General features: G+C 67.3%; 46 protein-coding genes and 2 pseudogenes (2 of these 48 cut by a window edge). 26 read left to right on the top strand and 22 right to left on the bottom strand.

The annotated features are described in order from the left end of the window. Positions 1 to 112: the end of a hypothetical protein gene (locus tag ACFW01_RS12195; RefSeq protein ID WP_384503292.1), read on the top strand. The gene continues 827 nt to the left of window position 1, outside the view; the window shows 112 of its 939 coding nt (coding positions 828-939); its start codon lies beyond the left edge, outside the window; it ends in the stop codon at positions 110 to 112. Positions 113 to 215: 103 nt separating this feature from the next. Here the strand turns inward: ACFW01_RS12195 and ACFW01_RS12190 are convergent, their stop codons facing one another. From ACFW01_RS12190 to ACFW01_RS12180, 3 genes are all read right to left on the bottom strand, one after another. Beyond that, on the bottom strand, positions 216 to 1,430 hold the full coding sequence (locus ACFW01_RS12190; protein WP_384503290.1) for a 2-oxo acid dehydrogenase subunit E2: 1,215 nt from the start codon (positions 1,428 to 1,430) through the stop codon (positions 216 to 218). 82 nt (positions 1,431 to 1,512) lie between these two features. Further along, entirely contained in the window at positions 1,513 to 4,200 is a 2,688-nt protein-coding gene (gene aceE / locus ACFW01_RS12185) for a pyruvate dehydrogenase (acetyl-transferring), homodimeric type (protein ID WP_186779652.1), read from the bottom strand. A gap of 117 nt (positions 4,201 to 4,317) precedes the next feature. Continuing rightward, a complete protein-coding gene (locus tag ACFW01_RS12180; protein ID WP_186779651.1) occupies positions 4,318 to 5,058 on the bottom strand; it encodes an SDR family oxidoreductase in 741 nt (246 codons plus the stop codon). Positions 5,059 to 5,261: 203 nt separating this feature from the next. Here ACFW01_RS12180 and ACFW01_RS12175 point away from each other — a divergent pair, with 203 nt between their 5' ends. Further along, positions 5,262 to 5,711, top strand: coding sequence for a cupin domain-containing protein (locus ACFW01_RS12175; RefSeq protein WP_186779650.1), 450 nt, complete (start codon positions 5,262 to 5,264; stop codon positions 5,709 to 5,711). A gap of 42 nt (positions 5,712 to 5,753) precedes the next feature. Next, on the top strand, positions 5,754 to 6,374 hold the full coding sequence (locus ACFW01_RS12170) for a DUF5134 domain-containing protein (RefSeq protein ID WP_186779649.1): 621 nt from the start codon (positions 5,754 to 5,756) through the stop codon (positions 6,372 to 6,374). An 18-nt stretch (positions 6,375 to 6,392) separates the two neighbouring features. On the opposite strand, the gene ACFW01_RS12165 is transcribed toward ACFW01_RS12170, so the two are convergent. The 7 genes from ACFW01_RS12165 to ACFW01_RS12135 all read right to left on the bottom strand — a co-directional run bounded on the left by ACFW01_RS12165 (position 6,393) and on the right by ACFW01_RS12135 (position 13,701). After that, positions 6,393 to 7,784 carry an aldehyde dehydrogenase family protein gene (locus ACFW01_RS12165; protein WP_186779648.1) on the bottom strand — a complete coding sequence of 464 codons (1,392 nt, stop codon included), beginning with the start codon at positions 7,782 to 7,784 and terminating at the stop codon, positions 6,393 to 6,395. Beyond that, positions 7,784 to 8,884 (bottom strand): phenazine antibiotic biosynthesis protein, encoded by a 1,101-nt coding sequence (locus ACFW01_RS12160; protein ID WP_186779647.1) that lies wholly within the window; start codon positions 8,882 to 8,884, stop codon positions 7,784 to 7,786. Before ACFW01_RS12160 ends, ACFW01_RS12165 begins: the two co-directional genes overlap by 1 nt. A gap of 28 nt (positions 8,885 to 8,912) precedes the next feature. Then, complete coding sequence (locus ACFW01_RS12155; RefSeq protein ID WP_186779646.1) at positions 8,913 to 9,395, bottom strand: cupin domain-containing protein; 483 nt, start codon at positions 9,393 to 9,395, stop codon at positions 8,913 to 8,915. Between the two features lie 2 nt (positions 9,396 to 9,397). After that, positions 9,398 to 10,864 carry an NADP-dependent phosphogluconate dehydrogenase gene (gene gndA, locus ACFW01_RS12150; RefSeq protein ID WP_384503285.1) on the bottom strand — a complete coding sequence of 489 codons (1,467 nt, stop codon included), beginning with the start codon at positions 10,862 to 10,864 and terminating at the stop codon, positions 9,398 to 9,400. A gap of 368 nt (positions 10,865 to 11,232) precedes the next feature. Further along, positions 11,233 to 11,706 (bottom strand): carboxymuconolactone decarboxylase family protein, encoded by a 474-nt coding sequence (locus ACFW01_RS12145; protein WP_365980924.1) that lies wholly within the window; start codon positions 11,704 to 11,706, stop codon positions 11,233 to 11,235. Positions 11,707 to 11,893: 187 nt separating this feature from the next. Then, positions 11,894 to 12,739, bottom strand: a complete 846-nt coding sequence (locus ACFW01_RS12140; RefSeq protein WP_384503283.1) for a helix-turn-helix transcriptional regulator — start codon at positions 12,737 to 12,739, stop codon at positions 11,894 to 11,896. Positions 12,740 to 12,768: 29 nt separating this feature from the next. After that, entirely contained in the window at positions 12,769 to 13,701 is a 933-nt protein-coding gene (locus ACFW01_RS12135) for an SDR family oxidoreductase (protein WP_384503281.1), read from the bottom strand. A gap of 217 nt (positions 13,702 to 13,918) precedes the next feature. Here ACFW01_RS12135 and ACFW01_RS12130 point away from each other — a divergent pair, with 217 nt between their 5' ends. Next, positions 13,919 to 14,653 (top strand): alpha/beta fold hydrolase, encoded by a 735-nt coding sequence (locus ACFW01_RS12130; RefSeq protein ID WP_384503279.1) that lies wholly within the window; start codon positions 13,919 to 13,921, stop codon positions 14,651 to 14,653. A 35-nt stretch (positions 14,654 to 14,688) separates the two neighbouring features. Here ACFW01_RS12130 and ACFW01_RS12125 read toward each other — a convergent pair whose 3' ends face one another. Further along, entirely contained in the window at positions 14,689 to 15,156 is a 468-nt protein-coding gene (locus ACFW01_RS12125) for an Rrf2 family transcriptional regulator (protein WP_186779640.1), read from the bottom strand. Here ACFW01_RS12125 and ACFW01_RS12120 point away from each other — a divergent pair. From ACFW01_RS12120 to ACFW01_RS12110, 3 genes are all read left to right on the top strand, one after another. Beyond that, entirely contained in the window at positions 15,121 to 16,560 is a 1,440-nt protein-coding gene (locus tag ACFW01_RS12120; RefSeq protein WP_384503277.1) for an NAD(P)/FAD-dependent oxidoreductase, read from the top strand. The two genes, ACFW01_RS12125 and ACFW01_RS12120, sit on opposite strands and share 36 nt — an antisense overlap. A gap of 182 nt (positions 16,561 to 16,742) precedes the next feature. Beyond that, positions 16,743 to 17,408 (top strand): nitroreductase, encoded by a 666-nt coding sequence (locus tag ACFW01_RS12115; RefSeq protein ID WP_376650205.1) that lies wholly within the window; start codon positions 16,743 to 16,745, stop codon positions 17,406 to 17,408. 1,166 nt (positions 17,409 to 18,574) lie between these two features. Next, positions 18,575 to 19,447 (top strand): RNA polymerase subunit sigma, encoded by an 873-nt coding sequence (locus tag ACFW01_RS12110; RefSeq protein WP_376650204.1) that lies wholly within the window; start codon positions 18,575 to 18,577, stop codon positions 19,445 to 19,447. Between the two features lie 88 nt (positions 19,448 to 19,535). On the opposite strand, the gene ACFW01_RS12105 is transcribed toward ACFW01_RS12110, so the two are convergent. Then, positions 19,536 to 20,285 carry a sigma-70 family RNA polymerase sigma factor gene (locus ACFW01_RS12105; RefSeq protein WP_376650203.1) on the bottom strand — a complete coding sequence of 250 codons (750 nt, stop codon included), beginning with the start codon at positions 20,283 to 20,285 and terminating at the stop codon, positions 19,536 to 19,538. Between the two features lie 473 nt (positions 20,286 to 20,758). On the opposite strand from ACFW01_RS12105, the gene ACFW01_RS12100 reads away from it, so the two are divergent. Both ACFW01_RS12100 and ACFW01_RS12095 read left to right on the top strand, forming a co-directional pair. Then, a complete protein-coding gene (locus ACFW01_RS12100) occupies positions 20,759 to 21,076 on the top strand; it encodes a hypothetical protein (RefSeq protein ID WP_384503274.1) in 318 nt (105 codons plus the stop codon). Between the two features lies 1 nt (position 21,077). After that, a complete protein-coding gene (locus ACFW01_RS12095) occupies positions 21,078 to 22,289 on the top strand; it encodes a PP2C family protein-serine/threonine phosphatase (RefSeq protein ID WP_376650201.1) in 1,212 nt (403 codons plus the stop codon). Here ACFW01_RS12095 and ACFW01_RS12090 read toward each other — a convergent pair. Next, the gene (locus ACFW01_RS12090) at positions 22,278 to 23,207 is read right to left on the bottom strand and encodes an AraC family transcriptional regulator (protein WP_376650200.1); all 930 of its coding nucleotides are present in this window, start codon (positions 23,205 to 23,207) and stop codon (positions 22,278 to 22,280) included. The two genes, ACFW01_RS12095 and ACFW01_RS12090, sit on opposite strands and share 12 nt — an antisense overlap. A 208-nt stretch (positions 23,208 to 23,415) precedes the next feature. On the opposite strand from ACFW01_RS12090, the gene ACFW01_RS12085 reads away from it, so the two are divergent. The 5 genes from ACFW01_RS12085 to ACFW01_RS12065 all read left to right on the top strand — a co-directional run bounded on the left by ACFW01_RS12085 (position 23,416) and on the right by ACFW01_RS12065 (position 32,116). Continuing rightward, on the top strand, positions 23,416 to 24,291 hold the full coding sequence (locus ACFW01_RS12085) for an SDR family NAD(P)-dependent oxidoreductase (RefSeq protein WP_376650211.1): 876 nt from the start codon (positions 23,416 to 23,418) through the stop codon (positions 24,289 to 24,291). 520 nt (positions 24,292 to 24,811) lie between these two features. After that, positions 24,812 to 25,864 carry a hypothetical protein gene (locus ACFW01_RS12080; protein ID WP_376650199.1) on the top strand — a complete coding sequence of 351 codons (1,053 nt, stop codon included), beginning with the start codon at positions 24,812 to 24,814 and terminating at the stop codon, positions 25,862 to 25,864. Between the two features lie 416 nt (positions 25,865 to 26,280). Continuing rightward, positions 26,281 to 30,030 (top strand): RICIN domain-containing protein, encoded by a 3,750-nt coding sequence (locus ACFW01_RS12075; protein WP_384503271.1) that lies wholly within the window; start codon positions 26,281 to 26,283, stop codon positions 30,028 to 30,030. Positions 30,031 to 30,232: 202 nt separating this feature from the next. Beyond that, positions 30,233 to 31,582 carry an NAD(P)/FAD-dependent oxidoreductase gene (locus ACFW01_RS12070; RefSeq protein ID WP_384503269.1) on the top strand — a complete coding sequence of 450 codons (1,350 nt, stop codon included), beginning with the start codon at positions 30,233 to 30,235 and terminating at the stop codon, positions 31,580 to 31,582. Positions 31,583 to 31,657: 75 nt separating this feature from the next. Further along, complete coding sequence (locus ACFW01_RS12065) at positions 31,658 to 32,116, top strand: MarR family winged helix-turn-helix transcriptional regulator (RefSeq protein WP_376650197.1); 459 nt, start codon at positions 31,658 to 31,660, stop codon at positions 32,114 to 32,116. A 562-nt stretch (positions 32,117 to 32,678) separates the two neighbouring features. On the opposite strand, the gene ACFW01_RS12060 is transcribed toward ACFW01_RS12065, so the two are convergent. Next, a complete protein-coding gene (locus ACFW01_RS12060) occupies positions 32,679 to 33,266 on the bottom strand; it encodes a TetR/AcrR family transcriptional regulator (RefSeq protein WP_376650196.1) in 588 nt (195 codons plus the stop codon). A gap of 128 nt (positions 33,267 to 33,394) precedes the next feature. On the opposite strand from ACFW01_RS12060, the gene ACFW01_RS12055 reads away from it, so the two are divergent. Continuing rightward, entirely contained in the window at positions 33,395 to 34,573 is a 1,179-nt protein-coding gene (locus ACFW01_RS12055) for a nitroreductase family protein (protein WP_384503267.1), read from the top strand. Between the two features lie 145 nt (positions 34,574 to 34,718). On the opposite strand, the pseudogene ACFW01_RS12050 reads toward ACFW01_RS12055, so the two are convergent. Next, a pseudogene (locus ACFW01_RS12050) lies at positions 34,719 to 35,454 on the bottom strand (IS5 family transposase). 44 nt (positions 35,455 to 35,498) lie between these two features. Continuing rightward, the gene (locus tag ACFW01_RS12045; RefSeq protein WP_384503265.1) at positions 35,499 to 36,590 is read right to left on the bottom strand and encodes an IS630 family transposase; all 1,092 of its coding nucleotides are present in this window, start codon (positions 36,588 to 36,590) and stop codon (positions 35,499 to 35,501) included. Between the two features lie 81 nt (positions 36,591 to 36,671). Between ACFW01_RS12045 and ACFW01_RS12040 the strand changes: the two genes are divergently transcribed. The 6 genes and pseudogenes from ACFW01_RS12040 to ACFW01_RS12015 all read left to right on the top strand — a co-directional run. Beyond that, a protein-coding gene (locus ACFW01_RS12040) for an IS5 family transposase (protein ID WP_384503391.1) occupies positions 36,672 to 37,531 on the top strand; the annotation gives its coding sequence in 2 pieces (ribosomal slippage) (positions 36,672 to 37,038 and positions 37,038 to 37,531; 861 coding nt in all). Between the two features lie 471 nt (positions 37,532 to 38,002). Continuing rightward, a complete protein-coding gene (locus ACFW01_RS12035) occupies positions 38,003 to 38,794 on the top strand; it encodes a DUF427 domain-containing protein (RefSeq protein ID WP_383625420.1) in 792 nt (263 codons plus the stop codon). Positions 38,795 to 38,955: 161 nt separating this feature from the next. Continuing rightward, a complete protein-coding gene (locus ACFW01_RS12030) occupies positions 38,956 to 39,906 on the top strand; it encodes an alpha/beta hydrolase (protein WP_384503263.1) in 951 nt (316 codons plus the stop codon). A 199-nt stretch (positions 39,907 to 40,105) separates the two neighbouring features. Continuing rightward, on the top strand, positions 40,106 to 40,825 hold the full coding sequence (locus tag ACFW01_RS12025; protein WP_383625414.1) for an alpha/beta fold hydrolase: 720 nt from the start codon (positions 40,106 to 40,108) through the stop codon (positions 40,823 to 40,825). Positions 40,826 to 41,244: 419 nt separating this feature from the next. Then, complete coding sequence (locus tag ACFW01_RS12020; protein ID WP_384503261.1) at positions 41,245 to 41,586, top strand: hypothetical protein; 342 nt, start codon at positions 41,245 to 41,247, stop codon at positions 41,584 to 41,586. Between the two features lie 634 nt (positions 41,587 to 42,220). Next, positions 42,221 to 42,640: pseudogene (locus ACFW01_RS12015) on the top strand (IS5 family transposase); the annotation flags it as partial. Here ACFW01_RS12015 and ACFW01_RS12010 read toward each other — a convergent pair. From ACFW01_RS12010 to ACFW01_RS12000, 3 genes are all read right to left on the bottom strand, one after another. After that, complete coding sequence (locus ACFW01_RS12010; protein ID WP_384503259.1) at positions 42,630 to 42,986, bottom strand: hypothetical protein; 357 nt, start codon at positions 42,984 to 42,986, stop codon at positions 42,630 to 42,632. The pseudogene ACFW01_RS12015 and the gene ACFW01_RS12010 sit on opposite strands and share 11 nt — an antisense overlap. Before the next feature lie 1,463 nt (positions 42,987 to 44,449). Then, positions 44,450 to 45,868 carry a sugar porter family MFS transporter gene (locus tag ACFW01_RS12005; protein ID WP_384503257.1) on the bottom strand — a complete coding sequence of 473 codons (1,419 nt, stop codon included), beginning with the start codon at positions 45,866 to 45,868 and terminating at the stop codon, positions 44,450 to 44,452. A 476-nt stretch (positions 45,869 to 46,344) separates the two neighbouring features. Beyond that, positions 46,345 to 46,767 (bottom strand): OsmC family protein, encoded by a 423-nt coding sequence (locus ACFW01_RS12000; protein ID WP_186780184.1) that lies wholly within the window; start codon positions 46,765 to 46,767, stop codon positions 46,345 to 46,347. A gap of 325 nt (positions 46,768 to 47,092) precedes the next feature. On the opposite strand from ACFW01_RS12000, the gene ACFW01_RS11995 reads away from it, so the two are divergent. Then, the gene (locus ACFW01_RS11995) at positions 47,093 to 47,785 is read left to right on the top strand and encodes a sigma-70 family RNA polymerase sigma factor (protein ID WP_384503254.1); all 693 of its coding nucleotides are present in this window, start codon (positions 47,093 to 47,095) and stop codon (positions 47,783 to 47,785) included. Between the two features lie 93 nt (positions 47,786 to 47,878). Beyond that, entirely contained in the window at positions 47,879 to 48,631 is a 753-nt protein-coding gene (locus tag ACFW01_RS11990; protein WP_384503252.1) for an SDR family oxidoreductase, read from the top strand. A 163-nt stretch (positions 48,632 to 48,794) separates the two neighbouring features. Here ACFW01_RS11990 and ACFW01_RS11985 read toward each other — a convergent pair whose 3' ends face one another. Beyond that, positions 48,795 to 51,536, bottom strand: coding sequence for an AAA family ATPase (locus ACFW01_RS11985; RefSeq protein WP_383626958.1), 2,742 nt, complete (start codon positions 51,534 to 51,536; stop codon positions 48,795 to 48,797). 361 nt (positions 51,537 to 51,897) lie between these two features. On the opposite strand from ACFW01_RS11985, the gene ACFW01_RS11980 reads away from it, so the two are divergent. The 3 genes from ACFW01_RS11980 to ACFW01_RS11970 all read left to right on the top strand — a co-directional run bounded on the left by ACFW01_RS11980 (position 51,898) and on the right by ACFW01_RS11970 (position 56,296). After that, positions 51,898 to 54,657: an AAA family ATPase gene (locus ACFW01_RS11980; RefSeq protein ID WP_384503250.1), complete on the top strand. Its 2,760-nt coding sequence runs from the start codon at positions 51,898 to 51,900 to the stop codon at positions 54,655 to 54,657. Positions 54,658 to 55,131: 474 nt separating this feature from the next. Then, on the top strand, positions 55,132 to 55,521 hold the full coding sequence (locus tag ACFW01_RS11975) for a hypothetical protein (protein ID WP_384503248.1): 390 nt from the start codon (positions 55,132 to 55,134) through the stop codon (positions 55,519 to 55,521). A 427-nt stretch (positions 55,522 to 55,948) separates the two neighbouring features. After that, positions 55,949 to 56,296: a helix-turn-helix transcriptional regulator gene (locus ACFW01_RS11970; protein WP_186780180.1), complete on the top strand. Its 348-nt coding sequence runs from the start codon at positions 55,949 to 55,951 to the stop codon at positions 56,294 to 56,296. 194 nt (positions 56,297 to 56,490) lie between these two features. Here the strand turns inward: ACFW01_RS11970 and ACFW01_RS11965 are convergent, their stop codons facing one another. Together ACFW01_RS11965 and ACFW01_RS11960 are read right to left on the bottom strand one after the other, a co-directional pair. Beyond that, positions 56,491 to 56,934, bottom strand: coding sequence for an SsgA family sporulation/cell division regulator (locus ACFW01_RS11965; RefSeq protein WP_384503389.1), 444 nt, complete (start codon positions 56,932 to 56,934; stop codon positions 56,491 to 56,493). Between the two features lie 329 nt (positions 56,935 to 57,263). Next, positions 57,264 to 57,671, bottom strand: partial view of an ATP-binding protein gene (locus tag ACFW01_RS11960; protein WP_384503246.1) — the 3' portion only. 2,340 nt of this gene lie beyond the right edge of the window; only the last 408 of its 2,748 coding nucleotides appear in the window; its start codon lies beyond the right edge, outside the window; the stop codon is at positions 57,264 to 57,266.

The raw sequence follows: 57,671 nt of genomic DNA, 5'->3' as shown, positions 1-57,671 counted from the left end.
CGCTCTGCTGCCGGACGGCCGCAGCCATCTCGACCGCACCACGGATACCGTGATCGCGATCGTGCGCTCCCGGCGTGCTGCGACCGCGATGGCACAGGACCCGGCACCCTGAGCGGCGACGGCCGCATACATCCGAAACCGCCGAAGGCGGTGCGGGGCGACGTTTCGCTCGTCGCCCCGCACCGCCCGTGCCTTTCCGCAGCCGCAGCCGCAGCTCAGGTCCGGGAACCGGGCGAGAGGTCGCCCTCGAAGGCCGCGGCCTCCAGGATCGCCTTGACGGCGGTCAGATACCGGGCGGCGTCCGCACCATCCACCAGACGGTGGTCGTACGACAGGGACAGGTACACCATGTCGCGGACACCCAGGCCCACGGTGTCCTCGTCGATCATGACGGCCGCCGGCCGCTTGACGGTGGCACCGATACCCAGGATGGCAGCCTGGCCCGGCGGCACGATCACCGTGTCGAACAGAGCGCCACGTGAGCCGGTGTTGGAGATCGTGAAGGTCGCTCCCGACACGTCGTCCGGGGTGAGGTGGCCACTGCGGGCCCGGCCGGCCAGTTCGGCGGTCGCGTGCGCGATGCCCGCAGTGCTCAGGTCGCCCGCGTCCTTGATGACCGGAGTCATCAACCCCCTGTCGGTGTCCACCGCAATGCCGATGTTCTCGCGGTCGAAGTAGGTGATCGTGCCCTCGCCCTCGTTGATGCGGGCGTTGATCACGGGATGCGCCTTGAGGGCCTGGGCAGCCGCCTTGACGAAGAACGGCATGGGCGAGAGCTTGACGCCCTCGCGGGCAAAGAAGTCCTCCTTGGCCCGGTTGCGTAGACGCAACAGCACGGTGACGTCGACCTCGACGACGGAGGTCAGCTGAGCCTGCTCCAGCAGCGCCTGCTTGAGGTTGTCTCCGATGATCCTGCGGATACGGGTCATCGCGACGGTCTGTCCCCGCAACGCCAACGTGCCGGCAACCGGGGGCGCGGGTACGGCAGCCACCGCGGGAGCGGACGCCGCAGGCACCGGAGCCGGAGCGGGCACGGCCTCCTCGACCACGACAGGCGGCGCGGCGGCCTGAACCGGTGCGGGAGCCGGAGTCGGCTCCGGCGGAGGAACCGAAGCCGGCGTAGAGGCCGCCGCAGGAGCAGGAGCAGGAGCAGGAGCAGGAGCAGGAGCAGGTTCCGGTGCCTGGGCCGTGTCCGGCGCGCCGATGACGCCGAGAACGGCGCCGATCTCGACGGTCTCGTCCTCAGGGACGCTGATGGAAACGAGGATGCCAGCGGCGGGGGAGGGGATTTCGGTGTCGACCTTGTCGGTGGAGATCTCCAGGAGGGGTTCGTCGACTTCCACGCTGTCGCCGACCTGCTTGAGCCAGCGGGTGACCGTGCCCTCGGTGACACTCTCACCGAGGGCTGGCAGGGTTACGGAAAACGCCATGATGTTGGTTGCTCCTCACACGTCCACAGGGCGTCACGGCACCCCTTGTCGTCGTATCCGGTCCGCATCGGGCGGGTCCGGTTCATGCCTGCCATCCGTAGCGTTCGCGGGCCTCGGCAACGGTCTGCGGGGAGACCTCGCCGGCCCGGGCGAGCTGGTCCAGAGCGGCGATCACGATCGACTCCGCGTCCACCCGGAAGTACCGGCGCACGGCGTCCCGGGTGTCCGACAGGCCGAAGCCGTCCGTTCCAAGGGAGGCGTAGTCCTGCTCGACCCACTGACTGATCTGGTCGGGCACCTGACGCATCCAGTCGCTGACCGCCAGGACCGGGCCCCGCGCACCCGACAGTGCGCGCGTCACGTACGGGGTGCGCTCCGAGCCGTTCAGCCGCTCACGGTCCGCGCATAGGGCGTCGCGGCGCAACTCCGTCCAAGACGTCACCGACCAGACGTCGGCGTGCACGTTCCACTGCGACCGCAGGAGTTCCTGGGCCTCCAGCGCCCAGTGGATCGCCGTGCCGGAGGACAGCAGCTGGATCCGCGGCCCGGCGTCAGGGAACTCGGCCTGCCGGAAGCGGTAGATGCCCCGCACGATGCCCTCTTCGATGTTCGGCACGGGCGGCATGGCGGGCTGTCGCTTCGGCTCGTTGTACACCGTCAGGTAGTAAAAGACGTTTTCGGGCTGCTCGCCGTACATGCGACGCAGCCCGTCCTTGACGATGACCGCGATCTCGTATGCGAAGGCCGGGTCGTAGCTGATCGCCGCCGGGTTCGTGGAGGCCAGCAGATGGGAGTGACCGTCGGCGTGCTGCAGCCCCTCACCGGTCATCGTCGTACGGCCCGCGGTCGCCCCGATGACGAAGCCGCGCCCCATCTGGTCGGCGAGCGCCCAGAACTGGTCGCCGGTCCTCTGAAAGCCGAACATGGCGTAGAAGATGTAGAACGGGATCATCGGCTCGCCGTGCGTGGCGTACGAGGTCGCCGCCGCGGTGAACTCGGCCATTGAACCGGCTTCGGTGATGCCCTCGTCGATGAGCTGGCCGTTCTTGGACTCCCGGTAGTACAGCAGCTGGTCGGCGTCGACCGGCTCGTAGGTCTGCCCGTCCGGCGAGTAGATCCCGGCCGTCGGGAACAGGGACTCCATGCCGAACGTGCGGGCCTCGTCGGGAATGATCGGTACCCAGCGCGGCCCCGTCTCCTTGCCCTTCATCAGGTCCCGGACCAGGCGGACGAGGGCCATCGTCGTGGCCACCTCCTGATTGCCGAAACCCTTCTCCAACGCTTCGAAGGGCTTGGCGGGCGGCTGTTCCAGCCGGCCCGCGACCACGCGGCGCACCGGGGCGGGACCGCCCAGGGCGGCACGCCGCGCGCGAAGGTAGCGCACCTCCGGCGCGTTCTCACCCGGGTGCCAGTACGGCACCACGTCGCCACTCAACGCACTGTCCGGAATAGGCAGTTCAAGCAGATCACGCATCTGCCGGAACTGCGCCAGAGTGAGCTTCTTCATCTGGTGGTTGGCGTTGCGCGACTCGAAATCCGGCCCCAGCGTGTGTCCCTTGACGGTCTGGGCGAGGATGACGGTCGGCGCTCCCTGGTGCTCGACGGCGGCCCGGTAGGCGGCGTACACCTTGAGCGGCTCGTGCCCGCCGCGTGACTTCTCGAACAACTCGGTCAGCTGCGCGTCGCTCAACCCGGCCGCAATGCCGGACAGCGCGTCGCCGGTGAAGAAGTCCTTGCGGATGTAGGCGGCGTCCCGCGCGGCGTATGTCTGCATCTGCGCGTCCGGCACCTCGCCCAGGCGGTGAACCAGCGCACCGGTGGCGTCCTGCGCGATCACCGGGTCCCAGGCCTCGCCCCACAGGGACTTCACCACGTTCCAGCCCGCCCCACGGAACCGCGCCTCCAGTTCCTGCACAATCTTCGAGTTCGACCGGACGGGACCGTCCAGGCGCTGGAGGTTGCAGTTGACGACGAAGGTGAGGTTGTCCAGCCCTTCGCGGGCGGCGAGCGCCAGCGCGGCCATCGACTCGGGCTCGTCCATCTCACCGTCTCCGAGGAAGGCCCACACCCGCGAACCCGAGGTGTCCTTGATGCCCCGGGCGTGCAGATACCGGTTAAAGCGGGCCTGGTAGATGGCAGCAAGCGGCCCGAGTCCCATGGACACGGTCGGAAATTCCCAGAGCCATGGCAGCCGCCGCGGGTGGGGGTAGGACGGCAGACCGTGACCGTCCGCCTCGCGTCGGAAGGCATCCAGCTGAGCCTCGCTCAGACGTCCTTCGAGGAACACACGGGCGTAGATCCCCGGCGACGCGTGCCCCTGCACATACAGCTGATCGCCAGAGCCGTCGCTGTCCTTGCCCTTGAAGAAGTGGTTGAAGCCGATCTCGTAGAGCCACGCGGCCGAGGCATACGTGGATATATGACCGCCGAGCCCCAGACGCGAGCCGCGCGTGACCATCGCGGCCGCGTTCCAACGGTTCAGGGCGGTGATCCTGGACTCCATGTCGAGGTCGCCGTCGAAGGACGGCTGGGCCGTCACCGGGATCGTGTTGATGTAGTCCGAGGAGAGCAGTCCGGGCAGTCGGACCCCAGACCTGGCTGCGTACTCGTGGACCCTTCGCAGCAGGTAACCCGCCCGATCCGGACCCGCGTTGCGCACCACGGCGTCCAGCGATGCCTGCCATTCGGCGGTCTCTTCGGCGTCGCGGTCGGGTAGCTGGTCGAGTTCACTTGTCGGTGCGGACTCAGCGGGCTGGGCCGGATCGCTCATGACGGCCTTCCTGTCACGGTGTCGGGAGGAAAGGGGCCGGACGCAGGACTGGACGGGGCGTTGGTGTCCGCGGCCGAGGGTCGGGGGTGGGATGGGGGCCGGCATAGCCAGGAGGAGTCACCGCCGGGCGAGCCACTGGTCGAGGGTGCCGTGCCCCACGTGCGCGTCGGCACCCGGGAGCAGAGTCCGCTCCCCGAGCACCGCGCCGAAGAACGGCGCGTGCGGGTCGGTGACCACACCCCGCGGATCGCCATGCGCCGCCTGCACTTTCGCGGTGAGTTCGTCCAGGCGGTACTGGTCGGGCCCGGCGACCTCGCGGGTGCCGAACAGCGGTACGCCCACGGCGGCATGGGAGACCGCGGCGGCGACGTCGTCCGTGGACACAGGGCGTACCAGCGCGGGCGCCACGTGTACGCCGTCTGCGTGCTTGGTCGAGCGCGACAGTGCGTCCACGGACTCGAAGAACGGCGTGGCCCGTACGACGGAGTGGGGTATCGGGGAGTTCCGCACCTGCTGTTCCTGCAGCGCCTTCGCACGGAAGTAGCCGCCCTGGACCCGGTCGGCGCCCACCACGGACAGGGCCACGAAGTGCTCCGCGCCCGCCGCGGCGGCGGCCCGCAGCAGATTGGCTGTCGCGGTGTCGAAGAACTCGACACTCGCCCGTTCGCCGCGGGACGGCGCGTCGGTGACGTCCACGACCACCTCGACACCTCGCAGGGCGTCGGCGAGACCCTGCCCGGTGGTGACGTCGACGCCCTCGGAACGGGCCACGGGGACGGCCTCCACACCGTGGTCCCGGAGCCTGGCGACCGTCCTGGAGCCGATCAGCCCGCTGGCTCCTGCAACTACGACTCTCATCTGGGGTCTCTTCCGTCGGGGGGCCGATGACCCCGCTGATGCCTGCGTGGCGGTGATGGCGGGATCCACCGCTCACCACAGGTACGACCGGGCTCCCGGCGCTGTTGTGACATTGCGGACGGGGATCCGCCGGTGTCACAGATCCGCCCGGTGTCCGGTCATCACGGAAAGACCGTTGTGACATCCACGGAAGGTGCGACACAGTGTCCGAGAACCACGCAGCTCACACCCACGGAGCCGGCGAGCACGAGGAGGGGGCGAGCTGGATGACCGCGGCCAGGATGCTGCAGGACGCCTCCCCGATCAGCGTTCCCGAAGGCGCCTCGGCGATGACCATCGAGGTCGAGTGGGAGCCGGGCGACCCGGGTACCCCTCCGCACCGCCACTCCGGCCCGGCCTTCGGCTACGTCATCGAGGGCGCGGTCCGCTTCGAGCTGGAAGGCGAGCCCGAGCGCGTCGTCGAAGCCGGAGGCACGTTCTGGGAGCCCGGCGGCGACGTCATCCACTACCAGGACGGCAACGCGCTGACGGACGCGCGGACCCGGTTCGTGGTGACCATGATGTGTGCGCCCGGCAAGCCCATGCTGGAGCTGGTCAGCGAGGAGGAGCTGGCGCAGCGCACACACCTGCGCGCCCCCCGGCCCGCCGCCTGACGCGCGAGGCTGCCCGTACAGGCTGCGTGAGGCGCGAAGGTCATGAGTGCCATTGACACCGTGTACGGGATGCTGAGCGTCCTGTTCGCCGCCGCCGCGGTCCATGGCCTGCGGCGGACCGTGCTGTCCAAGGGCTCGGCGTGGCGCGAGCGCCTCGACCACCTTCTGCACACCGCCATGGCCCTGGCCATGGCGGTGATGCCGTGGAGCTGGGGACGTGTCCTCCCGGAGCCGCCGCAAACAGCCTTCTTCGCGGCGGCCGCCCTGTGGTTCCTGCTGTCCGCGCGGGACTCCCGACCGGGCACGATCGCCAGACGGCTGCCCCACGCGGCCGGCATGGCAGCGATGGCGTGGATGTCCCACTCCATGGCGGCTTCGTCGCACGAGACACTCGCCGGCGGGCTCTCGGCGGCACACCACGCCGCCGGTTCGGGCCACCACGCCGAGGAGACGACGGCCGGCGACGCCGTCGCCGCGACGCTGGCCCTGTTCCTGCTGGCGTACGCGCTGTGGTCACTGACCCGGGACATGCCGGCGCTGCGCACCCCGAGGCCCCCTGGGATGCACGGCACCGGTGCCTCGGGGACACGGCATCCCTACGCCCACTTCTGGGAGGGATCGATGGCCCTGGGGACAGCCGTCATGCTGCTGATGCCGCACTGAAACCGCCCGGCAGGGCCGTCACAGGGAGCCTATGACGGCCTTGCCGCGCATCAGGAAGTCGGACAGATAGCCGTCGTGAGGTACCCCCGGTGCCATCCAGTAGGTCGGATACCCGCCGAGATACACGTTGGCGATGGTGGGTTCGGCCAGCAGCTTGTCGACCAGCGTGCCGTCACTGGTCAGGGCCGACAGGACCAGCGTGTCACGCAGCGGAGCGATGCCGTCCGCCCGGCTCCACGGAGCCACCCACACACAGGGGAAGGGCAGTTCGGTCCGCAGCTGTACGGCATCCGCACGGGAGACCAGGTGGACGGCCGGCCGGAGCACAGCGCTGCCGTCCCCGAGGTCCTCGGCGATTCCCTCCCCACCCAGCAGCGCCTGCGTCCCCTCGGCCACGGCACGCAGGTGGGAGCTCAGGGCACGGGCCCGCTCCAGCGGCTGCACGGGAAGTACCGCACGCTCGTCCTGCGGAGGCAGGCCGGGCAGCGCGGACAGACGGGCCGCGAGGGCCTTGGCCAGCGGCACGGGGTCGCCCTCGACAAGCACCGCGGTGGCGTTGACGCACGCGGTGCCGCCCTCGTCGGCGACCGAAGCGACGATCACGTCCAGATACTCGCGCCAGTCCGTGTCCGCGGTGATCAGGATCTTGGTCCGGCCCGGCCCCTGCGGAAGGACTCGCGGGTCGTGCGCGTACCGGGCCACGACGTCGTCGCCGCCGTACACCACGGCGCGGTCGGCACCGCGCACCAGGGCATCGGCGCCGGCGTGGTCGGTGGGCAGCAGCACGAGCCGGTCGTCGGGCATACCGGCCCCGCGCAGGGCCGCGACCAGCCGGTGCGGGGTGAACGGCTCCCGCCGGGACGGGCGGACGGCGACACGGTAGCCCAGCGCCAGCGCCTCCAGCCACAGCCGGTGGACGCCAGGATGGTTACCGGATGCGTTCACGGCGAACACGTCCCCGCGCCGCGCCCAGACGGCGCCGCCCTGGCGGACGGCCGCATCGCGGCGATCGGTGACAGCACCCACCGGCCTGCCCTGCTCGGCGGACGAACGGGCCCGGCGCACGAATCGCGCCGTCCCCTCTGTCGAAGCCCGCACCACCGGCAGCGGGGTGCCCGAGGTGCGGCTCACGAGTGACTCGTACTCCCGCACGCCCAGACCGCCTGCCGTGTCCGAGGCGAACGCGTGGGCCGCCGCGGCCAGCATCGCGTCGAGGCCGGCGGCCGGAACCGGCTTGGCCCTGCGCAGGGCGGCCAGAGCCCGTGTGACGAACACCGGGGGCACCAGACTCAGCCGTGCCACCTCGGCGCCCGTCACATCCGTCACCGCCTGAGGAACGCGGGTCCGGTAGGCGCCCCGGGGACCCAGCGCGTCCAGGTGCGGCACACAGCCGTCCGGCAGGCCCGCCATCAGTACACGCCCTCAATCACCGCTTCGCCCCCAACCTTCGGCACCGGGGCGACGTCCGCGACGGCGTCGCCCGCGTGCCCCTCGACCGGCCGGACCCGCAGCGCGAGGTCCCGCTCGGCGTTGTTGGGTACGAGCATCGACTTGCTGACATGGCTGACCACGACCTGCCCCCGCTCGCCGACCTCCACCTTCTCCCCGGTGACCGGGTCCAGGACCGACAGGAAGACATATGGCGAGACCGGGTCGAAGACACAAGGGTCGGACGCCGACAGGCCGACCCGCTCGATCAGCGCGGTGAGCATCATCGTGTTGCCGTACATGCCGATCAGCCGCACGTCCGGGAAGACCTCGGTGCTCAGCAGATCGCGGGTGTCGGGATCCATGTGCGTACCGCCCCAGACGATCGCGTCGACCTTGCTGTTGATCACCTCCACCAGGTCGTCCTCGCGGGCAAACCGCTCCAGAAGCGGGGTGGTGGCCGCGAGGACGCCGATGTCCTGGGTGAGCAGGATGCGCCGGCACTGCTCGACGAGGTGGTCGGTGTAGGCCTCGGCCTCGTCGGCCCGGCCCGCAGCGACGAGTCCCCTCACCCACCGGGGGTCCATGTCGATGCTCAGTCCCGGGGCCCCGAGACCGGCTGCCGCGCGCTGCAGCACGTCGCCCACCAGGTGCGGGCCGGTGGGCGCGACGGTCAGCCAGTGGGCACCGACGGGCAGACCGTGCGCCCTCAGCCGGCGGTCCACCTGCTCGGAGCTGTGCCGCATCCAGTCCTCGAGCTGAACTACTCGTTTGGGGGCGCCGGTCGTTCCACCGCTGTCGAATACGTTGAGGACACGGGCCCCGGGCCCGTAGCCCCGGGGGACCAGGTCCGTCACCCGCACGTTCCGCAGCTCGTCCGTCAGGTCGGGGAAGAGCGCCAGGTCGTCCACCCCGCGGACGTCCTGACGCGGGTCGAAGCCGAGCCGTCCGGCCCGGCTCAGCCAGTACGGGGAACCGGTCTCGGGGTCGAAGTGCCACCGCATGGCGGCCCTGACGAACTCGTCGGGATCCACCCCGTCCGAGGGGCCGGCATCCAGGACGGCTGGAAGGTCGTGCGGCACGATGAAATCCCTTCTGCAGGCGGCCGGGTCAGTCCACGAAGTACGAGTCGTGCTTGTCGAAGAACCTCGAGCGTTCCTCGTCCGAGGCGTGGGCCAGCTGCGACACCTGCTCGAAGTACTCCTCGCGGGGCGCGCCGGGAGTGAAGAGCAGCAGCATCTCGGCCGGGGCGTCGGAGTCGTTGCGGAACGCATGCAGCCCGCCCTGCGGTACATGCAGGAAGTCGCCCTTGCCCGCGTCGACCCACCGCTCGCCGTCGTAGAGGCGGACGGTGCCCTCCAGGATGTAGAAGGACTCCGAGATGGTCTTGTGGAAGTGGGTCCTGGGGCCGCCGGCCTTCGCGCTCATCTCGACCCGGTAGAGGCCGAACTCGCCGCGGGTGGTGGTCGTGGTCGCCAGGTAGTGGATTGCGTCCTTGCCCGTCTCACCCACGTCCGGCCCGGTGCCCGCAGGCCGGAAACCGGCGCTGACCTCGCCGTCGTCGCCCCGGTAGACCTGTTCCGGATAGGACATGGCTAGCCTTCCTTTCCTGTGGGCGACTCACCGGTCCGGGTCTCCGGACGCTCGGACTCCCCCCAGTGGGTGTGGAACGTGCCGGAGCGGTCGACGCGTCCGTAGGTATGCGCACCGAAGAAGTCGCGCTGCCCCTGGATGAGTGCGGTCGGCAGGTGCTCTGCCCGCAGGGTGTCGTACGAGGCCAGGGCCGCTGAGAAGGCCGGGACGGGGATGCCACGACGGGTGGCGGACGCGATGGTCTCGCGCCACGGCACCTGCGCCTGGGCAATCTCCTCGGCGAAGCCCTTCTCGACGAGCAGGCTGCTCATGGCCGGGTCGGCGGTGTACGCGGCGCGGACACGGTCGAGGAACGCGGCACGGATGATGCAGCCGTCACGCCAGATCCGGGCGACTGTCGCGAGGTCGATGTCCCAGCCGTACTCGGCGGCCGCGCTCTGGATCATCGTCCAGCCCTGGTCGTAGGCGATGACCTTCGACGCGTACAGGGCACTCTCGACCCGGGAGGCGAACCTGGCCGCCTCCGTACCACTCAGCGGTACCGTGACGCCGCCCGGCAGTCCGCGGTAGGCCGCGCGCAGGGCGCGGCGTCCGGAAGCGGCCCGGGCGAAGGTGGCCTGTGCGATGGCCGTCACCGGCGCGGCCAGGTCCAGCGCTGTCTGCACGGTCCAGCGGCCGGTGCCCTTCTGGCCCGCCGCGTCGGCGACCACGTCCACGAACGGACCGCCGGTGTGCGCGTCGGTGTGAGCGAGGACCTCCGCGCTGATCTGGACCAGGTAGGAGTCGAGCCGTCCGCTGTTCCAGGTGCGGAAAACGTCCGCGATCTCGCCGGGGGAGTAGCCGGCGACCTGTCGCAGCAGGTCGTAGGCCTCGGCGAGCAACTGCATGTCGGCGTATTCGATGCCGTTGTGCACCATCTTCACGAAGTGCCCGGCGCCGTCGCTGCCGATGTGCGCACAGCACGGCTCGCCGTCGACCTTCGCGCTGATGTCCTCCAGCATCGGACCGAGGACGGCATACGCCTCCGCGGAGCCGCCGACCATGATCGACGGGCCGTTGAGCGCGCCTTCTTCGCCACCGGAGATTCCGGTGCCGACGAAGTGGATACCGCGCTCCTTGAGGACGGCCTCACGACGGCGAGTGTCCGCGAAGTGGGCGTTGCCCCCGTCGACGATCATGTCTCCCGGTTCCAGGAGAGGGGCGAACTCCTCGATGACAGCGTCGGTGGCCGCCCCCGCCTGCACCATGATTATCAGCCGGCGGGGCCGCTCCAGTGCCGCGACGAACTCCTCGGCGGTCCGCGCGGGGACGAAGGCCCCCTCGTGACCGAACTCCTCGGTGAGCGCCCGGGTACGGAACGCAGAACGATTGTGGACAGCGACGGTGTAGCCGTGGCGGGCGAAGTTGCGGGCCAAGTTGCGGCCCATCACGCCGAGCCCGGTCACGCCGATGTGTGCGGTTGCCTGCATGGTGGTGCGGATCCTTGGGTTGTGGAGAGAGGTGAGGGAAGGCCGTCCTCGGACCGGACCGTCTGGCGCGACCTGCCGTTCGCCCGCCGACCGGCGGGGCGCGTGCCCTACAGGTGGCTGCTCCCTCGGCTCGCTGCCGTCACACCGACCCGGAACCGGTCGCCAGTCACAGATCCCGCAACGGGGCCTGGCCATCCCAACGTTATTCGATGTTCATGATGCATCGAACAATGTACAGGCCTCTGGCATCGGTTCCGGCCCACGCAACGGTGGCATGTCACACACGGTGTTGCGAGTCCGTCTCCTCGCCGGAGGCCGGGGTGACGTGGAGACGGACCGTCTGTGTCCGGGCGGGCCGGACGGCTTCGTCAGCCGAACTGACCGGGCTGGTAGCTGCCGGCGGGCTGCTGGTTGATCACGTTGATGCGGTTGTATGCGTTGATGATGGCGATGAGCGAGAGGAGCGCGATGAGCTGGTCCTCGTCGTAGTACTTGGCCGCGTTCGCCCAGGCCTCGTCCGTGACACCGCCGGCCGCATCTGCGATACGGGTGCCCTGCTCGGACAGTTCCAGCGCGGCACGCTCAGCGTCGGTGAAGACCGTGGCCTCCCGCCATGCAGCGACCAGGTTCAGCCGCTGCTGCGTCTCACCGGCCGCAGCGGCGTCCTTGGTGTGCATGTCGGTGCAGAAGCCGCAGCCGTTGATCTGGCTGGCGCGGATCTTCACGAGTTCCTGCGTCGCCGTGGGCACGCCCGAATCCGAGGCGACCTTGGCCGCCGAGTTGATGTGCTTCAGCACCTTGCCCGCGAAGGGGTTGCCGAAGAAGTTGAGACGCGGTTCCATGACGTCCTCCTGGCCGAGTAGTGGTTACCTCCTCCTGACCGAGCAGACGGCGGATGTGTGACAGCGGGCAGGGCTGAGCGCGGCCTCTCCGGCAGGCCAGCCTCGGTCAGCACGTCGAGGTGCTGACCGAGGCGGGCACCACACGGACCGAGCGGGCAGGCGCCCAGTGCCCAGTGCTGCTTCAGCCTCAGGGGCGCGCATCTTCTCCAAGCACCGACAGCAGCCGGAGATTCACGTGGCTCTCCGTGCCGGGTACCGCGGTGAAGACCAGCAGCCGCTGCGCCTGATCGGGGTCGACCAACGTCTGACAGTGCAGTTCGAGCAAGCCGACCTGCGGGTGCTGGAAACGCTTCGGAGCACAGGAAGAACCCAACACCGGATGCCCGTCCCACAGGGCCGCGAACTCGGCACTGGCGGTCCGCAGCTCCTCGACGAGTTCCCCCGCGCGTGAGTCCCTGCCGTCACGCGCGTACGCGCCATGCAGATCCGCGACCAGGAGACGGCTGTGCTCCGCACGGTCGCTCTCGGGGCGGATCAGCCGTGATGCGGGCTGGGTGAACCAGCGATAGTGCAGGCTGCGGTTCCAGCCGGTGAAAGCCCGCTCGTCCCCCAGCAGAGCCACCGCCGTCCGGGTCTGCCTGAGCGTTTCGCCGAGGTGGTTGACCACTTGTGCGGGGGTGTCCTCCAGCCGCTCGAGGATGCGCATCATGCCGGGATTGATGTGGTCGGCGCGCCGGATCCTGCGTGGAGCAACGTGCCCGCCGAGCCGGAACAGGTGATCCCGCTCCTCCAGGGAGAGGCGCATGCCGCGTGCGATCGCGGCCAGCATCTGTTCGGACGGATGCGGCCCTCTCGGTTGCTCCAGCCTGCTGTAGTAGTCCGCCGACATGTCGCACAGCGCCGCCACCTCCTCGCGGCGCAGGCCTCCGGTGCGCCGTCGGCGTCCCCGGGGCAGGCCGACGTCCTCCGGCTGGAGGGCGTCGCGACGGGCTCTGAGAAACGCCGCCAGTGCGGCACGGTCTCCTGTGTCCACTGTCCGAAGTCCTTTTCGTCCTGGCCGTATCAGACGGCAGGGAACGCGACGCCCGTGAGCCGTTCGGAGACCTGCCAGAGCCGGGCCGCGGTCGCCTCGCTGCGGGCTGATCTGTAGATCGCGAGCCGGGTGGGGCCTCCAGTGAACTGGCCCAGACCGTCGGGGCCGTACAACTGCCCGCCGCCTGCTCCCGGACTCGTGGCCGCGTGGAGGATCGGAAGCAGTCCCTTGTCCACGGACTGCACGAACAAGCCCCAGCGCGCGAGCCGTTTCACCACAGCCTCGTGCGGCGCGGGCCGGGCCCTGCCCAGGCTGGGCCCGGAGGCGTAGAGATTGGTCAGCGTCGTGCCGGGATGCGCGGCGTTGCTGACGATGCCCCATTCGCCCGCCGTGCTGCGTCGGTCCAGTTCCAGTGCGAACAGCAGATTGGCCAGTTTGGAGAGACTGTACGCGCGCACCGGAGAGTACCGACGGCTGCTCTGGAGGTCGTCCCAGACCGGCTTGCCGCTACGCGCGGCGCTGCTGGTCACAGTGGTCACACGGGCTTCTCCGGCCCGCAGCAGTGGCAACAGCCGTCCCGTGAGCGCCATGTGCCCCAGGTGGTTGGTGCCGAACTGCAGCTCATATCCGTCCGCCGTCGTATGCCTGGTCGGCGGGGCCATCACCCCGGCGTTGTTGACCAGGAGATGGATGGCCCTTCCCTCAGCCTCCAGCACGGCGGCCAGTTTCTCAACAGAGGCCAGGGAAGCCAGGTCGAGGGCACGGGTGGTGACCTTGGCGGCCGGCTCCGCCGCACGGATACGGGCGACAGCCGCGGCACCCTTGGCCTCGTTGCGCACCGGAAGGATCAGTTCGGCGCCGGCGGCCGCGAGCCGCGTGGCAAGCCCCAGGCCGACCCCGTCGCTTGCTCCGGTGACGACGGCGAGTTTTCCTCGCATGCCTGTCACGGTCACTTCCTTCATCACAGACTCCTGATTGTGCGGTCGGCTGCTCGGACCATCAGGGTTGCTGCACCGGACGCCCTGATCCATGTGACGTCGGACCATGGTTCAAGGCCGCCACCCACTTACATCACAGTGTGACAAAGTGTTGCCTCTCGCTGTACGGTCAAGTGCGACGCTCCGCCACATGGTTGCATGATGCTTCCGTGGTTCTTCCTCCACGAAGGAACTCGTCCCCATGCCCGCAGTTCTCATCCATGGCGTACCCGACACCCACCATCTGTGGGACCCCGTTCGTCAGTATTTGTCCCGGAGTGATGTCGAGGCATGGGACCTGCCCGGCTTCGGCGCGCCGAGACCGGCCGGATTCGGCTCCAGCAAGGAGGAGTATGTCGACTGGCTCGTCGAGCGGCTGGAGCGAATCGGTGAGCCGGTCGACCTGGTCGGCCACGACTGGGGATGCATTCTCACCGCCCGTGTGGCCTCGGTGCGGCCGGATCTGGTCCGCACCTGGGCCGGAGGGAACGGCCCTGTCAGCTCCGAGTACGTCTGGCATCCGCTCGCCAGGATCTGGCAGGACCCGGTTGAAGGCGGTCGATACATGGATCGACTGGAGGCAGCGTCCTTCGCGCGCGATCTGACGGAAGGCTTCGACGTGCCCGCCGGACCGGCGGCCAGGACAGCTGTCCGGGTCGATGCCCCGATGAAGGACAGCATCCTCAAGCTCTACCGTTCCGCCCTGACTGTGGGGGCGGAGTGGGAACCTGGACTCTCCCAGGTGTCGGCGCCGTGCATGGTGTTCTGGGGTGCGCTTGATCCAGCGTGCCAGGCCGAGTTCGGCCGGAAGCTGGGTGACGCTCTGCATGCGGCCAAGGTCATCGAACTGGACTGCAACCACTGGACCGTGCTCCAGCGGCCGGCTGAGGTGGCGGCGGCTCTGGAAGCGCACTGGGGTGCGTCCGTCCGCGCTTGAGTCATGCGGCCGTGCACCGGACCGGAGAGTGCGGCTCAGTCGAAGGCGGACCGGACGACGTGACGGGTCTGCGGGATGCTGACCAGTTCGGCTCTGATCTCGGCGAGGGTTTGGGCGGCCAGGGCCTGGTGCCACGCCTGCTCAGCGCGCCGCATCGCCGCGTTCACAGCGCATGTTCCCGTGGGCGGCGGTGACAGTGCGCCGATCCGTCCGCAGGACCGGATCTCGGTGCAGTTGAAGGCACGCGCCGTGCCCTCGATGGCTTCCACCACGTCGAGCAACGTGATGTCCTCGAGCGGTTTGGCCAGCCTGAAGCCTCCCCGTGGCCCCGGGACGGAGCTCAGAAGTCCGGCACGCGTCAACTGCTGCAACTGCTTGTTGAGGTAAGAGGCGGAAAGGTCGTGCGCTGCAGCGAGTTGCGCGCTGCCTGCGGGCCCCCCGCCGATCATGTCCAGGTTGAGAAGCGTGTGCAGGGCCCACTCGACCCCTTTGGCCATTCGCATATTACGGACACTACATGTCCGGGTTTCAGAGCGTTCCACCGGCGGCGCAGCACAGAAATCTTGACGTTGAAGATCCTGGATATCTACTATCCAGAAATTGCGTCCGGTCAGGCGATCGCCACTTCGACCAGCGCCCCGGTTCATCGTCGGGCGCCCAGCGTGCTGTTCATCACTCGGTTCTTGAGGGAGATGTATATGAAAGACATCGTGATCATCGGCGGAGGCTTCGCCGGCGTGTGGAGCGCAGCGGGCGCCGTGCGAGCCGCCCGCGAGGCCGGTGAGGCCGGTGAGCAAGTGCGGGTGACGCTGGTGAACGGTGGTGACGACCTCGTCGTCCGTCCCCGTCTGTACGAGGACGCTCCGGAGACGATGCGCGTGCCGCTGGACCGCGTCCTCGGGCCGATCGGTGTGCGCCGGGTGGCGGCGACGGTGACCGGCATCGACACGGAAGCGCACACTGTCCGAGCCGTCGACCGGACGGGTGAGAACCTCGACCTGCCATACGAACGGCTCGTTCTGGCCAGCGGCAGTCAGCTGGTACGTCCCGACTTCCCCGGCTCTCAAGAGGTCTTCGACGTCGACACCCTGCCCGCGGCGGCACGGCTCGATGCCCATCTGCGGCGGCTGCCCGAACGCACCTCCTCACCGGGCCAGTACACGGCCGTCGTGGTCGGAGCCGGGTTCACCGGTCTGGAGATCGCCACCGCCCTGGTCGAGCGCCTGCGTACCGTCTCCGACGCCCAGAGCGATCCTGCGGAGGGCGTCCGCGTCGTGCTCGTCGACCGGGCCGACGTCGTCGGTCCTGAGCTCGGTCCCGGTCCCCGTCCGCAGATTGACAGCGTCATCGACGAGCTGAAGATCGAACGGCGGCTGGAGCGGACCGTGGCATCGGTCACGACGGAGGGCGTCACACTGTCGGACGGTGAAGTGATCCAGGCAGCGACCGTCGTATGGACGGCGGGCATGGCTGCCAGCCCGCTTACGTCGCAGATCCCCGGCGAGCGTGACCGGTGGGGCCGGCTGACCGTGGACGAGTACCTGCGGGTGACCGGCGTCGACGACGTCTACGCCGCCGGCGACACGGCGCGCGGCCCGGCAGACGAGGGCCGAAGCACGGTCCAGAGCTGCCAGCATGCCCTGCCGATGGGGAAGTACGCGGGACACAACGTCGTGGCCGAACTGCTCGGCAGCACTCCGATTCCTTTTACCCCGGACCCCTACTCCAACTGTCTGGACCTCGGTCCTGCCGGCGCCCTGACCACGGCCGGCTGGGACCGCCAGGTGGTGGCGACCGGCCCCGAGGCGAAGACGCTCAAGGAGAACATCAACACACTGTGGATCTATCCGCCGGTCGACGACCGTGAACTGATCCTTGCCCAGGCGGGCCGCTTCTCCAAGGGCTGACCACCAGCAAGGTTTCAGAGCCCCCTTCAGGCGCCGTTCACGCGTCCGGAGGGGGCCTTCTGCATGATGGCTCAAATAGTGTGAATACCTTGGTGGTAAGTACACGCACAGTGTCTTCGGCTGGTACGGTCGCCCGTGCCGTGAGTGCCTCGGTTTGCCAACAATGTAGGGAGTAGGCGATCTTGGACGTCTATGAAGCGGTCACCAGCCGACGAGCAGTGCGCGGTTTCACCGACCGTGAAGTTCCGAGGGAGGCGCTCCAGCGCGTCGTGTCCGCCGCCGCCTGGACGCCGTCCGCGTCGAACCTCCAGCCATGGCATGCCTATGTGCTGACAGGCGAGCCCTTGTCCGAACTGAAGAAGCACGTGCGCGAGCGCATAGCCGCAGGCGAACCGTGGGACGAGCCGGAGTACGTGCAGTATCCGGCCACCCTGAAGTCCCCGTATCGTGAGCGGCGGTCCGAGTTCGGCGCCCAGCGCTACGGCTCACTCGGGATCGCGCGCGAGGACTGGGAGGCCCGCCAGAGGGCCGCCACCGCGAACTGGGAGTGCTTTGGCGCCCCTGTCGCCCTGTTCTGCTACATCGACCGCGATCTCGGACCTGCCCAGTGGTCCGACGTCGGGATGTTCCTGCAGACCGTCATGCTGCTGCTGCGCGCCGAAGGGCTGCACAGTTGTGCGCAGATGGCGTGGGCGAAGTACCGCACGTCCGTCGCGGAGATCCTTTCGCCTCCGGACGAGCTCCTCCTCTTCTGCGGAATGTCCATCGGATACGAGGACCTGACGATCAGCCACCCACGTACGGGCCGGGCGCGGCTTGAAGAGACGGTCTCCTTCGTCGGCTCGTGACCTGGGCGGAATGCTGAGGACGGCCCAGTGCTTGAACCACCGCGGTCGGCCCTCGACCGATGGTGAGTCCGGCGTCGTACGCCTGGCGGTGCCTGGCGGCGATGTCTTCCGCTCACCTATGGCTTCCCCGCCGCGTTCCGCCCAGGCATCGGAGCTGTTGCTGCGAGTCCCGAAACCCGGAAATGCCATCCTGCTGCACAGCAGGCTGAGTACAGGCTTGTGCCCGCGGTACCGGCAGGCACGAGACGAGTGATGCACTACGAATGCATGCGCTCCCTACCGTCCGCACCGGGAGCCGAATGACGCAGTTTGTGCAGGCTGTCCTTTACCACCCTGATACGCGTATCCACCTCGTGGAGGGCGTCGCTCAGCATGCTTAGGCGGGCCTCGAGCAGGGCAGCCTCGGCGGCCAGGGAGACGCTGGCGCCGGCCGGGTCTGCGTAGACATCGCCGTGATCGCGTGCCGTTGACATGTCTGTTTCCCTTCCTCGCTGAACAGGTGCGCGTAGGCGCCACGCACACCACCGAGGAACTGACAGGGCAGCCGTGGGATCTGTGACAGGTTCCGCCGAAGCGACGACCGGCAGGCTGCAGCCAGCTGGTGGAGCAGCGCCCTTGCCCTCACTCAGCCGGCTGGGAGTGGAGGCCGCCGGAGCGCGCCGAGGCAAGGCATGGTTCGTGGTGGCTGAGGTGGGCGCCGTCCCGCGTGAGGTCCGCGATCAGCTTCAGCCCGTGCTGGCTCGAAGGAGGAGACCCTGGCTGGTGACCGGCCTCGGCCAGGGGATCGGATGTCGAGCGGAGTGGCTACGGCACCGGTCCGAGGAATAGCACAGAGCTGCGCAAGCTCGTGAGCCCGGGGCGACGAAGAGGTGTAAGGCAGGCTCACCCCGCGCCGGAACAGCGATGTCACAACATCTCCGTCCGCCCGGTCTAGCTGTCGAGCCGACAGAGGAGGCGAGTGCGACGTGAACCCATACTGTGACGAGTTATTCCTCACTGGAGCGATGGCACTCTGGCAGTTCCGTATGTCGGATGGAGGAGACAATGCATGCTGCCGTCGTGCCTAGGGGGAACTCTGTAGACCGCAGCACATTTGAACCAGACCGTCTGAATGACTGCCGCTCGGGCCGTGTGACGCGATGCCGGGGCGAGAGGAGGGAAGCCGCATGGACCATTCCGATGATGCGGTGCCGATTTCCGAGTTGCTCGATGAGCGGAAGCACCTGCTGGATGTCGCGTACTGGATGCTGGGCAGCAGTAGTGCGGCCGAGAGCGTGATCGACGAGACCTACCGGCAGTGGTACCAGCTGTCCGATGCCGAGCGGGCGGGCATCGTCGCTCCGCGAGCATGGCTGGCGAAGGCGGCCGGTGGCATCTGCCTGGCACGGTTGGCCATGCCGGAGCGCTCGGCCTCTGCGGGAGGCGGCCGGACGGCCGGGACCGCGGAGCCGAGCGCACTGGAGGAGGAGATCAGTGAGGTACTGCTCAATGCGCTGGACTCCCTCTCCCCGCAAGAGCGGGCGGCGTTCGTGCTCAACGGCGTCTTCGGTATGGAACCGGGCACAGTTGCCGACGTCGTGGGGCAGTCGGAGCCCGAGGTTGCCGAACTGACCCTGCGGGCTCGGGACAGTCTGCGTGCCCGCCGTGCGCGGCCCACGACCGCCGCGGAACACGACGCAGTGGCCGTTAGGATACGCCGGGCTTGTGTGACGCAGGACGAGGCGCTCCTGGCGTCACTGATGGCGCCCGATGTAACGGCGTTCTTCGACGGCGGTGGCAAGATCCGGGCAATGATCAAGCCGGTACACGGCACGGAGCGGGTCGCCCGCTGCCTCCTGGGGTTGCTGGACTCTGGCTCACGTACAACCCTACGGTCCCAGTCGGTCAACGGACGGACCGGTCTCGTGATGCGCTACGACCAACAAGTGGTCGCCGTCATCAGTCTTGACATCGCTGCTCACCGAGTCGTACAGGTATGGGTCGTCCTCAACCCTGACAAGCTCCGTTCCTGGAACCAGCCCTCTACTGCAAACCCGTGAACCGCACGCGTTGCCAGTGGCTCGACCGCCCGACGGATTTCCTCCCGGCGGGCGGTCCGACTGCTCCCCGCGTGGCCGTGCACGTGTCTCAGACTGTGGCGGCTGCCACGGGGTGGGAACACGAGCCGGCGAACCCGGCAGCTCCGTTCGGACTCAGGGTTCTGCGGGCGCGCCTACCGGCAGCGCGAGATCTGCCGCCGCCCTCGGACGTCCTGACGGCCTCAGGTATGAGAACGGCCTCCAGCCGGGCGGTGTTTCCTGTCCGGGCCGCCGACAGGAAGGCGTCGAGGAGCTGCCGGTGCTCCTCCGCTCCGACGGTCGCCTGCTGATCCGCACAAAGATGCTTGCGGGCTCTGCTCACGATCTTCCGGACGTTGACCAGGCTCACCTGGAGGATCTCTGCGATGTCGGCGTATGCGTAGTCGAACGCCTCACGCAGGACGTAAGCAGCCCGTTCCACGGGCGTCAGCTTCTGCAGTACCAGGAGCAGTGCGATCGCCAGGTCTTCCTCACGTTCCGCACCCAGTTCGAGATCGTTGCTCGTGTCGACGGGTTCGGGCAGCCACGGACCGATGTAGCTTTCCCGGCGAACCCGGGCCGACTGCGCCACGTTGAGGGCCAGCCGGGTCGTGGTGCTGGACAGGAACGCTATCGGACTGTTGACCGCTGAACGGTCGGTCTTCTGCCACCGTAGCCAGACTTCCTGTACCACGTCCTCGGCTTCGACCACACTGCCGAGCACGCGGTACGCGATGCCGAAGAGCCGCGGACGGAGCTCCACGAAGACAGAAACGGCCTCGTCCAAGGTGCTGTCCGCAGGGGACGTCTCGAGGTGCATGTCCTGCTGTCTCCGTTCCTCCGAGTGCTGCCGCTCAGCGGTGTGAGCACACGCAGACACCTCGGTCGGTGCTCTGCCGAAAGGTGGGATTGATGGGGGTCTGCCACTGAACGCCACGGTTGTGATGACCGCTTCCGCTTCATTGACCTGCCAGCGTGGGGTTCTGTGACAGGTTTGACCCACAAGATTCCTGACATGTCGCCGGGGTGACCGCTTCGATGTCACAACTTCAACCGTGATCCGGTCTTGAGGCTGGCCGGGACGTACCGGCTGGAAACCGGCCCTTTGGAGATGCAGGAATGAGAGATAGTGCCCGGATGGTCCGTATTGGGGTCGCTGATGTAGAGCGAGCTGCCTCCATGCACACCAGGTGCTCCACATACACCTTGTGGCGCCGCTACCACCGGCCCATGGGGGATCCCCGCTTGTACCTGCACACACTGTTGGGCCGCCCGGGTTCAGTCCATCTGGCCGTGCGGGACACCTCCAGCCGTTTCATCGCCATGGCGCACCTGATGCCGGATGGGGACCATGCTGAGGCGGCACTCCTCGTGGAGGACGCCTGGCAGAACAGCGGGTTCGGTACCCAGTTGCTGCACCGTCTTGGCAAGGACGCCATACGTGCCGACCTGCGCGAGCTCTACGGCCTGGTCCTGTCGGGCGACCCACGGATACCGGCCATTCTGCGCCACGCAGCGGTGCCGGTGCGCTGTGTCCAGGAGCTCGGCGTGACGACTGTCTGGGCGAGGACCCGCGACATCGCCACCGCAGTCCGACCGCGGAAGCCTTGATATGAGGAGCGTGTTCTCAGTCGGCGACGTGAGGTTCCCCGGCCCTCGTGGACTCGGCTCCACCCTGCTCCTGATTTCGGAGGACGAGGAAGAGGCGTCCGCTGTCCGGCGCATGCTGCCGCGCGAGCTCGCCGATGTCTGGATCTGGTGCAGAACGACTGCCGAGGCGGCGCCTCTCCTGGCCCTGCGCCGTGCGCCGATGTGCGTGCTCGTGGGCCGCTCCCACTCAGGAGTAAAGCCGGCAGAGGTCGCCGCCCGGGTTCGGCAACTCGCCTCAGACGTTCCGGTGGTGGTCGTCGCCCACGACGCCGTATCGGCCATGCCGCCTGCTGCGGTCTGGAGACCAGGCCCCGGCCGCCCGGACCCGGAACGTGCCGACCGCAGGACACTCGGCCAGACCGTCCGGCTGGCGATGGAGCGACAGCACATGGAGCGGTTCCGAGTGGAGACCGGCTCGGTTCTTTCCTATGACAGCATCTCGCTGGAGCGCGGCCTGCTGCCCGCGCCGACGCTTCGGGGCGACGGCTTCACTGCGGTCTCACGCTACGAGCCGGGCCGGTCCCACGCTCTCCTCAGCGGCGACTTCTACGACGTGGTCCAGACGGAGGACTCGAGGGTCCACGTCATTCTGGGTGACGTTTCCGGGCACGGACCCGCGGAGGCAGCCCTGGCCGTCCAGCTGCGGGTCGCCTGGCGGACGGCCGTCCTGTGCGGAACGACGCAGCTCGCACAGTTGGAAGTCCTCGAAAGGATCCTGACCGCAGAACGGTCGGACGACGACACGTACGCAACGGTTGTTTCGCTCGTGTTCCCGCCCGAAGCAACGTCGGCCACCGTGGTCAACGCAGGGCATCCCGGTATGCTCCACCGGCGGTCAGGACAAGTCCGATGGGTCGAACCGCCCCGGACCGGGATGGCCCTGGGGCTCTTCCCGGGGCTGGGGGACTGGTCGGTGACTGAGATGGAACTCGCGCCGCACGACAGCGTCGTCCTTTTCACCGATGGCCTCTTCGAAGGAAGGACCGAACGCTCCGCGAGGCTCGGCGAGGAGGGCCTCCTTCGACTGGCCACCCGGCACGCCCACCTGGGCTCACAGGAATTCGTCGACGCGCTGGTGGCCGGCGCCACGTCGATGGCGGCACCGTACGGAGGGCTGGTCGACGACGTGGCCGTCCTCCACCTGGGATGGAACCAGAACCCCTCACTGTCCTGACAGCCGGGCTGACCTGTGCTCGTTGCGGTACGCGCGCGGCGAGATGCCGGTGACCCGTCTGAAAGCGGAGCTGAGAGCGCTCTCCGATCCGTAACCGACGGCTCGCGCGATCGTGGCCAGTGTGTCGGTACCCCCGCGCAGGCGCTTGGAAGCCAGTTCGATGCGCCAATGAGTGAGGTAGTCCAGTGGCCCCTGGCCGACTGTGTCCTTGAACCGCGCCGCCAGGGTCGAACGGGAGACCGCGCCTGTCCGCGCCAACTCTGCAACGGTCCAGGGATGGCCGGGCGCGGTGTGCATCGACGTCAGAGCCGTGGCCACGACCGGGTCCGCGAGCCCGGCCGGCCAACCGGACAAGGCCTGCGGCGCGCGGGCGAAGTACAGGCGCAGTACGTGGACGAGCATGACAACCGCAAGATGCTGTGCCACCAGCGTCGACGCCATGGGGCGCTGCCGCAGCTCCTGGTCGATCTGTCCGAGCGCCCACTGGAGGGTGCCGGCTTCCTCGGAGCCGGCCGGTATGTGGATGACCGGGGGAAGCGTGTCGAGCAGGAGAGCATGCGCCCGGTCACCAAACGAGAAACGACCACCGACGAGGAGGACGTCCTCCCCCTCTCCGGTACGCGCGACGCCGTTCTCGGCGGCCGCAAACACCTGGCCGGCATCCACCGGCACCGCCTCGGCGTCGCTCGACAGCGTGAACGCGCGCGCCTGAGTGAGAAGGTAGCAATCTCCCTCGGCCAGCTGAACCGGCTCACCGGCGCCCTCCACGTCGAGGCGGCAGGAACCGCGGCGGACTGCGTTGAACTTCACGCCATCCGGAGCCTCGAAGTGCACCGCCCACCTGCCGCCGGCCACCAGGCTCGACGACAGGTGGCTTCGCGTGTCGAGAAGTGCGAGGACGTCTTCCAGCGGATCCATCAACACTCCGTTCTGGATGGTTGAGCAAGTTTTCTGGACTGTTCATTATAGAGACTCCGAAAGTGTCTTCGTATCTTGGTTGCGTGAGCATTGCCCGCCCAACAGAAAAGAACCGATCGTGAACCACGCGACTCGCCTCACCACTCCCTTCCATTCCCACGCCACCGCCACCGAGGTCCTCGACGGAGTAGACCTGGCCGGCCGGCGCATGATCGTCACCGGCGGTGCTTCCGGAATCGGTGTCGAGACGGTCCGGGCCCTGGCCGCCGCCGGTGCGGAGGTCACCGTCGCCACCCGCGATCCCGCGACGGCCGAACCCCTCGTCCGGGACTTCGCCGCCATGCCCGGGCCGGGCGCGGTGCGGGCGGAGGCGCTCGACCTCGCAGACCTCTCCTCGGTGGCCGCCTTCACCCGGGGATGGCAGGGGCCGCTCGATGTCCTCGTGGCCAACGCCGGCATCATGGCCCTCCCGCAACGGCACGTGACCGCCGAGGGCTGGGAACTCCAGCTGGCGACCAACTATCTCGGCCACTTCGCACTCGCCCTGGGACTGCACACCAACCTGCGCGCGGCCGGCGCCGCCCGCATCGTCGTCGTAAGCTCAGGCGCGCACCGCAACGCGGCGTTCGACTTCGAGGACCCGCACTTCGTACGTCGGCCGTACGACCGCTGGGCGGCCTACGCGCAGTCCAAGACCGCCGATGTCCTGTTCACCGTGGGCGCACGCCGGTGGGCCGCCGACGGCATTACCGCCAACGCACTCAACCCCGGCTGGATCAGCACCAACCTCCAGCGTCACATCGATGACGAGACCATGAAGGCCCTGGGTGCGATGGACGACGACGGGAAGATTATCGAGCAGCCCTACTACAAAACACCGGCCCAGGGCGCCGCGACCTCCGCGCTGCTGGCCGGGTCACCCCTGGTCAACGGTGTCACCGGGCGCTACTTCGAAGACAATCAGCAGGCGGAAACGGTCGCCACCGACGACGAGCAGCACGTGGGCGGTGTAGCCCCCCATGCTCTCGACCCGCAGGCCGCGGACCGTTTGTGGGAATACGCCAGCGAGACCATCGGTCAGTGACCAGGCATGGGCCGGTCCTCGCCGACCGGCCGGCGCATGCCCGTCCCGCACCGAACCGTAGAGGTCGTCCGAGGAGGGCGTTGCCCCCGTCAGACAGGTTCGACCCCGCCTGACGGGCTCTCCAGCCGGCCAGGGCCGACACGCCCTGAGGGGCTCGCAAGCCCCGGTAAGGGGCCATGTGATGACCACCACGTCACAACCGACATGCCTACATTGTCAACACTGTGACGGACCATCAGCAACCGTCGTGGCAACGGGGGCAGCAGACGCTGATGCGTGAGTGAGTGACTTCCCTGGCCGGTAGGTCACGGAGGTGCTGATGCCTGCGGCCGCCTCGCCGCCGTGGGCTCGGCACCGTTCTCGGCACTCGTGGCACGTAAGCAGCTGTGATCTGCGGTGGCCATCCATGTTCGCGAGGCCCTACGGAGGAAGAGTGCGCAACACATCGATGAGGTTCCGGTTGGCGGCAGTGGCGCTCGTAGCCGCGTCCGCCGCGGTCCCGGGAGCGGCTGTGCCCGCTATGGCCGGTGAAGCCTCGGTCGCGGCCGACGGCCCTTCGGCCGCGGTCTGGGGGTTTCCCGGCGAAGGCAGCGACTGGAAGCCGGTGACCTATGGGGGCGGGGCGATCACCAGTAGGTCCACCCCGGGCGAGGCACGCGACGAGCGCGGCAACATCCTGCACGCCTGGCGCGGCGCCAGCAACGACTACATCTACATTGCGTTGAACAACGGCCCTTCCTACCGGCTGCCCGCGGGGGCCGGCACGTTCGCGCAGACCTGGACACCGCCGAAGGTGATCTGGACCGACGACGGGGGCCGCGGGAACTTCAGGATCTTCCACACTGGTACGGAAGGCCACGTCTACCAGCACCGCGTCCAGCTCGACTCGAGCTACCAGCTGCCCGGCGACCTGCCCGACCCGACCAAGATCCCCAACGACACCCGAACAAGCGCCACCCTGCCCGTGGGGGCGGCCGCGCTGCCCAACAACTCGTTCATGCTCGCTTGGAACAGCCAGTCCAACGACGCCATCTGGACGACGTACTACAACGGTGAGGCCGCCACCTACACCTCGCCCCGCGTGATTCCGGGTGCGCTGAGCAAGGACGCGCCGGCGCTGGCCGCCCAGGTGGACACCGGAAACGACCCCGCACCCTGGAACCAGATCGTGCTGGCCTTCACCGGCACCGACAACAACATCTACGTGTCGCGGCAGAGGTACGGGACATCCACGTGGACGAACCCGTTCAAGGTGTACGCCTCGGGCACCTCCGGCTACACCAGAAGCGGTCCGTCCGTCGCGCTTTCCCGCAACGGATACGGCGTGATCAGCCTGACCGAGGACCGCGACAACACGATCGGCAGCTACATCATTTCGCGGGACGGTGGGTGGAGCGGGTACTACGAAGAGAACTCCTTCGCCAACACGTACGGCAAGACCCCGCTGGCCGTGATCGCCGGAACCCATCTCTACTACGTCATCAACGGCACGGGCGGGGGACAGAACGGCGTCCTGTGGAAGGAGGTCTACGACTTCGCGGCCATGCCCAAGCCCCCGGCTCCGCAGTGGTGATGGGGCCAGGGGACCGACTTCAGGCAGCCGGACGGAGCGCGTAGCAAAGCAGCCGCCCGACTACGAGGACGTGAGCCTTGACGGACGCGGGCGCAGACGACCTCAATCGCCTTCTGGCGAGAACGAGAGGACGCGGCCGCGCTGTCAGCTCCCCAGCACCGCACGGAGCCTCACTCTCCAGTGGCCCCTCCCCAGCGACTCACTGCCTCGAAGACACACCAGTCTCCGACAACGGTCGCCGGGTGTAGGGGCCACCCCCGTTTCCCCCGCGCAGACACGGATACAACGATGACGCTACATATCGAGGTTACGTGAAACACAGCCGAACAGCGACGAGTCTTCTGCCCGGCCTGCTGTTGTCCCTCCTGACTCCGGCATTCACTCCCGCGGCGTCGGCGCTTGCCCCCGCGGCACCCATGACCGCTCCCGCGCAGGCCGCGCCAACGGCTGGACCCGGAGCCAGCGGACCGGACCTGAGCCAGACGAACCGCACCGTCCCCCGCGCCGGCCTGCCCGACTGGTCGCGGACGGGATATCGCGGCGGCCTGGAGCTTCCGGGCAGCGGGGACCTGACCAGCGATGCCTCCTGCCGCATCACCAGGGACGAACTCGCCTCCACCTACAAGGTGATCGGGGACGACGGCGTCGACGACACCGCCGGGCTGCAGAAGGCGATCGACGACGTCAAGAGCAGGTGCTCCCCGAACGCGAACTTCCACCGGCTCTCACTCATCGAGTTGCCGTACGGGCGGGTCGACATATCCCGCCAGATCTACGTCGACGCCAACTTCCTGACCATCAAGGGCATGGGCTCCGACGACGGGGGCACGAAGGTGGTGTTCCGCCCCGACCTCAGCACACGCTACGACCAGACGGTCAACGGCCGCTGGGACCAGGAAAGCATGACGGCCGGCAACGCACCCGACATGGGCAACGGCGGCTGGATATGGCCGGGACGAGGGATGTTCCGGGTCCAGACCCGGGATGTGGCGGCACGGTACCAGGACGAATGGGAGGTGCTCCCGCCGCTTCCCGGTCGTAAGGACCTCTTCGAGGGCAGCGTCAACCAGCACTGGGTCTCCGGCTTCAAGCTGGCCTCACTGCCCGACGCTCCGGGCTTCTCGGGCCGCCGCGGCGCCAACGTGGTGCGGCTGGACCCGAAGGCCGACACGGACAAGTTCAAACTGGGCGGCTACGTCTGGGTGGGGGCGGCCAACAGCAAGAAGTTCTACGCACAGCAGGGCATCACCGACCCGAGCATGATCGAGGCGCTCCACATGCGTCAGCAGATGTTCCGGGTCACCCACATCGACGCCACCACCAAGACGATCACGCTGGACGAGCCGCTTGAATGGGACCTGCCGGTCAACTCCGAATCGGACGGCTCCGAACCGCTGAACGGCAGCGGCAATCCGTACCCCAGCAAGATCACCCCGCTGAAGACCGTCGAAGGAGTGGGGTTCGAGGACTTCGCCTTCACTCAGGACATGAACGGCCTGCCCAAGATCGGCGGCCAGGAGACCTACTCTCTGAGCCCCGACCAGGCCAAGAACAACTATGGCAACATGGCCCCGGAGTACGCGATGCACGGCATCGTGTTCAAGTGGGCCGCCAACAGCTGGGCGCGAGGGCTCAGGGCCACGATGACCGGCTCGCACCCGATCGTCACCGAGGTGGCGCGCAACCTGCAGATCGAGCGCAACAGCTTCGACGGTGCATGGAACAAGGGCAAGGGCGGCAACGGCTACTTGCGCGGCAGCCGGGTCTGGGACTCGCTGTGGGCCTACAACCTCAGCCGCAACCTGCGCCACTTCACCTTCCAGTGGTCGGCCAGCGGAAACGTCGCCTTCCGTAACGACCTCGACTCGGACCTGAACCTGCACGGCGGTTGGGAACACAGCAACCTGTTCGAGCAGAACACGGTACGCATTCCCTACGACCACCGTTCGGCGAGCTGCCAGACCAACTGCGGCGGGGAAGGCGGCGAGATCGACGACGGGACCTGGTACCCGGTCTGGTGGGCGGCCGGCCCCAAGGCCGGCAAATGGGCTGGTTCCTCCGGTCCGCAGAACGTTTTCTACAACAACACGTTGATCAAGCAGACCACCCCGAACGGGCCCTTCGAGCCGTACGCGCCGTACGGCACGCGGCCCGGTGTCGCGTTCCAGTTCGGCTCCGACGGCACGCACCCCGGCGAGTTCCTGCCTCTGAGCCAGGACGGCCAGGCGATTGCCGACTGGACCGGCCGGGAGACGCTGGACTTCCAGGGCCAGGGAGTGGCAACCCTCGACCTCGGTAAACAGCACTCGTTGTTCCTGCGCGACACCGGCGGCGAGATCGACCCCCGTGAACAGAACCGCCGCAAGGTGATCACTTGGAACATGCAGGGCGCAGGCACCACCAACGACGTCGGCGAGTACGAATCCAAGTACGACGCGGGAGTACTCGGCATGATGGAGCGATACCAGGCCGACATCGTGCTTCTGCAAGAAGCAGGCTCTCCGCCCGGAGGCGAAACAGGCGACAGATGGCTGGGACAGGAGCACGACATCCAGCAGACGCAGTTCAGCCGAGGGCTCGACTACGTGGGCAATCACATATACCCCCCGGTCCGGCAGTACCGCATCAGCGGGACGCGCAGCCGACCGGCGGCATATCTGTACTGGCTGCACACGGACACCTCCACCGTTGGGGTCAACCGCGTCAACCTGGCCATCGCAACCTCCAGGCCGGTCGACCAGGACGACGTCTATGTGGTGCAGGGAACCGCCGACAGGTACGGTGCCACGAGCCGGCCCGCGCTCGGCGTCCGCGTCGACGGCGTCGTCTACTTCACGGTGCACGGGTGGTCGGGGACCGGCAACGACGCCCCCGAACTGCTGGCCAACATCTGGACCCGGATGGCCACCGCAGGCCCCAACAACACGCCGCTGCCCTGGGTGGCGCTCGGCGACTACAATCGCCTCCCACATCCTGGCGCCCGGAACTCCCTGTACGACCGACTCGCCCAGGACGCACCTGGACAGTGGCAGGTGATGGCCCCGTCCCTCGGGCAGCCGACCCATCCGACCGTGCCGGACCCTGAACCCTATGTTCCGGACCCCTTGGATCCAGAGCCCGCGGAGCCGCTGACCACCACGCCGAGAGTCCTCGACTACGCGGTCGCCCCGTCCGGCGCCAACGCGCCCCAGGCCACCGGCATAGCCCGGGTCGACGAAGAAGTCAGGTCGGACCACTATCCCGTCCTGTTCGAGATCGGCAACCTGCCGGAACCCCCGAGCGACAGGCCGCGACCGGTGAAGAAGCTGCCGGCACGGGCTGTGCTCCGCAACGCCAAGACCACGAACGTGGCCACCTACGGCGGCTACACCTCCCAGGTCACCGACGAGCCCCTCAACCGGGCCGATGTACCGATGCAGACCTTCAGCCTGGATGCGGTACCCGAGTTCCCCGGCTACTACCGCCTGGTCGCCGTCGACGGCAACAGCTACCTGGGACAGCCGGACGGTGCCCGCGACGCGCGGATCGTACTGAACCCGAACGAAGAGACCGACCAGCTCTGGCGCCCCGTTGACCAGGGCGACGGCACATGGATCCTGGAGAACATGGTCAGCCACCAGTTGCTCACCTCTCTGAACAGCGGTGAGGCTCTGATGGCTCGCGACTTCGACAACTCGGGCTCCCAGCGTTGGTTCCTCCAGGACCCCGCCACCGAGGCGACGAGAGTCGACGAGATCCTCCTCAAGGAGTCCACCCCACCCCTGATGATGACCGTGGCGGACGGCCGCACCGAAGAGGACACCTCGGTGGACGTGCGCTACGACACCGAGGAGGGAAACGAAGGGTTCATCACGATCTACGCGGACAAAACCGGCGATGACCACTGCTATTACCTGGCCTACGGCGGCAAGTACGTCAACGCGACGGCGACTCAGACACTGCCGCAGGACGGCAACAGGGTCACGCTGAATACCTTCCGCCCCAACGACGACGGCTATCTGTGGTGTGCCACGTTCAACGAGACGACGATGTTCTTGAGTAACCACACCGCACCCGACGAGCGTCTGTACTTGGACGCTCACGGCGAGAACCAGCCGTTGACACTCCACACATACACCCCCGGGCTCCCAGTGGATCTCTGGGCCTTCGATCCAGTCACACAGTGACGGACAGGCCACAGTCGGCGTGACGACGGCAGCCGCCAGGCCATCATGTACTGGCTCTGCCCCACCAGTCACATGAAGTGACTGCGCGCCCGGCTCCCAAGGGAGCCGGGCGCGCACACTTTCGCACGCCGTGTGAAGGCGGTGTCACAGCAGGCGGTTCTGACCGGTCAGTGGTGTGAAGCCGAGAAGAACTGAGGACACCGTGCGTGAGATCCTTATCGTGGGCGGCGGCTACGCGGGCTTCTACACCGCGTGGGGCCTGGAGAAGAAGCTGCGCCGGGGCGAGGCGCACGTCACCGTCGTCGACCCGCGTCCCTACATGACATACCAGCCGTTTCTGCCGGAGGTCGTGGCGGGCTCCGTGGAAGCCCGCCACGCCGCAGTGTCCCTCCGCCGGCACCTGCACCGCACCCGCCTGATCGCGGGATCCGTCACAGAGATCCGTAACCGTGACCGCACAGTCACGGTACGCCCGGAGAGCGGGCCGGACTACCAACTGACCTACGACATCCTTGTCATCACGGCAGGCGCGATCACCCGCACCTTTCCCATTCCGGGCATCAGCGACCAGGCCTTCGGCCTGAAGCACGTCGAGGAGGCGGTGGCCATCCGTGACCGGCTGCTGACTTCGTTCGACCGGGCGGCGACCCTGCCTAAGGGACCCGAACGCAAGAGGCTCCTGACCGCCACCTTCGTAGGCGGGGGCTTCTCGGGTGTTGAGGGCTTCGGCGAAGCGTTGTCCCTGGCTGCCGCACTGCTGAAGCACTACCCGGAGGTCAGTGCCCAGGAACTCGAATTCCACCTGGTCGAGGCACGGGGCCGGATCCTGCCCGAGGTCACTGACCAGCCGGGCGAGTGGGTGGTCCAGTCCCTGCAGAAGCGAGGTGCGCAGGTGCACCTCAACACCCAGCTCATCTCTGCCCAGGACGGACATGTCGTGCTCTCGGATGGGACGGAGTACGACTCCGGCCTGATCGTGTGGGCCGCAGGCAACGCGGCGAACCCCGTGGTGCACAACCACACGGATCTCCCAGTGGACGAACGGGGACTGCTCGTCGCACGGCCCGACCTGCGCGTCGGAACGGAGACGGACGCGGTGCCGGACGTCTGGGCCGCCGGCGACGACGCATCCGTGCCCGACCTTGCCGCAGGTCAGCCGGGAGCGCGGACGGTCCCCAACGCCCAGCACGCGGTACGACAGGGCAAACGCCTTGCGAAGAACATCCTGGCGTCACTGCGCGGAAGGCCCACCAAGGACTACGTTCACCACAGCCTGGGAGTGGTGGCCACCCTCGGCCTGGGCAGGGGCATCTTCCAGTATCGGCGTCTTGTCATCAAGGGCTTCCCAGCCTGGCTCATGCACCGCGGCTATCACGTGCTCGCCGTTCCGTCGTGGGAACGCAAGGTACGCGTGTTCGCAGTATGGGCCACCGCCGCCCTCTACGGCCGGGACGTCGTCTCCCTGGTCTCGGTGCAGCACCCTCGGGAGGCATTCCTGACCAAGGGCGACCCACACCGAGGCGAACAGCCGACCAGCGCTCCCGTCCGATGAACTGGTTCCCTTCGTTTACCGCAGAGTTCCGGTGTCGGCCGTCCGGAACCCTGTTCGGCGCTCCAAGGAACCATCATGAGTGAAGACGCATCCTTGATCACACGCTGGAGCGCGCTCGACCGGCTCCACCGCCGGATCGACGCCACCGTCGAACGGCGCCTTCACCAGCGGCTCGGTCTGGGCGTCAGCGAGTTTCGCGCACTGACGGCTCTGGACAGCGGCGAGGCCGAGGCCCGGACGCTGCAACTCCGGGACCTGGCCACGCAGGTCGGCCTGAGCCAATCCGCAACAAGCCGTCTGGTGATCCGGTTGCGGGATCGGGGCCTCATCACCACGAGCACTCCCGCGCACGACCACCGCGGCGTCGAACTCCGGCTTACCACCGTCGCACAGAAGGTGCTGCGGGTCGGTACGCCGGTGCTCACCGACGCCGTTTGTGACGCGGTGCGAGACCTTGCCGAGAAGGACACCGACCGGGCCCTGCTGCGCTACCTCAAGGAGGGCCCCGGCCATGGGGGCGACGCGCAGAGGTGAATTCGACCTTGCCGCAAGACGCCGTCAGCACGTCATCCCCGAGCCGAAGCCCAGCTCCCGGGGCAGGTACTCTCACTGGATGCCGGTGTGCAGGACGAAAGGAATCCCGCACAGCGCCTGCCGGTCCGGCACCCGCGGCCGGCCCTCGACCCCCTTCGGACCCAGCTTCGGCAACAACGCCGCGGGCCACGGAGATCGTAATGACCGCCGAGGAACTGTCAGAGCTGGAGGCTGCGGTTCAGCCCGGCGCCGTCAGCTACACGCCGCAGCAACTGGCCTCACCCGGACCGCTGAGCCAGCGGCCTGGGCGACCGCCGTCCCGGCGTCCGCCAGTACGGATCCAGCCGCACCGGCCGGCCTCCACAGCAAGGTGAACCCGCTCCAGGCCGGGGCGCCACTGGGTGACCAGGCCAGGGCACCCCGTTCGAGGTGTGGGGCAGCCTGTGATGCCAACTCCTTATTCGGACTCACCAGGACGGCCCACTCCACGGTCAACTCGGTCCGTGGGGTTCTGACCAGTGCTTGCGATGTGGGGGTCTCTCGCCGCGCACCCTTCGAAATTTCACGCGTGCCCCTCTTCGGCCGCGCCCTTCCCGCGGTGGCCGTTGAGGAAGGCGGCGACGGCGGCGTCCAGGTCGCTGTCGCACGCGGTCACGGCGTACCCGGCCCGGTCCCAGAGCCCCGACGCCATCAGGGGCGCGATCAGCGTCAGCACCATGTGCATCGGATCGCCGGGAGCAATACGCCCTTGCTCTTGATGCGCCTTGATCACCTGTGCTGCGCTGCGCATGTTCGGCATGAGGGCCTCCATCGCGTCGCGCAGTTCGGGGTGGCGCGATACGTCGGTGAGGAGGCTGAGAATCGCGGCACCGTACTGCTCAACCGACTCGGCGTAGGCACGAGCCATGGCGACGAGGTCGGCGACCACGTCATCCGTGACCGTTAGCCGGGCGAATGACGAACGAGCCAGCGTGTGCGTGAGAGCCCTGTTGAGCAGGGCTGCCTTGCCACCGTAGCGGCGGAACAGTGTTGCCTCATTCACTCCGGATCTTCGCGCGATCTCCTGAGTGGTGCAGGCCGAGTACCCGCGCTCGGCGAAGACGGTGACGGTGGTCTCGAACAGCCTGTCCACGTCGATCTGCTTGGGCATATGTCTCCAGGTCGCCGCCTCTGCGGGGATTCTAGCCCCCGTCTATTGCAAGTGTTCACTTGCAATAGACGGGGCTGCGTGTCTAGCGTGCGGATGCGATGCGTCACAGGACTGACCGAAGGGGCTTCATGACTCATCTGCGACTGGGGCAACGGGCCAACCGCGGACTGCCTCCCCACAATCGCCGACACGGCTTCCTGAAACGGACCAAGCTGAGACTGCAGTTCACGGGATGGTTGCAGTACATCCCCACGGCTGCGGCCGCGGTCCTCCTTCTGGCCGCTGCGCTCGCGGGAAGCTGGATCGGAATCTGGCAGGTCCTGCTGGTCCGGCTACCGTTGGGCATCGGCATCCTGTTGCTCGGCGCACTCTTGGTCGATCTGGTCACCCTCAAGCTGGGAGTGCGGCCCTTCGAACCGGTGCCCCGTCGCCTTGACGAACTCGACACCTTCGGTGTCATGCACAAACGGCGGTCCTGCCGGTCCTTCCAGAACCGCGACCTGACCGTGTCGGACCGGGAGGAGCTGATGCGCGCGGTCCACCGGCACACTCGACCGACGCATCTGATCGGCACCCGGCCGATCCGGCTGGAATATGTCGCCGCTCCTCTCAAGGTGTGGCCGACCGTAGGGGCACGCGAGTTCATTGTCGCCGTCGCTCCGCGCACCTACGACCGCCTGTCGGTCATCGACGTGGGCAGAAGCCTGCACAAGGTGGTTCTGCACGCCACCCGGATGGGCGTGGCAACGTGCTGGATCGGAGCAGGCGCCGACCAGACCAGCGTCGTCTCCCATCTGGGAGGCCGATTCGATCCTGCGGAGGAGCACGTCATCTGCGTCTGCGCCGTGGGCTACCGATCGAGATTCAAACCGATTGTGGTCCGAGCCATCGAGTTGGTACAACATCGGCGGTTGCCTTTGGCGTCGCTCTTCTTCGCTTCCCCCAGCTTCGACACGCCACTCAAGGTTGACCGACCACCCTTCTCGCCCTTCAGGCGGTGCTACGAGGCGTGCCGGTGGTCGCCCTCCTCCCTCAACACCCAGACCACCCGATGCATCGGGACAACGGATGACAGTGGCCGAGCCATGGCACGATTCGACTTCTGCACCACCACAGCATCCCGCTACTACGCCCCCCTGGGTCTGGGTATCTGGTGTGCGAACTGGGAAGTCGGCTGCGAAGCCCTCGGGCTGCCCGGGCACCTGCGGGTACTCACATCGGACGAACAAGGGGAGCTCGACACTCCGGAACCGCCCGGTTATGGCGTGAGTTGGATCGCTGACCCGCTCGGAGCCTCTACTGCGTGACACTTTCCCAAATGGGGCGAGCGCCCGAGGTCGGAGCACGCCTGCGTCAACGCGTACGCCACGCCACTTCATGTGCGTCCATCCACCCACCATGCCCAGGAACAGCCGAACCTCAGACCTAACGGAGGCCTACTAGAGTCCGTCTTCAAACGGATCTTGCCCAGAGCAGGAACGATGCGAGAGTGACCGCCGCTTCGTAGGAAGTGCGGTCTTCTCGTATCTGGTGGCGATCCCGCGGAAGCCCTTGAGCCGGTTGAAGCAGCGCTCGATCATGTTGCGCCGCCGGTAGGTTTCCCGCTCGAACCCTGGCGGTCGGCCGCCGTGGCCTCCGCGCCTCAGCCGGTGCCGTCGCTGATCGGTCTTCTCGGAGATGATGTGCGCAATGCCGCGTCTTCGCAGGTAGACACGGAAGCCTCGGGAGCTGTAAGTCTTGTCTGCGATGACCTGGCCGGGCCTGTACCGAGGTCGGCCCGGGCCGGTGCCGGGAGCACAGATCCGTTCCAGCAGAGGGCGTGCGCAGACACTGTCGTGGCGTTGGCCGGGAGTCGCCAGAATCGCGAGCGGACGGTCCTTGCCGTCGCAGGCGAGGTGAATCTTGGTCGTCATGCCACCTCGGGACCGGACGAGGGCGTGATCGTCCGGTTCGTCCTGCCGATGCCCCCCTTTGCGGCCGGTGGCGGCGCGTGCTGGTGGGCGCGGACGATGGTGGAGTCAATCTGGACCAGCCAGTCGACGTCGCCGGCCGCGTCGGCCTGGGCTTGGATCTGCTGCAGGGCCCGTGACGACTGCCGGTCCTCCACGCGGGGCCGCATCGCGGCCCGGGGTATCGGCGGAGCGAGTAACTCCCACTCCTGATCAGTAAGTTCATGACGACGTACCACGACACCATGCTCTGCCAGCTGGATGATCTTTGAAGACGGGGACCCTAGTGATCTGAGTCAGAGATTCGTCGGCAGTAGGCGGCGACTTTCTCGAGGATCTCGTCGGCGGTCTTCGTCCAGACGAAGGGCCTGGGGTGCTCGTTCCAGTCGGCGAGCCAGGACCGGATGTCGCGTTCGAGGGCCTGGACCGAGCGGTGGACGCCTCGCTTGAGTTTCTTCTGCGTGAGTTCGGCGAACCACCGCTCGACCAGGTTCAGCCAGGACGCGCTGGTCGGCGTGAAGTGCAGGTGGAACCGGGGGTGGGCCAGCAGCCACTTCTTGATGTCGGGTGTCTTGTGGGTCGCGTAGTTGTCCAGGATGAGGTGAACGTCGAGGTCCTCGGGGACTTCTCTGTCGAGTTTGGCGAGGAACTTCTTGAACTCTGCCGCTCGGTGGCGGCGGTGCAGGGAGCCGATGACCTTGCCGGTGGCGACTTCAAGGGCGGCGAAGAGCGTCGTGGTGCCGGCCCGGACGTAGTCATGACTGCGGCGTTCAGAAACGCCTGGCACCATCGGCAGGACCGGCTGGGACCGGTCCAGTGCCTGGATCTGCGACTTCTCGTCCACGCAGAGCACCAGGGCCTTCTCCGGCGGATCGAGGTAGAGGCCGACGACGTCGCGGACCTTGTCGATGAACAGCGGGTCGGTGGACAGCTTGAACGTCTGCGAGCGGTGCGGGGCCAGGGCGAATGCCCGCCAGATCCGCGAGATCGTCGACTGCGACATCCCTGTGGCGGCCGCCATCGATCTGGTCGACCAGTGGGTGGCGTTCTTCGGGGTTTCCTCGAGCGTCTTGACGATGACCTGCTCGACGTCCGCGTCGGTGATCTTCCGCGGGACGCCGGGCCGCGGGTCGTCACACAGGCCGTCCAGACCCCGTTCCAGGAAGCGACGCCGCCAGGTGCGGACCGTGTCCGGAGTGACCCGTAACCGGCGGGACACTTCCATGATCGAGTGTCCCTCGGCGCACTCCAGCACAATCCGCGACCGCTGGGCAAGAGCCTGGGCCGTCGTCCGACGACGGACCCAGCCCTCCAACGCAGCCCGTTGGGCATCAGTCACTGACAACGGCGGAATCTTCGGACCCGGACGACTCATGCCCAACCAACGACAAATCTTCGACTCAGGTCACTAGGGTCCGTCTTCAAAGATCACGGGGGGGTGGATCATGGTGGGGTGATACGCCGACATGAACTCACAGATACGGAATGGGAGTTACTCGCTCCACTGATACCGCGGGCCGCCACGGGACGCCCGCGTGTGTCGGACCGGCAGGTCATCAACGGGATGGTCTACAAGATCCGCACCGGTATCTCCTGGCGTGACCTGCCGGAACGCTACGGGCCGTGGAAGACGGTCTACACCCGCTTCCGCCGCTACGCCCTGGACGGCGTGTTCGCCCGAGCGCTTCAGCAGGTCCAAGCCGAAGCGGACGCGGCCGGCGACATCGACTGGCTCGTCCAGATCGACTCCACCATCGTCCGTGCCCACCAGCACGCTGCCGCCACCGGCCGAAAAGGGGGAACCACCGGCCGGACGAACCGGACGATCACGCCCTCGGCCGATCCCGAGGCGGACTGACCACCAAAATTCACCTCGCCTGCGACGGCCGCGGTCGGCCCCTCGCCATCCTGCTGACACCCGGCCAACGGCACGACAGTATCTGCGCACGCCCGCTCCTCGAACGCATCTACGTCCCGCGAACCGGCGTCGGACGACCACGCTGCAGGCCCGACCAGGTCATCGCGGACAAGGCCTACAGCTCCCGCGGCTTCCGCGCCTACCTGCGCAAACGCGGCATCGCACACACCATCCCGGAGAAGACCGACCAGCAACGGCACCGACACAACCGCGGACGCCACGGCGGCCGACCACCAACATTCGACCGGCACCTCTACCGTCGCCGCAACGTCGTTGAGCGCTGCTTCAACCGCCTCAAGGGCTTCCGCGGCATCGCCACCCGATACGACAAGACCGCCACTTCCTACGAAGCAGCGGTCAACCTCGCCTCATTCCTGCTCTGGGCAAGATCCGTTTGAAGACGGACCCTAGTAGTGGGGACATACGCCCGGCGGTGAGCTGGCCCCGGTAATCTCGCGGTTGTCTCGTGGCCTGCGCAGTGTGATGCATGTGAGCCGAGGCTTCCCACCATACTGGCGTCCTGCACTGCCGTTCATGTCACACCGAGAGTCGGAGGCTGGTCACCGCAGACAACCTCCATGAACTCCAGCCGGTCGGACAAGCACGCCCCGCGGACCACTTCGGCGCCCTGAAGGCGCGCTGTGCCGCACATGGACCGAGGCTGGAAAGGTACGCGTGGATTGCATGAAGGTGTTGACACCGTTCGAAGTTGGCGTGATCCCGACCTCGCGTGACACTGTTGAGGATCGGTTTCGGGGGCCCGCCAGGTACAGCCGATAACATCGAGCCGTGAGGCATGACCGTGGGCCCCGGGGCTTTGTACCGGACAGAGCGACCACACAGCCGTCGAATCGATCAAGGTGATCACCATGGCAACCGAGAGTGTCCAGTACCCGAGCCTGATCGTGCCGGTCGGACATGTCGAACCCGCACCGCGCCGTATCCGGGGCATGATTGGCGGCCGTGTCGTCTTTGACACCCGACGGGCGCTGTACGTGTGGGAGTGGCAGGCTTACCCGCAGTACAGCATTCCGGTCGAGGATCTGGTGGACGGTGTGCTTCACGATGACGAGCACACGGAGCAACTCGGTGCCGGCCCTGCACACCGGCACACCCTCCAGGTCGGCTCGGAGATCCGCCCGGGTGCGGCCTGGGTCTGGGGTGAAGGCGCTCCGCGGTCTCTGCACGACACCGTACGCTTTGAGTGGGAGGCAGTGGACTCCTGGCTCGAGGAGGCCGAGCCGATCTTCGTCCACCCCAGGAGCCCCTATTCTCGCGTGGACGCCGTGCGCTCGGACAGCAGCGTCCGCGTGGAGGTAGACGGTGTCGTGCTGGCCGAGGCCCCCGGGTGCGTGAAGCTGTTCGAGACGGGGCTCCCGACCCGCTACTACCTCGATCGCACGCACATCAACTGGAGCCGGCTGCGGCACTCGGGCACGGTGACCCGATGCCCGTACAAGGGGACGACAAGCAGCTACTGGTCCTTCGACAGCGACATTGCCACTCACGAGGATGTCGCCTGGACCTATGACTTTCCGACCATCCACGCCAACCGCATCGCCGGGATGACTGCGTTCTACAATGAGCACGTCGACCTGTACATCGACGGCTCCCTGCTGCCGAAATCAGCCGACCCCACCCGGGTGGTCTCCTCCGAGTAAAACAAGAGCGGTGTGCCCGGGCAGGATGCGGGGATCTTCAGAACATGTCCCAGACCGTCGCTGATATCCGTCAGTTTCGCTCGGTGCGTCACGCTTCGACCTCTGGCCCGGTCTTATTGGGTGCAAGCCCTTCTCCATGACCGACTCCGAGGACACACACCATGAGCGACATCACCCTCGAACCCGCCGCACAGGAATTCGCCAACGCGACCGCCAAGCCGCCGCTGCTGTACGAACTCGGCGTCGACGGTGCCCGCAAGCTGCTGGACGACGTCCAGGCACAGCCCGTCGAAAAGCTCGACGTGGACGAGAAGTGGACCGCCGTCCCCGCCCAAGTCGGTGAGGTGAGGGTGCGCATCATCAAGCCGGTCGGCAGCACGGGCGCACTGCCCGTGATCCTCTACATGCACGGCGGCGGCTGGATCCTCGGCAACGCCGGTACCCACGACCGCCTGGTGCGCGAGCTGGCCGTGGGCGCGCAGGCCGCCCTGGTCTTCGTCGAGTACGACCGCTCCCCGGAGGCGAAGTACCCCGTCGCCATCGAGCAGGCGTACGCCACCGCTCAGTGGATCACAGCCAAGGGCGAGGAAGAGGGCCTCGACGGCTCCCGCATGGTCGTCGCTGGCGACTCCGTCGGTGGCAACATGAGTGCTGCCCTCACCCACATGGCCAAGCAGCGTGGTGACGTGACCTTCCTGCACCAGTCTCTGTACTACCCCGTCACCGATGCGGCTCAGGACACCGAGAGCTACAAGACCTTCGCCCACGGCCCCCACCTGACCGCCAAGGCGATGGAGTGGTTCTGGGACGCCTACACCACCGATCCGGCCGAACGCGCTCAGATCACCGCGTCTCCTCTGCGGGCGACCCTCGAAGGCCTCCAGGCTCTGCCCCCGGCGTTCGTCGTCGTCGACCAGAACGACGTCCTGCGCGATGAGGGCGAGGCTTACGCCAGCAAGCTGGTCCAGGCCGGCGTGCCGACCGTCAGTGTGCGCTACAACGCCAGCCTGCACGACTTCATGATGCTGAACCCGGTGCGAGGTACCCAGGCCTCAAGCGCGGCAATCGAGCAAGCCGTCCACGTGCTGCGCAAGGCGCTGGGAACCGACTGATCCACCTCGGCGCGGCACCCCGGGAAGCCCCGAACACAGGCCGGGACTTCACTTCCCGGGCAGCAAAGCACGCGATACGCCAGAACAGCGAATCGGAGATCCGTTCCCGGCACTGCCGCAAGTCGGAACCGTGAAATTCGGCATGCAGCACCCCGTTCGATGACGCGCGTATTTCGCTAGTAAATGAAAGGTCTCTGCCATGAATGCGCAGAATCCCACCATCGTTCTCGTCCATGGTGCGTTCGCCGACTCCTCCAGCTGGAATGGCGTCGTCGAGAAACTGCAGTCCCACGACTATCCGGTCGTAGCCGCGAGCAACCCGCTGCGCGGACTTGCCGACGACGCCGAGTACGTCAGGCAACTGGTGGCCTCAATCGGGGGTCCCGTCGTGCTCGTCGGCCACTCCTACGGCGGCTCGGTCATCAGCAGCGCCGCTAAGGGGCTCACCAACGTCAAGGCGCTGGTCTTCGTCGCGGCCTTCCTGCCCGACGAGGGCGAGAGCGCGATCGCACTCTCCGGAAAGTTTCCAGGAAGCACCCTCGGTGAGGCGCTCCGTCCAGTACCGGTCACACTGCCCAACGGCAGTCAGGTCGCGGATCTCTACATCGAAACGAGCAAGTTCCACCAGCAGTTCGCCGCCGACGTACCCATGGGAACAGCCGCGATCATGGCCGCCACGCAGCGGCCCGTGACCGACGCCGCGCTGGCGGAAGGCGGCGCTGCCCCGGCATGGAGGGACGTCCCGTCGTGGGCCCTCGTGGCCACCGAAGACCGGAACATCCCGCCTCGGACGCAGACCTTCATGGCCGAGCGGGCGGACGCCACTGTGATCAACGTTCCCGCCTCTCACGCGGTCAGTGTCTCCCGTCCCCAGGACGTCGCGCGCCTGATCAACGAGGCGGCCCAGGCCACCGTCTGAGCGGCCGGCACCCGCGCCGCGTCGGCGGGGCGGGTGCCCACTCGGATTCTCACTCGACAACCCGACGTACGTCATAAGCCACGAGGCTGCCAGCGGGTTCAAACTCGCCAAGGGGGCCGCGCTGTCAAGACATCGGTTGGGTGCAGGAACAACGGATGACGGGGATGCCCAATTTCAGGCATCAGACTGCCTCAGACAGCCGGGTCATCTTGTTGTACTCACGCCCGAATGGTGTGGTGGTGCCGCCTCGGCTCAGACACAGTTTGTCCGGCCGAGCGCGCCCCTCCTTCTCTTGGACAGCGTGTGTACATACGGATCGCAACTTGGGACGACCTACACGGGTAGGAGCCACTGCGCGATGTCTCATCCGGCAAGCCGGGCCCAAGGACGGAAACTGGTCACTGACTCTGGAGTACACCATGGACACGGAGAAACAGGCCGCTCGTGGGCTGGTCGACATAGAAGCCTTTCTCTATCGGGAGGCTCAACTCAGGGCGGCTCGTCAACGCGTGGCGGACTTCACCGCGAGAGCGGATGGACTGTCCTTCGAACAGAGGCGGCGCATCGAACTGTGGTATCTCGAGGAGCAGCAGTATGTGGCCCACATGGTGACGGAACACATCGCCGACAGCCTTAACGCTGCCGAGGAGGTACACCGCATCCGGTTCGGGCGATGGCTGCGCGGAACGTTGATCGGCATGGTCCTGATTACTGTGGCGGCGTGCGTGTGTACGGCCGTCGTGGTGGGGACGGTGCGCTGATCCCCGATCCCGCGGCGAACGCTGCCGACGGCGCTCGACGGCGGGTGTCCCCTCGCCGCCGCGTCCTGAACGATTCGGCAGACTCCACGCGGTCACGGTACTGGCTGCCTGAGCGGGATGGCGTACGGCTATGTGGTGTAGGGAGTCGCGGCGGCTCAGTGCGCGGGTTCCACTCCTCAGACCTTGCCCGTAACTGCTGGTCATGGGAGACCCACCTGATCGCTTGGGCTGGTTCAGCTGACGACGTGAACTGTTCCGCGAGTGTCTCGTGGCCCTCATTCGTCGGCCGCCAAGCGTTGTCAGCGCCTCGGGGTAGGGTGCGAGCTTTCGGCCGGACGGAGAGCGAGAGTGACTCGCGGCCATGGGGGATGGACGGGTCCTCGGCATCCAGCCCCCGGGGGGCTGGACTGGTGCCCTCACCCCACAACTCTGCCCACCTGCGCGTGCCATTTGAAGCACCGGACGCGGGGACGACCTTGTCGTGTGGTGTGATCGCGGCGTAGGAGCCTCCCTGGACAACACCGTTTCACCGGGCCGAGCCCGTGGCAGTGCCGCAACTTGATCACCTCGGCTCGGCGCTCGCTACGGCCTCGACGCCGAGTGGGGCGAGCACACCGACGCCCGCACCACTTGGCGCAGCCTGATCTGCGACCGCAACGGACTGCCGCTGTCCCTGGGTATCTCCGGCGCGAACATGCACGACAGCCAGGGCCTGGAGCCGCTCATCCGGGGCATCCCGCCCATCCGCTCCTGCCGCGGGCCCCGCCGCCGGCGCCCGGCGAAACTGCACGCCGACAAAGGATACGACTACGACCACCTGCGCCGATGGCTCCGCGAGCGCGGCATCCGCCACCGCATCGCCCGCAAGGGCATCGAGTCCTCGAAACGGCTGGGCCGGCACCGTTGGGTGGTCGAGCGAACCGTGTCCTGGCTGGCCGGCTGCCGAAGGCTCCATCGTCGTTACGAGCGCAAGGCCGAGCACTTCCTCGCCTTCGTCGGCATAGCAGCGACTCTGATCGGCTACCGCCGCCTGAACACCCTGCTCACGGCCTGAGCCGGTCCTGCTGCACGTCGAAGCAGACCAGCCCCATGGACTGCGCGACGGCTGCTGCGTAGGCCGACGCCTCCTCGGCCATACTCCACCGCATGGGGAAGTAGATCAGCGGACCACTGGCTTCGTCGATCAACGGCCCAGTCGACCAAGGAGAGGTGTCATCGTCGTCCTCGGTGAGGTCGCACCACCGCTCAAGCAGCGCGGCGACGTAGGCCGCGATGCGTTCGGACGGAGGCTCTTCCACCTCGCTGTCGATGTAGCGGTCGTACAGGTCGCTGAAGACTCGGCCGGAGGTCTTGTCATCCACCGGCCTCTCGCCTTCCCAGACAGCAAGGTCGTAGCTCATGGCCGGAGGCTCTCATGCCGCTCTGACAGCCATAAGAAACGACGTCTTAGGGGTAAGAACCTTCGCGGCTGGCGCCGGCGTCACAACCGGAACCACTCCAACATCCGCAGCCTCGGCGAACGTGCCATGGCGATCCTCAAGTGCTGGCGACTCCTGTGGAAGCTCCGCTAGAGCACCGCCCGAATCACCGCGGTCGTCCGAGCCGTCGTCATCCGCGAACTCGTCAGCTGATCAAGATGGAAAAGGCACTGTTGTCACGGAGGCATACGTCCAGGCGTCTCCACGCTAGGCCTCCTGGAACTGTGCGACCTGGTCAATCACCTGGGCGCCCTTTCGCTCCGTTCACTCGATCACATCCGGTTCCTCGACGCTACGTGAGCCAAGGCGCCGACCGCCGCATCGTCTCTCGGCGAGCGATCGCCGTCGCCACGGATCACTCAGGACGGCAGCTGTGAAGTTGTCGGGCTGCTCGGCTTCGCCTGGTAGTGGCATGACGCCGATGGCGGCGGACGGGTACTCATGGCCTTGCCCGATATGCTGATGGTTCGACGCAGTCGGCGCTGTTTCTGGTCTACTCATGGATTGGTTACCGTCCCTCTTCCCAGGGACACGAGCGTTTGCAGTGTCGACCGACTGGTCGTGACGTCGCTATTGAGGTTGGTTCCTCTCAACGCAGCCTCTTGAAGGCCGGCTGACACCAGGTTCGCGCGAAGAGACAGTCCAGCGCGCCCTTGGCAATCCGTGGGCGAGTCCGTAGTCGCACTAGGGGATGGCTCTGGCGGAGGTACGGACACGTATGTGAAGCAAAGACGCGGCCTCGCAGGTCTGAACCTTGCTCCGGTGCGTCACCGCACTGCGCTGCGCGCCGGATCCAAGCGGGCGCGGTCAACCCAAGTCAGCCAGGCCGACGCGCCCAGTTTCGAAGACGTGCGAGGACGGTGCCTCGGGTACTCGTGGTATGGCCGCCAAAGATCAAGTGAGGGAAAGGGCACCTGATGGCCGACGCCCCCGGTCTACTGATGGGGCCGCCCTCGTCACAGCGCACGTGCACGACATCAGTAGGGTGCTCCAGCGTGCATCACGGCGCTGATCGGGATTGATGGCGCTTCCGGCGGCGCATCGAGGAAGGACGGACGGCGGAGCAGAAAGTGCTCGGCACAGGTCTACCGGTAGTCAGTCGGGCGGTGGCATGCGGCGACTGCAGGCTCGCCCTTGTTGGCCCCCAGCCTGCGACCCTCCGCGTTCACCAGCTGCGGAGTACGGGGAGAAACGCGCTTGCGCGGCTGACCTTGCCTCCGACACTGACGTGCTGAAGCTCGGACATCTACCCTGCGGAGACACCAGCAGTCGGACATGCTGCCGCCTCCGTCCGCGCCGTACGCGGACGGAGGCGGCAGCGTACGAGGAGCGGGCAGCGGGGACTTGGCCCGGCTCCTCGAGTCGGTGCGGTCTCAGGAGGAGGCTCAACCCATCTCTTCCAGGGCCTTGCCCTTGGTCTCCTTCACGAACTTGAGCACGAAGGGGATGGAGAGGGCGGCGAAGATCGTGTAGATCACGTAGGTGCCGGAGAGGTTCCAGTCGGCCAGTGACGGGAAGCTCGCGGTGATGGCCCAGTTGGCGATCCACTGTGCGGAGGCGGCCACGCCCAGGGCGGCGGCGCGGATGCGGTTGGGGAACATCTCGCCGAGGAAGACCCAGACGACCACACCCCAGGACAGGGCGAAGAAGAGGACGAAGACGTGGGCGGCGATCAGGGCGATCCAGCCCTGGGTGGCCGGGAGCTTGCCGTCGACCAGGTTGAAGGAGAAGGCCCAGGCCTCCAGTGCCAGTCCGATCACCATGCCGACGGAGCCGATCAGGGCGAGCGGCTTGCGGCCGACGCGGTCCACGAAGATCATCGCGATCACGGTGCCGATGATGTTGATGATCGACGTCGTGAACGAGTAGAAGAACGAGTCGGCGGGGTTGACGCCGACCGACTGCCACAGCGTCGAGGAGTAGTAGAACGCGACGTTGATGCCGACGAACTGCTGGAAGACCGACAGGCCGATGCCGATCCAGACGATCGGCTTGAAGAAGAAGCTGCCGCCCAGGAGGTCCTTGAAGGAGGACTTCTCCTCGCGGTGCATGGCGTGCTCGATCTCGGTGACGCGGGCGTCGAAGTCGACGTCCTTGCCCTCGACCTCTTCGAGGATCTGCTTGGCGCGCTCGTGCTTGCCCACCGAGATCAGGAAGCGGGGGGACTCGGGGATGGCGAAGGACAGCAGGCCGTAGAGCACGGCCGGGATCACCATGACGCCGAGCATGACCTGCCAGGCCTCCAGGCCCATCAGCTCGCCGCGCTGGTCGCCGCCGGCGGCGTTCAGCAGGCCCCAGTTGACCAGCTGCGACACGGCGATGCCGATGACGATCGCGGCCTGCTGGAAGGAGGCGAGCCGGCCGCGGTAGGCGGGCGGGGAGACCTCGGCGATGTAGGCGGGGCCGATCACGGAGGCCATGCCGATGGCGAAGCCGCCGATGATGCGCCACATGGCGAGGTCCCACAGCGCGAAGGGCAGTGCGGAGCCGACGGCGCTGACGGTGAAGAGGACCGCCGCGATCTGCATGCAGCGGATGCGGCCGATGCGGTCGGCGATGCGGCCGGCGGTGGCCGCGCCGATGGCGCAGCCGATCAGTGCGACGGCGATGACCTGGGCCAGCACCGCGGAGCCGACGTCGTAGCGGTCCCGGATGGCCTCGACGGCGCCGTTGATCACGGAACTGTCGTAGCCGAACAGGAAACCGCCCATCGCGGCCGCCGCCGCGATGAAGATGACGTGCCCGAGATGATCGGGGTGAGCCGTCCTGGCTCCTGGATTGGGTGCCTGCGATGTGCTGGCCACGTGTACTCCTTCGACTGCCGGCAACGCTGCCGGGGCGGTTCGCCTTCGACTGATGGGAACGGAAGGCCAAGGCAAGATCTCAACGAGAGCGCGGTGGTGTATCGGCTCCTCAAGGAGACACGCGCGGCCAGCCAAGCTGTCGGCCTCTTGAGCCGATGTGCTGCCTGGGCATGACCCGACTCAAGCCCTTGAAATGGGGTTCTCACGCATAAGACCGTTTTCGAACACCTGGTGTGACACGGTCTTCCGACGACAAGAGGAGGATGAGACCCGTAGATGCCGCGATGGAGTCAATCAGCGAGATCAACGCGACGAGATGGCAACTACAGTGCCTCATGTTCGGCAGGCTGAACGATGGCAGGCGTCCCGGGACAGGCCGTGCCCGATTCCACGGGGGTGAGCTGTGGCAGGGGAGCGCCCTTGCCACGCTGCTGACCGACCGCCCCCTTCATCGGGCAGCCCCAACCAGGGGAGGGTCACGCAGAGAGGGGACCGGTGGAGGCCTCTTCCGGTTCTACCAACAGGGCGGGCACTGTGACGATGGTGGTCTGCCTGGTCAGCAGGCGGTGCACAGGGCAGCGTCCGGCAGCAGCCAGCAGCTGTTCGCGCTGGGTCGGTTCCAGATCGCCGGTCAGACCGATGTTCTTGATGATGCGTCCCTGCGCGCCGAAGCGCACGGCCACGTCGATGCGGTCGAGTGGCCAGCCGTGCCGGTCCGCCAGGGCCCGTACGGCCATGGAAGTGCAGGACCCGAGCGCGGCCAGGATCAGTTCTCCGGGGGTGGGACCCAGGTCGGCGCTCAGAGGTTCGGGTTCGTCGGCAGTCAGCGTGTGGGTGCCGATCGCGATGGAACGAGTGAGCCGCTTGCCATCGGCAACGGTCACGAGACGTGTGGTCATGGGCCTTCCTCTCTCTGGCAAGGTGAGGGAGGGCTGTTTGGCACCGTCCCTTCCTGAGCAGTGACCGGTCGGCGCGCACCGGTGTGACAGTTGACTCCCGGGCGTCAGGCCAAAACTCTTGCTCGTCGTGGCTGCGTCCCGCGCCCGGACTGGCCCGTTCTCGGGCTTCTTGGGCCCCGTGGCGTAGTGCGGCGCCACGGGATGCCCTACGGCATCACTACGTACTAGCCCACGGGTTCTCAGTGGTTCGGTCGCCGCGTATCGGCGCGAGGTTGGTCTCAGCAGCACTCCCAAGCTGCTGTCCCACCCAGCGGAGGAGCCGACCGTGGACACGTACCTGATGGAGACCAGGGACTCGTCGGTGGCGAGCGGTGCGGCGGCCCCGCTCATCGATGATCTGGAGGACGCGGCGTCCCTGTTCTTGCAGGACCGGCCGGCGCTGCTCAAGATCGCCTATCGCATTCTCGGCAACGCGAGCGAAGCCGAGGACGTGGTCCAAGAGGTGTGGCTGCGCCTGCAGCGCACCGACCGTGCAGTGGTGCATAGCCCGTCGGCGCTACTGCGAACGATTACCGTCCGGATGGCGATCAACGCGGGCCAGTCGGCTCGACGGCGCCGGGAGTGCTCCGCCACCCCATGGCTGCCGGAATCGCCGGACCCCGAGAGCACACCGGAGGCGGTGGCCGAGCGGCAGGACGCGGTGGAGCGGGCCAGCGTCCTCATGCTGGAGACGCTGACACCTCGGCAGCGTGCTGCGTTCGTCCTCAGGGAAGGGTTCGGCTACCCGTACGATCAGATCGCCGGACTCCTGTGCCTCAGCGTTGTCAACGCGCGACAACAGGTCGCACGTGCACAGCAGCGTCTCGGCGCAGGGCGTCGGCGTCAGCCAGTGGACTCCGTCACGCACCGCCGGTTCGTACAGGCGCTGCTCGCCGCTGCACAGGCAGGTGACCTGAACCGTCTGGAACGCTTCCTCGTCAGCGACACCGGCGGACGGCCCGGAAGCCTGTCTACGTGACAACCGTGCTGGACGCACTCGTGTCACAGACAGAGCGCCTGTCCTGTCTGTTTGGCGGAGCCGGGACTCCCGGCGGGTACGAGGAGGAACCGCATGCAGGTGGCCGTAGCCGGAGGGACCGGCGTGGTCGGGAATCATGTCGTCGCCAAACTGCGGAATGCAGGGCATCAGCCCGTGATTCTTGCCCGCTCACACGGCGTGGATCTGACCACAGGTGTCGGGCTGGGGGAGAAGGTATCGGGCTGTGACGCTGTGATCGATGTCGTGAACATCGTCACGACACGTAGAAAGGCCGCCGTCAACTTCTTCTCCCGGACCACGAGCAACCTGCTTGAGGCCGCCCGGTCGAACAAAATACGGCATATGATCACGCTATCGATCGTTAGTAGCGAAGAGGTCGATTTCGGGTACTACTTCGGCAAGCGTGCGCAGGAAGGGCTGCTCCGCAGCGGAGGCGTTCCTTGGACACTGCTTCGGGCCACCCAGTTCTTCGAGTTCCCCCAACCCCTGCTGGACAACCGGTCCCCGGTGGTCCTGATGCCCAGGATGCTGTGCCGGCCTGTCGCGGCCCAGGATGTCGCTGAACAGCTTGTTGAACACGTGACCCGCACTCCCTCGGGAAGGACACGGGACCTTGCGGGACCCGAGCAGCTGAACATGGTGGACATGGCACGCCGTATCGCGCGCGTTCAAGGTCGGCACCGACTCGTTGTGCCGCTGTCATTGCCGGGCGAGGTGGGCAGAGCCATGTCGGGAGGGGGCTTGCTGCCACGTGGCGACTACGCCCAGGGCCGACGGACGTTCAGCAATTACCTTGCGACCCTGGGACGGTCAACCGGTCAGTGATCCTGTTCGTTCTGCCTTTGACGTAGGGCAGCGCCCGAGGGCATCCAGTAGGCCATGAGTGGATGTGGACGTCGGGCGTGGCCGTACCTTCCGAACGCACGACTGCCTTGACCACGCCGGTGATGCCGTTGCTGCGGCTGTCCGACGCTGCAACCTGTACCAGTTAGAGCGCCGTGCGCAGGAGACGGCGAGAGGCGATGCCGAGCTTGGCATACACCTTCCGCAGGTGCCATTCCACCGTGTGAGTACTGAGGAACAACTGGGCGCCGATCTCGGAGTTGGTGAGCCCGTCCCGGGCCAGATGCGCAATCTGGGTTTCCTGTGCGGTGAGGGTTGGGGCGGCGACGCTGGTGCGCGGTGCCACCGACTCGCCAGTGGCCTGCAGTTCCCGGACCGTGCGCTCCGTGAAGGCGTTGGCTCCGAACCGTGTGAACAGAGCATGCGCCTCACGCAGTTGTTTCCGGGCGTCAACGCGTCGGTTCTCCCGGCGCAGCCACTCTCCGTACAACAGATGGGCCCGGGCCAGTTCCGCTCCGACTCGGGTACGTTTGAGCCGCTCGACCGCCTCGCGGTACAGGTCATCGGCTTGGTCCCCGTGGCTGAGCAGCGCGCGGGAACGTGCCTGGACACCCAGCGACCAGTCCGTGGCCGCCGCGTCCGTCGTCCGGGCCAGCCGGACCATTGCAGCCTCGGCCGCCTCCTGCCGGCCGCTGCGCACCGCTGCCTCCACCAGTTCGACCAGCCCCCAGTTGGCCGCGACCAGGTCCTGCGGATACGCACTTGCCTGCTCAGCCGCAGCAAACGCCTCCTCGTAGCGGCCCATAGAGTTGTGGAGCACGGCTTTGGCCCGCTGTGCGATGGCCACACCGATGCCCTCGCCGCGGTCAACGGCTTCGTCCGTACTGGTCGCGATCAGTGAGGACGCCTCGGCCGCGTGCCCCTGCCAGGCGGCGAGGGTCATCGTGCCATAGGGCACGAAGCCGCTGCCGGCGGCTTCCTGGACCCTGCTGACCTCCGCGATGAGCAGCTCCGCCGCGTTCAGTTCTCCGGCGCACGTGTGGACGACCACCCGCGAGTTGAGCGCGAGCGGCAGCTCGGCTAGCGCGCCGACGTCGCGAGCCGTCCCCACATGACGAGTCGCCAGGTCCGTCCAGCCCTCGTCGTCCCACACCTCGGCCGCCAGCGCCGACGCCAGCCACGACCAGCGCAGAATCTCCTCAGAGTCGGTCTCCCGGCGGAGCGCGCGCACCGCGTCACGGGATACGGCGACCGCCTCGCGGTATCCACTGGTGAACCGAGTGGCCAGGGCCTCCAGGAGCAGATCGGCGTTGCGCGGCGGCCTCGTACCGGACGGTGACGTCTTCTGCGCCGCCGCTGCCACCTCGTGCACCGTCGTACCAGTGGCGAGGCGCCCGGCGAACATGGCGGCTGACACGGTGTCCAGGAAGGTTTCGCGGGCCAGGCCGACGTCCAGCGGCACCAGGCGTCGCGCAGCATCCAGCAGAAGGGGGAGGGCCTCGTTGCCGCGGCTTCCGGTGAAGGCGATCTGCGCTTGGAGAAGGTCCACGCTGGCGTGACCCAGTTCGTCCAGGGCTCCGCTCCTGGCGAGGGCGAGCAGATCGCGTGCCGCGGCGGGCGCACCGGCGCGAAGCTTTGCCCGGGCGGCAGCGAGGGCACGTGTCGCTTTGCGCCGCGGCTGTGGGCTCAATACGGCTGCATGGGCGAGGAACGCCGCAGCTGCGGCGGTGCCGCCCCGTGCGAGTGCCCGCTCGGCCGATGTCTCCAGCTCAGCGGCGATCGTCTCGTCGGGGCGCACCGTTGCCCGCGCCAGATGCCATGCGCGGCGGTCGGGGTCAACGACGGGATCGGTTACTTCCGCAAGGACACGGTGGGTCTCCCGCAGGTCCGCGAGCCCGGCAGACCGGTAGACAGCGGAGCGCAGGAGCGGATGCCGAAAGCGCACCAGAGCGGCGATGTCGAGCAGTCCCGCCTTCACTGCGGGATCGGCCGCGCCGGGATCGATGTGCAGTTGCTCCGCTGCGCGCCACAGCAGGTGCACGTCGCCGATCGGCTCGGCGGCGGCGGTCAGCAGCAGTCGCTGTGTCGCCGACGGCAGTGCGCGGACCCGCTGCATATAACTCCGCTCGATGCTGCCGGTCACCGGTCCGGGGGCAGACCGCCCGAGCCCGTCGGCTGGTTCCGTCTCGCCACGGCCGTGGGGGAGTTCCAGCAGCGCCAAGGGGTTGCCGCGCGCTTCGGCGAGGATGCGGTCGCGGATGCGCTCGTCTGTCGGACCTCCAGCCGCCGAATCCAGCAGTGCCTGGGCATCGACGTCGTTCAGGCCGCCGAGTGTTAGTTGCGGCAGCCCGGCGAACTCGTCCCGTCCCCGGTGTTCACGGGAGGCGAAGACCAGCGCCAGCGGTTCGGCGAGCATCCGTCGCGCCACGAACGCCAGCGTCTGGGCGGATACTCGGTCGAGCCACTGTGCGTCGTCTACCAGGCAGAACAGCGGCCTCTCGTTGGCCACCTCGGTCAGCAGGCCGAGCACAGCCAGACCGACCAAGAACCGGTCCGGCGGAGGGCCTGCGCTCAGTCCGAAGGCCGTAGCCAGCGCTTCTCGCTGTGGTGGCGGAAGGGAAGGGGCGCGTCCGAGGAAGGGAGCACACAGCTGGTGCAGCCCCGCGAAGGGAAGCTCCATCTCCGACTCGGCGCCCGCCCCGCGGGCGACGCGATGCCTGATGACGCGTGCTGCCAGGTGATCGAGCAGCGCCGACTTGCCGATGCCAGCCTCACCGCGCAGGACGAGTACGGCGCTCCGCCCGGCCTCCACCCCCAAGACGAGCTCTTCGAGGGCATCGCACTCGTGGTGTCTGCCGCGCAGCCGCTCTCTACCGTCTCCGCTCACTTGCTCCCCCTCGGGCACGGGGGGAGCATAACAACACCGTGGGCGGATGGACCTGCGGAGTGAAGTAGGAGGACAGATTCCTTTTTGGGGGCCCTCACCTGCATGTTTCCTTCGTTTGGCCCATGCGGGAGCGGCTCTCGTGCGGGCCGGAGACGGCTGTCCGACTACGTGGTGCACCCCCCACGGGGAAAAGGGCCAGGGCGTGCGCCACAAGCTGACGGGCTTGTGGCGGGTGGTCCGATCCCCTTTTGACTCCCGGAGACCGGGCTTGGCAGTCGCGTATTGCCGACAGGGTGCCCGCGACAGGGTTTCCTGGAGTAGACAGGGTATATCAGAATTATTCGGAACCAAGGCGGACACTGTGACTGGAAACGTGCCGCTGCGCGGTCGGCGACACGAGCTGGCGGAGCTGGATGCGCTGGTCAACCGCGCCCGCGCTGGCCATAGCGAGGCGCTGACCGTTTCCGGCGAGGCCGGCGTCGGCAAGACCGCCCTCCTCGATCACCTCACTGCGAGCGCTGCGCCGCACGTCCGCGTGGAACGCACGGTCGCCTCCCAGTCCGAGATGGAACTCGCCTACGCCGGCCTCCAGCAGCTCTGCGGGCCTATGCTGGGATCGGCCGTGCGGTTGCCGGCTCCGCAGCAAGAGGCGATCGAAGTAGCATTCGGGTTGCGCAGCGCTCCCGCACCGAGTCCCTTCCTCGTCGGACTCGCAGTGCTCGGACTGCTCACCGAGGCCGCAGAGGAGCGAGGCTTGCTGTGCGTCATCGACGACGCACAGTGGCTCGACCAGGCATCGGCCCGCGCGATCGCGTTCGCCGCCCGGCGCATGGATGCGGAGGGCATCGCCCTGGTGCTCGCCATGCGTCGGACCGACGAGGCGTTCGCCAGTCTTCCGCACATGATCGTCGAAGGACTTGACTACGAGGATGCGAGCGCTCTGTTGCGTCTTGCGGTCCCCGGCGGCCTCGACCGGCGGGTGCGGGAACGGCTTCTGGCAGAGGCGCGCGGCAACCCGCTGGCCCTGCGGGAACTGCCTCGGGCTCTGAGCCCGGCCGAGATCGCCGGCGGCTTCGCTCTCACCGGCTCTCTGCCGCTGGAGAGCCGGATTGAGCAGAGCCTGATCGTGCAGCTCGCACCGCTACCCGCACCGGCGCGTCTGCTGCTGTTGCTGGCCGCAGCCGACCCCACTGGCGACCCTGGCTTGCTGTGGCAGGCAAGTGAGCTGTTGGGACTGGGGCAGGAAGCCTTTGATGCCGCCAGGGACACTGAGGCGCTCGTCGTTGACACACGCGTCGGCTTCCGCCATCCGCTGGTGCGGTCGGCCGTGTATCGGGCTGCGTCACCGGAGGACCGGCGGCGCGTCCATGCCGCGCTGGCGGACGTCACCGATCTCAGTCAGGACCCGGACCGCCGGGCCTGGCACCGCGCCAGCGCGACGCTGCACCCGGACGAGGGGGTCGCCTCCGATCTGGAACGGTCTGCGGAACGTGCCAGGACCCGTGGCGGCGCGGCGGCGGCGGCCGCGTTCCTGGAACGAGCCGCTGAGCTGACACCTGAGCCGGCGCGTCGGGTACAGCGGCTGATCGCCGCCGCGGAGGCCAAACACGATGCGGGCGCTCCTGAGGCGGTGCTGAGCCTGCTCGACACGGCCCATGACCTCCTGCTGACCGCTGCGCAGGAGGCGGTGACTGCCCGCCTGCGTGCCCGCGCCGGGTATGCGCTGCGGCGCGACAGCAGTGGTCCGCAACTTCTCCTGGCCGCAGCGCAGGGCCTGGAGAGGCATGATCCGGTGCTGGCCCGCGACACCTACCTGGAAGCACTGGCGGCGGCGGTCTACGGAGGCAGGCTTGGCGACGCCGAACAGGTGGCTGTCGTCTCGAACGCGATCCTGGAAGCGACCGTCAGCGAGGGACCCGGCAATGCGCGGGACCTGATCCTGCGCGGTCAGGCGCTGCTAGCCGCCAAGGGACAGGAGGCCGCGATCGAAACCCTGCGTCGGGCGCAGCATGCGCTCCTGGAACAGGCCCCCGACTCGCTCGGACTGCACTGGTTGTGGTTCGCCTCGCGAGCGGCACAGGACCTCTGGGACGCTGATGCGCTGCGTGCTCTGGCCAACCGGCAGGTCAGACTCGCTCGTGCCGACGGTGTCGTCACGGTCCTTCCGATCGCTCTGAGCCTGCTGATGCTGTCGCAGACGGTCGATGGGGACCTCGACGCGGCCGAGGCTTCCTGCGACGAGATCGACGCGATCAAGGACGTTACGGGCAATCCGCTGCCGCCGTACGGACGGCTGTTCCTAGCCGCCTACCGGGGGAGGGCGAGTGAGGCGGCGCGCTGGGCTGAGCGCATCCGAGCGGACGCGTATGCACGCGGCGAGGGGTACGGACTGAGCGCGGTCAACTTCTCAGAGGCCATCCTCCACAACGGCCTGGGCGCCTTCACCGAGGCGGTGGTCTCCGCCAGCCGCGAGCTGCCCTACACGCACGAACTCAACCATGCGATGCGCACGCTGCTCGAACTGGTGGAGGCGGCCACCCACACCGGCGACCGGGCTCTCGCCGAGCACGCAGTGGACAAGCTGGCCGGTGTGACGCGTCCGGTCGGAAACACCTGGGCGACCGCCGTGCTGGCCATGGCAGAGGCGCAGCTGCATGAGGGCGACGAGGCCGAAAGGCGTTACCGGGACGCGATCGAAGGATTCGAGGCGGAACGCATTCCGATCATGGTGGGCCGCTGCCGCCTACTGTACGGAGAGGAGCTTAACCGCCAGAACCGGCATGTCGAGGCACGTGAGCAGCTCAGAGCAGCGCACGAACTGTTGACCGGTTTGGGTTTGGACGGCTTCGCCCAGCGGGCTGCGGACGAACTGCGAGTAAGCGGTGAGACCCCGCAGGTCCGCGTGAGGGGATCAGCTGTGCAACTCACCAATCAGGAGCTGAATGTTGCGCGCCTGGCGCGGGAAGGGCTGACGAACCGGGACATTGGCGCCCGGTTGTTCATCAGCGTGCACACCGCGGAGTACCACCTGCGCAAAGTATTCGCGAAGCTCGGCATCAAACGGCGCACCGAGTTGAAGACCGCACTCGCCGAACTCGACCAATCGCCTACGGACATCTGAGACTCGGGGTTCCTTGAGCGCGGTGTGCCCGCGGCTGCCTCGGGCGCGAGGCAGACAGTAAGCATGCCAGCTCAGTACTTGCACACCGTGTGTTGGTCACGGCGGTGCGCCCTTCAGGCTCGGACTGGACTCGGCGAGAGCCCCGGGGGCCAGGATCTGCCGCAGGCGTGCACGGCGCGGCCAGGGCGAATTGACCAGTCAGGCCCATGGGTGGCGGCGCGGTCCTCGTCCTGCTCCGCGTCCGGGGCCACAGCACCGGAGAGGAAAGCGTCCACCTCCGACAACGGGACCACGAAGGGCCGGGGCGGCCGCTCATCCCAGCATGCGCACCACTGCGCCTTTCAGTCTCCCCGCCAAATCTGTCACAGACAGGACGGCTACCCAGTCAAACGGAATGAAACGGATATAAGACGCTTCGTGCTGATGGTCACAAGCCGCAGCCGGCAGACGCGCGGAGCCGAAAGGACCAGAAACATGCTGCTTGAGATGGACCGTCCCGGGCTCCAGCCCACCTCCGGCCCCGTACTCACCACCGGGGAGAGGAGCACGACCGCCTGCGGTCCTCCGAGAAGGGACGACCCAACGTTGGGCAACCCCGGGGCTTGGGTGTCCTCCGCCTTCCGACAGTCGGTCAAATGGATGGTGGGCGTTCCGTTCAACGCCTCCAACTCCCGGGTGATCTGGATGTACTACATCGTGGATGAGGCCCGCGACAGTCTCCACGCGGTGCGCGCGGCACTGGAACGTGCCAACAGTATTCAGGAGAGGCAGGTGCGTGGCGGGGCGTCCGTGATGGCAGAGCACGTCGAGGTGCAGAAGATCCTGCAGGACGCCATAGGGCGCCTGAGCCTGGTCAACGAATGACCCGCCGGAAAAGCAGGGGCGTCCAGTCGAGGGACAGGGGCCTTGGCCGGCCAGTCTCAACACCGCCCGCTCGGCATTGGCGGAAACAGCGGGGTGGAGCCACGCACCGACAGGTGGTGGTGCATTGCGTATCCCCGGTGTCACCCTTGGTGGGAATCTCGGCGCAGAAGCCCCAGCCGTTGTGCGGCTGGCGCTGCTCTTCTCCACCTGTGCGGTGATCGTGTGTCCTCAGCACCCGCGCCCGCGAGGTCCTTTGGCGAAGCAGGTGAGACGTGGCTCCGCGAGTCTCCCGGTGAAGGCGAGCGATGCGCGTGCGGCAGCCCACTGATGGAGTGGGCTGCAGAGAGAAATGAGCGATGCTCGTCCGTCGCAGGCAGTGGAAAGCTTTAAGTTCGACCCTTCCCGAACTTGCGATAGCATGGCTCCTATGCCCGACCACTCCTCCCCTGCTGACAGCGAGATCATCCTGCCGCGCTTGTTGGGAGTGCTCAGCGACCCGACTCGGCTGGGGATTGTCCGTATCCTGTCAGACGGCGCTGAACGAGGGTGGGGGCAGTTCAGTGCACCCGTCGCCAAGTCAACGCTCAGCCACCACCTCAAGATGTTGCGCGAGGCGGGCGTCACTCAGACCCGTCAAGAGGGCACTCGCTGCTATGTGAAGCTGCGGGGGGATGCCCTCGACGCCCGATTCCCTGGGCTACTGCCGGCCCTGCTGTCGGCTGCGGTCGCAGACCATATCGGAGAACACGTGAGCGAACGGGATGATCACGGCTAGTCACCATCATGAACGTGGCGGAGCGTGCGGACGACACGTGATCGTGCTCTTCTTCCGGCACACGTGTGGGAGAAGGCGATGAGGACCTCGCTCCTGGCCCTCTGGTAGTGACAGACGAGGGAGGTCGCTGGCGTAACGTGCAGCCGGTCTGGTCCAGGCAACGTGAGTGCAGGACAGAGTGGCAAAACGTCACGTCAGTCAGGTGCAGTGCCCGGGCTGCCGAAGAGACCCTCAAGAAAGGCATCCGGGTCCAACCGCCTCATCTCCGTACCGGCCGGCACGATTTGGTAGGTCCGGTCCAACCACTCCGCCAGCGGCGGTGCGGGCATCTCGAACAAGGCGGTGACGTCGTAGGAGCTGAGCTGCAGCCAAGCCGACTCTTGTTCGCCCAGATACGACGGCCACACCTGAACATCGCCGATGCCGCTCATCGATCGGAGCCCTTGGTCCAAAAGATCGCGGCCCACCTGCCAGGTCACCTTGGGTCCGTCCTCGTCGATGAAGAAGGTGATGCTGACGAGGAGGGGAGCATCAGGAGTGAACTTGAATTCGGCCCGGATGGCCTCCCACGCCCGGCTGCCCACCATTCGGTGGAGCTTCAAGGACAGACAGATACCCTGTGCAACCGTGGTCTGCATCTGCACACGCTGATCATTACCACTCATGAGGCTGTGCTTCCTTCCTTGAGGACTGGCGACAGCACCACCCTCGCACATGACATGATGCAGACACATCAGTACTTCGACAGTGAGAAGTGGCAGGTCAGACCACAAGACACCGCAACGGGACCCTGCTTGTAGGACAAGGAGCCCTGGGCATGGGACGACGTTAGGTCGGGCGACTGCTTTCAGCACTGCTATCTAGTGGACGGGGCACACCCTGTGTTAAGAGACTGAGCTTGACTCGATGGTCGCGCCCAGCACCGTGTCGCTCACCGTTCAGACACTGTGTCGAAGAGACGGGCACGCTATCTTTGCTCTGGGAAGTTAGTATTGCGCACCATGGGCTGTCCGCCATCGAGAGCCGCGAGTGCTGTGGCCAGCTTGCCTCGGCTGGTGATACCCAGACGCGGATAGATCCGGTAGAGGTGGGCTCCGACCGTGCGGTGGGAGATAAACAGACGCTGACCGATCTCCCGGTTGCTCAGCCCCTTCGCAGCCAGCATGGCGATCTGCATCTCCTGGGGAGACAACTGTTCACCGGAACTTGCAGGCCGTCGGACGCTTGACTCGCCAGCAGCACGCAACTGCTCACGGGCCATCCCAGCCCAGGGTTGCGCACCGACCCGGTCGAACTCGTCACGGGCGAGCCGCAAAGGTTCGCGGGCATCCACGTTGCGTCGCTGACGACGCAGTCGAAGCCCCTGGTGCAGATG

The organism is Streptomyces sp. NPDC058985, from assembly GCF_042740985.1.
Taxonomy (GTDB): domain Bacteria; phylum Actinomycetota; class Actinomycetes; order Streptomycetales; family Streptomycetaceae; genus Streptomyces.
Note: the sequence above shows the minus strand (reverse complement) of the source record. Positions and strands in the feature narration are given on the sequence as shown.

What these genes read in the sequence shown, in the direction of transcription:
- aceE (WP_186779652.1), bottom strand. Translation starts at nt 4,200, where the DNA reads ATGAGCGATCCGGCCCAGCCCGCTGAGTCCGCACCGACAAGTGAACTC.
- ACFW01_RS12060 (WP_376650196.1), bottom strand. Translation starts at nt 33,266, where the DNA reads ATGCCCAAGCAGATCGACGTGGACAGGCTGTTCGAGACCACCGTCACC.
- ACFW01_RS11970 (WP_186780180.1), top strand. Translation starts at nt 55,949, where the DNA reads ATGCCCGACCACTCCTCCCCTGCTGACAGCGAGATCATCCTGCCGCGC.
- ACFW01_RS11990 (WP_384503252.1), top strand. Translation starts at nt 47,879, where the DNA reads ATGCAGGTGGCCGTAGCCGGAGGGACCGGCGTGGTCGGGAATCATGTC.
- ACFW01_RS12000 (WP_186780184.1), bottom strand. Translation starts at nt 46,767, where the DNA reads ATGACCACACGTCTCGTGACCGTTGCCGATGGCAAGCGGCTCACTCGT.
- ACFW01_RS12110 (WP_376650204.1), top strand. Translation starts at nt 18,575, where the DNA reads ATGGACCATTCCGATGATGCGGTGCCGATTTCCGAGTTGCTCGATGAG.
- ACFW01_RS12055 (WP_384503267.1), top strand. Translation starts at nt 33,395, where the DNA reads ATGACTCATCTGCGACTGGGGCAACGGGCCAACCGCGGACTGCCTCCC.
- ACFW01_RS12135 (WP_384503281.1), bottom strand. Translation starts at nt 13,701, where the DNA reads ATGAAGGAAGTGACCGTGACAGGCATGCGAGGAAAACTCGCCGTCGTC.
- ACFW01_RS12170 (WP_186779649.1), top strand. Translation starts at nt 5,754, where the DNA reads ATGAGTGCCATTGACACCGTGTACGGGATGCTGAGCGTCCTGTTCGCC.
- ACFW01_RS12075 (WP_384503271.1), top strand. Translation starts at nt 26,281, where the DNA reads ATGACCGCTCCCGCGCAGGCCGCGCCAACGGCTGGACCCGGAGCCAGC.
- ACFW01_RS11975 (WP_384503248.1), top strand. Translation starts at nt 55,132, where the DNA reads ATGCTGCTTGAGATGGACCGTCCCGGGCTCCAGCCCACCTCCGGCCCC.
- ACFW01_RS12105 (WP_376650203.1), bottom strand. Translation starts at nt 20,285, where the DNA reads ATGCACCTCGAGACGTCCCCTGCGGACAGCACCTTGGACGAGGCCGTT.
- ACFW01_RS12080 (WP_376650199.1), top strand. Translation starts at nt 24,812, where the DNA reads ATGGCCGGTGAAGCCTCGGTCGCGGCCGACGGCCCTTCGGCCGCGGTC.
- ACFW01_RS12065 (WP_376650197.1), top strand. Translation starts at nt 31,658, where the DNA reads ATGAGTGAAGACGCATCCTTGATCACACGCTGGAGCGCGCTCGACCGG.
- ACFW01_RS12030 (WP_384503263.1), top strand. Translation starts at nt 38,956, where the DNA reads ATGAGCGACATCACCCTCGAACCCGCCGCACAGGAATTCGCCAACGCG.
- ACFW01_RS12025 (WP_383625414.1), top strand. Translation starts at nt 40,106, where the DNA reads ATGAATGCGCAGAATCCCACCATCGTTCTCGTCCATGGTGCGTTCGCC.
- ACFW01_RS12125 (WP_186779640.1), bottom strand. Translation starts at nt 15,156, where the DNA reads ATGCGAATGGCCAAAGGGGTCGAGTGGGCCCTGCACACGCTTCTCAAC.
- ACFW01_RS12145 (WP_365980924.1), bottom strand. Translation starts at nt 11,706, where the DNA reads ATGGAACCGCGTCTCAACTTCTTCGGCAACCCCTTCGCGGGCAAGGTG.
- ACFW01_RS12085 (WP_376650211.1), top strand. Translation starts at nt 23,416, where the DNA reads ATGATCGTCACCGGCGGTGCTTCCGGAATCGGTGTCGAGACGGTCCGG.
- ACFW01_RS12045 (WP_384503265.1), bottom strand. Translation starts at nt 36,590, where the DNA reads ATGAGTCGTCCGGGTCCGAAGATTCCGCCGTTGTCAGTGACTGATGCC.
- gndA (WP_384503285.1), bottom strand. Translation starts at nt 10,864, where the DNA reads ATGCAGGCAACCGCACACATCGGCGTGACCGGGCTCGGCGTGATGGGC.
- ACFW01_RS12035 (WP_383625420.1), top strand. Translation starts at nt 38,003, where the DNA reads ATGGCAACCGAGAGTGTCCAGTACCCGAGCCTGATCGTGCCGGTCGGA.
- ACFW01_RS12095 (WP_376650201.1), top strand. Translation starts at nt 21,078, where the DNA reads ATGAGGAGCGTGTTCTCAGTCGGCGACGTGAGGTTCCCCGGCCCTCGT.
- ACFW01_RS12180 (WP_186779651.1), bottom strand. Translation starts at nt 5,058, where the DNA reads ATGAGAGTCGTAGTTGCAGGAGCCAGCGGGCTGATCGGCTCCAGGACG.
- ACFW01_RS12020 (WP_384503261.1), top strand. Translation starts at nt 41,245, where the DNA reads ATGGACACGGAGAAACAGGCCGCTCGTGGGCTGGTCGACATAGAAGCC.
- ACFW01_RS11965 (WP_384503389.1), bottom strand. Translation starts at nt 56,934, where the DNA reads ATGCAGACCACGGTTGCACAGGGTATCTGTCTGTCCTTGAAGCTCCAC.
- ACFW01_RS12165 (WP_186779648.1), bottom strand. Translation starts at nt 7,784, where the DNA reads ATGGCGGGCCTGCCGGACGGCTGTGTGCCGCACCTGGACGCGCTGGGT.
- ACFW01_RS12155 (WP_186779646.1), bottom strand. Translation starts at nt 9,395, where the DNA reads ATGTCCTATCCGGAACAGGTCTACCGGGGCGACGACGGCGAGGTCAGC.
- ACFW01_RS12010 (WP_384503259.1), bottom strand. Translation starts at nt 42,986, where the DNA reads ATGAGCTACGACCTTGCTGTCTGGGAAGGCGAGAGGCCGGTGGATGAC.
- ACFW01_RS12130 (WP_384503279.1), top strand. Translation starts at nt 13,919, where the DNA reads ATGCCCGCAGTTCTCATCCATGGCGTACCCGACACCCACCATCTGTGG.
- ACFW01_RS12190 (WP_384503290.1), bottom strand. Translation starts at nt 1,430, where the DNA reads ATGGCGTTTTCCGTAACCCTGCCAGCCCTCGGTGAGAGTGTCACCGAG.
- ACFW01_RS12090 (WP_376650200.1), bottom strand. Translation starts at nt 23,207, where the DNA reads ATGGATCCGCTGGAAGACGTCCTCGCACTTCTCGACACGCGAAGCCAC.